The following is a 55,473-nucleotide window of genomic DNA, read 5'->3' as shown; positions in this document are numbered from 1 at the left end:
GCGATGCGCTTGGACAGCGACGACTGCGTCGTATACAGCCGCTCCGCCGCCAGCCCGAAACTGCCCAGCTTGGCCGCCCAGAAAAAGGCCTCCAGTTGCTTTAGTGTCATCGACGTCCACCATCCATGCAGCAGAACCGTGATCCCGTGTCTCCCCGGGGTTCGCGCTATCGTAGCGGCGATCGCCGTTTCGGGCCATCGGGGCGGACGCTGCATGCGGGACCGCGCCGCGTCGCCGGCGCGTGGGCGAACGTGGCGCCGGTTCAGGCAGGGAGCGCGGCGAAGCCCGCCCAGAACAAATGGTTCCGGCTCGCGTCGAGGTCCAGCTTGTTGCGGAACTCCAGCCTGCCGTCCCCGCCTACCGCGAACACCGAAAGCCCCGCCGGCACCTCCGCCAGGCCCGCGGGCGTGCGGACCCAGCGCGGCGTCATGTTCGCGGCCACCAGCCAGCGGCCTTCGGGATGCACCTGGAAAGTCCGAGGGTGCATGCCGTGGGTATCGGCCGTCTGGATCAAGGTGGGCAGGCCGTTGCCGGGATCGATGGCATAGACCGAGATGGTGTTCTCGGCGCCGTTGAAGACCTGGCGGCCGTCTTCCTCGACCGTGCCGTCCGCACGGTTGGAGACGTACACCGTCCTGCCGTCGGGATGCACGTGTATCGCGCCGACCAGTTGTCGGGGCTTCTCGTGCCGGGGATCCCGCAGCGTCGTCCGCCGGCAGCGCAAGGCGTAATCGTCGCCCATGTCGAACAGCGCGATCTCGTTCTGCCGCTCGATGGACAGGTACATCCAGGGCATGGCGGGATGAAAATCCACGTGCCGCGGCCCGAAGCCATGGCCGCCGCCGGGCGCGAGCGTGCGCCAGTGCGTCAGCTTGCCGTCGGCATGCCGGAGGAGCATCACCGCGCCCGGGTCCTCCGCCTTCTGCCCCGAGGCGTCGTTGCCGCGCAGGGGCAGCACGGCCACGCTGTCATCCGGGGTCAGCAGCAACTGGTGCGCGGTCTTGGGCAGATCGGGCAGTTGCTGCGGCACGGGGGCGCCCAGGCGTCCGTTCGCATCGATCTCGAACACGTCCACGCGGCTGGGATGCGCGGACGTGACGAATGCGTAGCGCGAGCGCGAGTCCGTCGCGACGTGCACGGGCCGGACCGGCAGCGGGATCGGCTCGCCTTCCGGCGCAAGGGAGCCGTCATCGCCCATGCGCAAGGCGCAAAGGCAATGCCGGGTGCCCTCGAACTTCGGCCGGCCGTCGCTGCACGCCGCGTACAGGATGGGCAACGAGGCATGCCGCCACAGGTACTGCAGGCCTTCGGGCAATTCGAACGCCGCGCGCCGCGCCAGCGTTCCATCCCGCGTATCCAGGTCGAACTGCAGCAGCAGCCGGCCTATCGCCGCGTAAAGCGCATACCTGCTTGCCATGGTCGTCTCACTCCGCGCTGATATTGGCCTTCTTCACGATGGGCGGCCACTGTTTCAGTTCGCGGTCGATCAGCTCGTCGACCGCGCTGGCCGGCTTGGGCAGCGGACGCACGCCGCTGCTCTCCAGCCTCTCGACGATACGCTTGTCCTGGAGCGTCGTCATGAAGGCCTTCTGCAAGGTGGCGACCACGTTCCCGGGCGTGCCGGCGGGCGCGAGGATGGCCATCCAGAACGAACTCTCGAAGCCGGGGTAGCCCATCTCCGCCACCGTCGGCAGGTCCGGATACTGCGGGATGCGTTCGAGGCTGGTGACCGCGTAGACCTTCAGCTTGCCGGACTTGATGTGTTGCGCCGCGGTCGCGTACGCGTCCACCTTCACGTCGTACACCCCGCCCAGCAGGTCGGTCATGGCCGGCCCCGCCCCCTTGTACGGGACATGGACCAGGTTGATGCCCGCGCGGTCCTTCAGCAGCTCCATCGTCAGGTGCGGGAACGTGCCCACCCCCGCCGTGCCGTAGGTCAGGGGCGGCTTGGCCTTGCGCGCCGCCTCCAGGAATTCCTTGAAGTTGTTGGGCGGGAACTTGGCGTTGGCCACCAGCAGGCCCGGCGTATCCGCCACCATGGCCACCGACACGAAATCCTTCTTCGTGTCATAAGGCAGCTTGGCATAAATGGCGGGATTCGCGGTATGCGAATTGGTGGTCATGATGATGGTGTAGCCGTCCGGCGGCGCCTTGGCGACATACTCCGTCGCCACGATGCCGCCGGCGCCGGCGCGGTTGTCGATGATCACCGGCTGGCCGAGCACTGCCTGCAGGGTCGGGGCGATCTGGCGGGCCACCACGTCGGTGGTGCCGCCGGGCGCGAAAGGCACGACCAGGCGGATGGGCTTGTCGGGATAGGCCGCGTGGCAAAGGCTGGCCGCGCCGGCCAGGGCGGCCGCGGCCGCCCATTTCGGGGCTTGGTGGAAATGCATGGTGGATGTCTCCGTTTTATAAGCATCATTTCCGGGGATACGCGCGGGGCCGCCGGATGGCCGGCGTCCCGCGGGCCCTTCATTCATCCACGGTTTTCCGGGCCTGGGTACCGCAACTGATGATTCCTTTCTCCTCCAGCGCCGCCATCTCGGCGTCGGAATAGCCGAGCTCGTCCAATACGTCCCGCGTATCCAGGCCGACGCGATGCTTGCCTACCCAGCGCATGCGGCCGGGCGCGCGGCGGAAGCGCGGAATGACGTTCTGCACGCGCACCGAGCCCAGCGCCTCGTCCGGCATGCTGACGATGCTCTCGTTGTGCCGGACCTGCGGATCGCCGAACAACTGCTCGACGTCGTAGATGGGGCCGGCCACCACCTCGTACTTCTCGAACTGGCGTATGACTTCGTCGAAGGTGTGCTCCGACACCCACTTGGCGATGGCGCCGTCGCACTCCTCCAGGCGCTTCACGCGGTCGGGATTGGTCTGCAGCGCGGGGTCGTCGGCCATGTCGTCGCGGCCGATGGCGCGGAACATGCGGATGGCGATGGAATTGGCGGCGCTGGACACCGCCACCCATTTGCCGTCCTTGCTGCGATAGGAATTGCGCGGCACGCTCCAGGTCGAACGGTTGCCGCGGCGCCGCGCGACGTGTCCCAACTGGTCGTAGTCGATCACCATCGGGCCCATCAGCGCCAGCATGGGCTCGTACAGGTTCAGGTCGATTTCATCGCCCTTGCCGCCGTTGCGGTCGCGCGCCCACAGGGCGGCCATGACCGAGTAGGCGCCCATCATGGCGGCGACGCCGTCCGCGAAGGGAAACTGCGGCAGCGTCGGCGGCCGGTCGGCCTCCCCGGTCACCATGGCGAAGCCGCTGAAGGCCTCGGCCAGCGTGCCCATGCCCGGCTTGTGCCGGTAGGGACCGTCCTGGCCGTAGCCGCTGATGTGCAGCATGACCAGGCCCGGGTTCTCCCGCGACAGGCTTTCGTAGTCCAGGCCCCAACTGGCGAAGCGGCCGGGCCGGAAGTTCTCGATGATGACGTCGGCGGTCCTCGCCAGTTCGCGGACGATGGCGGCGCCCTCGGGCCTGCCGACGTCGGCGGCCATGACGCGCTTGTTGCGCGCGGCGACGCGCCACCACAACCCCTCGCCGTCCTTGAAACGGCCGATGTTGCGGGTCTGGTCCCCCTTGGGATGCTCCACCTTGATGACGTCCGCGCCCAGGTCGGCCAGGTTGGTGGCCACCAGCGGCCCCGCGAAGACCATGCCCACGTCCAGGACCCGCAGGCCCACCAGCGGACCCTGGGCTCGCGGCGCTTGTTCGTTCATATCCTTCATGGCGACCTCAGGCCAGCAGCGAGCGCGCGATCATCATGCGCTGGATTTCGTCGGTGCCGCCGCCGATGCGCGCATGGCGCACGTAGCGATAGAACAGCGACAGCGGCAGTTCCAGCGCCTCGCCCATGGCGCCGTGGATCTGGATGGCGTCGTCCAGGGCCCGCGCGCCCCATTCGGCGGCCGCCAGCTTCACCATCGCCGCCTCGGTGCGCACGTCCTCGCCCGCATCGGCGCGCGAGGCCACCTCGTAGATCAGGTTGCGCACGGCGCGGATGGCCACGTACATGTCCACGATCTTCCACTGGATCGCCTGCCGCTCCGCCAGCGGCTTGCCGAAGGTGACGCGCTGCTTGGCCCAGTCGATGGACATGTCCAGGCCGCGCTGCATCTTGCCCAGGCAGAAAGGGCCGCGCAGCAGGCGGTCCATGATGGTCAGCCAGCGCTGGCCCATGGCGAAGCCCTGCCCGACCTCGCCCAGCACCGCCGAATCGGGAACGCGGCAATCGTCGAAGTTGACGATGAACTGCGACGGCGTCGAATCCAGCCAGGTCGGCAGGCCCTCCTCCACCACCTTCATGCCGGGGTTGTCGCGATCCACCAGGAACATCGTGATGCCGCCGCGCTGGCGCTTGTCCGGGTCCGTCACCGCCTGCACCATGACGAAGTCGCAGGCCAGGGCATTGGAAATCCACATCTTGGTGCCGTTGATGGACCACTCGCCGTTCTTGCGCACCGCGGCGGTCTTCATCATGCCGCCGGGATCGCTGCCGGCGTTGGGCTCGGTCTGCGCGAAGGCGGCGATCTTGCTGCCGTCTATGCAAGGCCGCAGGTATCTGTCGATCTGCTCGCCCTTGCAGTGATAGAGGATGTTCGGCACTTCCGCGAAGGGGAACGGCACCGCGCAGTAGTAGAACTCCTCCATGATCACCGCCTTGGCCAGCAGCGGCAGGCCCGAGCCGCCATGATCTTCGGGGATGTTCAAGCCCCACAGGCCGGTGTCCTGCGACAGCTTGTACAGCCGCTGCACCACCTCCGGCGGGAAGATCGCCCGCAGGGCGTCGCGCGCGCGCAGGCTGTGCGACTTCGCCGGATGCGCCAGGTATTTCTGCTCCAGCGGCAGCATTTCATCGCGCACGATCTGGCGCGCCAGTTCCTGGAATTGCCGGATCTCGTCGGGCAGGCGGAATGCGTGCGCCGCCAGTTCTGTGGCTTCAGTCATGCCTTCTCCATGGGGGTGGCCGCGGCCGGCGTGCGGCCGCCTTGTTGGGTGGCGACGCGCAACCAGCCGGCGGGTTGGCGTGGCAGGGCCTCCAGGCTTGCGAACAGGGCTTCGGGATCCAGCGGCGAGGCGGCGAAGTCCAGGCAGGAGCGGAACTTGGCATACAGCTCCTCGCGCGACAGCGGCCGTTCGATATGTCCGCGCGCGCGGGCCACCTTCTCGCTTTCCAGCAACGCGCCGGATTTCAGGCGGACCTTGACCTGGTCATGCCTGGCGTACTGCGGCATGAGCGCGTCGTAATCGGTGGACAGGGTGACGTGCACGCGGGGGATGATGTCCTGCACGTCCTGGCGCCGGACCACGGGATCCACCAGCTCCGCCAGCGTGACGCGGCGCTCCAGCAAGGCGCAGGCCATGGCGAACTGGATGCTGAATTTTCCTTCCAGCCCGGTCGACGGGCGGTCGGCGTGCAGAATGGCTTTCTGCGTCTTGCCGATGATGACCTCGACCGCTTCCACCTGCGCGGGGTCGATGTCGTGGCGCTGCGCCAGTTCCAGCATGGCGTCGATGGCGCGGTGGGTGCAGTAGCAGGTCGGATACTTCTTGATGCTCACGCCCTCGGACTCGATGCGCCAGCGCTCGCCCAGCGTGCCGGCCGGCGTCCCGGCGTCGTAGTCGCCATGCTGCGACACCGCGTTCATGAAGCCGCGCGGGTGCTCGAAGGCCGTGGCCGACGCGGTCATGCCGTTCGCCGCCAGGCGGGCCGACAGCAGGCCGGCGCGGGCGGCATTGCCCGCGTGGAAAGGCTTCATCATGGAGCCGAAGTTGGCGACGATGCCGCTGGCCTGCGAGGCGGCGACGGCCATGGCCCGCGCGGCCTGTTCCGCGTCCAGCCCGCGCAGGCGGGACACGGCCACCGCCGCGGCGACGGCGCCGTACAGCCCGGTGGGATGCCAGCCGCGTTCGTGCAGGTGGCCGCGCTCGCGCAGCGCCAGCTCGGACCAGACCTCGAAGCCGGCGACGTAGGCGGCGATCATGTCGGCGCCGCTGGCGCCCAACGCCTCGCCCTCGGCCAGCAAGGCCGGCACCAGGATGGCGCTGCGGTGGCCGCCGGCGTCGTCATAGTCCAGCGCATGCGCGGCGCAGCCGTTGATCCAGGCGGCCACGGGCGCCGGCGCGCGGCGCTGCGAGAACAGCAGCGACGCCTCGGGCTTCCCGTCGCCGTCCAGCACCGTCGCGGCCACGATTTCGGTCACCGGCTCCGTGCCGCCCGCCAGCATCACCGCCACGCAATCGATGAAGCCCAGCGTGGCGACGCGCACGGCCGCCGCCGGCAACCGTCCGTACTCCAGCCGGGACGCGAACGCCCCGAGCTCCCTGGTCAGTCCCATATACCCTCCTTCCCGATCGATGCGGGGCGAGCCGATGCGTTCATCGCACGGCCCGCCCCCGGATTCACTGCCCGGCCTGCCTGTAGCGGTTCAGGCTGCCGCCCTGCTTTACCGCGCCCGGCAAGGGGTGGCCGACGATGCGTTCGGCCAGGTTGGCCGCGTCGATCAGGCGGTCCAGATCGACGCCTGTCGAGATACCCATTTCCTCGCACATGAACACCAGGTCCTCGGTGCACACATTGCCCGCCGCGCCCTTGTGCGCGGCGAACGGGCATCCGCCCAGGCCGGCCACCGAGGAATCGAAGGCATGCACGCCCATCTCCAGGCCGGCATAGGCGTTGGCGATGCCCATGCCGCGCGTGTCGTGCAGGTGCAGGGTCACCGCCAGGTCCGGGTAGCGTTCGCGCACCGCGCCCACCACGGCGCGGATACGGGCGGGCACCGCCCAGGCCATGGTGTCGGCCAGGACCAGGCGCTTCAGCGCGATGCCCGACTCTTGGGCGATAGACACGATGCGGGCCACGATGGCCAGCACGTCTCCTGTCGTGACCTCGCCCTTGAAGTTGCAGCCGAAGGCCGCCTGCACGGCGCCTTCGACGACGGGAATGCCGCGCGCCTGGTAGGTGGCGATCATGGCCCGCTGCATATCGGCCATCTGGTCCAGCGTAATGTTCTGGTTGCGCGCCAGGAAAGGCTCGGAAGCGCACAGCACGATGCGGCCCTCGACGTCGATCTTCTCGCTGGCCAGCGCCCGCTCCAGGCCCTTCTCGTTGAGCCACAGCCCGGAATAGCGCACGCCGGGCGCCTTGCGAAAGCGCCGCACCACTTCGTCGGCGTCGGCCATGCCGGGCACGCGCTTGGGATTGACGAAGGACACCGTCTGGATCTCCTTCAACCCGGTCTCCGACAATGCGTCGATCAGCTCGACCTTGGCCGCGGTCGGAATGGCGCCTTTCTCGAACTGAAAGCCTTCGCGCGGACCTTCCTCGTGGATGTGAACGGACTTCGGCCAATCAGCCATGATGCATGCCTCGAAAGATGAGCCGGCAGGCGGGCCGGCGTGTTTCGCCCCACCCGGCCGGTAGGCGAAGAAAAAGGGGCGCTCAGCCGGCGCGTCTTGCCCAGGGATCGCCGGCCGGCGGCACGAAGGGATAGGGCACGGCGCCGCGCCCGCGGTACGGCAGCGCGACCAGCCCCTCGCCGGGCGTCGATTCGTGGCCATCCTGGTTGCGGATGCCCAGGTCGAGCTCCACCAGTCCATAGTCGTCCATCGGAATCCTGCGCTTGACGCGCGCCCACACGTCCAGCGTCGTGCCCGCCACGTCCATGGCGCGGAACTGGAAACGCGCCTTCCAGGCCCAGCCCGCCAGGCCGGCGAAGTCCTTGAGGTGCTGGAGAATGAATTGCTGCTTGAACGAGCCGTTCACCAGCAAGCCGGGCAGCCTGTCGTGCCCGACGGCGAAGGGATGGTCGTAGTGAATCTTGTGCCAGTTCTCCATCGCGGCCGACCAGCGCATCAAATGCACCGTGGTCAGCGGCCCCTTGCGCAGGGGCGGCAGCTCGAAGCCCTCGGCGACGTCGTCGAAATAGACCTGGGCGGGTTTGCGGATGCCATCCATGTGTCGTCCTCCTCAGCGGCGCAACTGCGTCTTGCGAAAGCGCATGACCAACTGGCCTTCCTCGTCCAGGAAGTCGGTCTCGATCACCACCATCAGCATCCAGCCCTTGGAGGTCTCGCGTTCGTAGATATCCAGGTAGCGCGACTTCAGCCGGATCCGCTCGCCATGCCGGGCATAGCGGAACAGCTCGACTTCCGTGCCGCCGTTCAGCAGCGGGCTATTGACCAGCGGCAGCGGCGGCAGCCCCAGCGTCGAGGAGCCCACCGCGCCGTCGAAATCGGGATCGGCGGCGCGCGCCTGCACCAGGTCGGGATCGCCGAAGGGCAGCCTGAGCATGGCGTTGGGGAACAGCGGCGGCGCCACGGGCGCGCCGTACCGGGTGCCGGCCGCGGCGTCCTCGTCCATATAGACCGGATCGATGTCCATGATGGCCTGCGCATAGCGGCGCACGGCCCCCCTTTCCACCGGATCGCAGGCCAGTTGCAGATCGGTCTCCAGGCCGATGCAGCGCCTGACCTCTTCGTTCATGCGAGGCATACTTGTCTCCAGCCGTATTGAAGTTGTTGTATGCATATTAGATTTATAAAAATACAATATCAACCAGTTTTGCATCCATACAAACCCGAATCATGAACCTGAATCCGTCTTCATCCATCCTCGAACAAGTCCTGCGCGGCTTGGCCGGCAACCGCCAACCCGGCTGGAACTTCCCCGGAAATTTCCTGCGCCTCTCCTTCGACGAGGTCGAAAAGGAGCGCTCCCGGGTGTCCCTGCTGGCCGGACCGCATGCCGTCGCCGCCGACGGGCAGCTCGAGCTGGCAGCGCTGGCCGTGCTGGCCGACATAGGAATGGCCGCCAGCCTGCGCAGGGAGGTGGGCCAGGCGCGCCGGATGGCGACCGTGCAGATGTCGCTTTCGTTCATGGCGGACGCGGGCCCGCCGTCCGGCGCCGCGCCGGCGGATCTCGTCGAGGCATGCTCTACCGCCGAAGGCGCGACCGCGGAGACGGGCGCCCGCCAGCTCTTCACCCGCACCGCCATCCGTCATGCCGGGCGCCTCTGCTGCGTGGGCGGCGCCGCCTTCATGCCGCTGGGCGGCGCGGCCCTGGCCCCGATGCCCATGGCGCGGCGCGGCGAGCCCGGCTTCGAGCCGCCGCTACTGGCCGAGGGCGAACTGGACCCGGCCGAGGCCGGCGTCCTGGCGCGGACGCGACGGATCCTGGCCGCGGGGGAGCGAAACTTCCTGGCGCGCTTCTGGGACCTTGTGCCGCAGGCCGGCGAACAGCGGGCGGCGTGCACGCTGGAGAATGGGCTGCATTCGGGCAATCGGGTCGGCCACACCCAGGGCGGCATCGTGCTCGCGCTGGCCGGGCATACCTGCCGGGCCGCGGTCGGCGCGGATTGGACGCTGGCGGGCATCAGCGGGTGGTATCTGTCGCCCGGACGCGGCCGGACGCTGCGTGCCGAGGCCGCCATCCTGCATCGCGGCAGCTCGACGGCCGCCTGCCGATGCGAGATCAGGGACGAGGAAGGACGGCTGGTGATGCACGCGGTCAGCAGCCACGTCAGCGGCCCCCTCAGCGGCGACGTCAGCGGTCACGTCACCGGTCAGGGCAGGTAAGCCGAAGGCGACGCCTGACCTATTCCTCCGTGCGCGCGTTCGCCGGCAGGCTGAACACGAAGTCCGCGATCACGCCGCCCAGCTTGACGTGCGTGGCCATGGCCTTGCCCGCCAGCTCGCCATCGGCGGCGCGGATGGCCTCGTAGATGGCCGTATGCTCGGCCAGGGACTCCTTGCGCCGTCCGGGCTGGTCCAGCCGGAAATTGCGATAGGGCTGCAGCACCTTCCAGGTGCGCAGCGCGAGTTCCTCGAGATATTGGTTATGGGTCGCCGCATACAGCGCCCAGTGGAATTCCCGGTTCATCCGGGTATAGGCCTGCTGGTCCTCCACGGCGGCCGTGGCCTTCTCCAGGATTTCCCGCAAACCCTCGCGTTCCTGCGGCGTGGCGCGCCGGGCCGCCAGGCGCGCCGCCATGGTGTCCATTTCGGCCATGGTCTCGATCATGCCGATCAGCCGTGGCATGCTCAGGTGCGTGACGATGGTGCCCTTGCGCCGGCGCACTTCCACCATGCCGGTGGCGACCAGCCGCTGGATGGCCTCGCGCACCGGGGTGCGCGACACGCCGAACCTGGCCGCGATGCTGGCCTCGTCCAACCGCTGTCCCGGCGCCAACTGGCCCTCGAATATCATTTCCTCCAGTTGCTGCGCGAGCTGGTTGCTCTGGGTGCCCGAAGCCGGCGCGCGCACGTCGTCATCGTCGTCCGCCTCGGCCCCGCCATGGTCCGAGCGCGAGGCGAGCTGGCTCAGGACCTTGTCCGTTTGTTCCCCGCCCTGTTTCCGTATTGCCATGATCCCATTACCTTGCATGCATTAAACATCAATTTGTATACTTTGACGCACTTATAACCTATGGAGCAGACCATGAAAGATACACTGAAAGCCGCCGACGGCCATCGGCTGGCCGCTTATGTCGCCCAACCCGCCGGCAAGCCCAAGGGCGTAGTCGTGGTCGTGCAGGAGATTTTCGGCGTCAACAGCCATATCCGCGGCGTGGCGGACGGCTATGCCGCCAACGGCTACGTGGCCATCGCGCCTGCCCTGTTCGACCGCGTCCAGCCGGAATACGAGTCGGGCTATACGCAGGAGGAAGTGGGACGCGGCGTCGAGATCATGAAGAAGCTGGACTTCGGCAACGCCCTGCTGGACGTGGAAGCCGCCTTGGACAGCGCGCCGGCGGACCTGAAAAAGGGCATCGTCGGCTATTGCTACGGCGGAACGGTGGCCTGGCTGGCGGCCTGCCGCCTGCCCTCGCTGTCGGCCGCCGTCTGCTATTACGGCGGCGCCATTCCCAACTTCATCGACGAGTCGCCGAAATGCCCGGTCATGCTGCATTTCGGCGAGCAGGACCAGTCACTGCCGGTGGAGAAGGCGCGCGCGGTGGCGCATCGGCATGCCGATGCCGTCTCGCACTTCTATGACGCCGGCCACGGCTTCAATTGCGACCAGCGCGGCGCCTACAACCAGGCCGCCGCGAAACTCGCGCTCGACAGGACGCTGGAATTCCTGGACCGGCATCTGGCCTCGAAATAAGAAAGCCGCGGCAAGAATGCCGCGGCCTCCGGCCTATCGGGCGACGGGCTCCGGCAGGCTGCCCGCTCAGACCGCCTGCACGGGGTTCTTCGCCGCGCCGGGAATGGCGGTGTCCTCGCCCCGCGACCGCCAGTGGGCCAGGTCGCGGTTGCGCACGGCGACGGCGCCTTCCCACAACTGGTAGGCGTCCTCGCCCAGCATCAGGCGCACGGGCGCCGTGTCGCCGTCCACCATGTCGACGACCACCTGCATGCCCTTGACGGGATCACCCATCTGCTTGCCGTCCTGCGTGGCGAAGTATTCGTCCACGCCCGCGTCCAGTGGCGCGTAGTCGGCGATATGGCCCGACGCGCGCATGGCGGCCGCGCCCGCGAAGCCGGTGCGAAAAGCCCCCGGCTCGATCAGCGTCACCCGGACGCCCAAGGGCTTGACCTCGTGATGCAGCGCCTCGGTGAAACCTTCCAGCGCGAATTTCGACGCGTTGTACAAGCCGTTGCCGGGGAAGGCCACCAGGCCGGCGATGCTGGTCAGGTTCAGGATGTGGCCGGATTTCCGCGCGCGCATTCCCGGCAGCACTTCGCGCGCCAGTTCGACGGCGGCGAAGAAGTTCAACTCCATGTTGGCGCGGATCTGTTCGGAGGTGAATTCCTCCAGCGCCCCATAGGCGCCCGCGCCCGCGATGTTGGCCAGCACGTCGATGCGGCCGAACCTGCCGTTCGCGGCCTGTAGCGCCGCGGCGCGCGAGGCCGCGTCGGTCACGTCCATCTGCAGGGCCAGCGCGCGGTCGCCGTGGGGGGCCGCGATGGCCTGCAAGGGCGCCAGGCGGCGCGCGGTGAGCACGGCGCTGTCGCCGCGGGCCAGCACCAATTCGGCCAGCGCCTTGCCGAAACCGGACGATGCGCCGGTGATAAACCAGATTTTCATGAGAGATCTCCTTGTAGATGGAATTCAAGCGAAGGCGTCGATGCCGGTCAATGCGGCCGACAGCTTCCACAGGCGCTCGGCCTGTCGAGGGTCGATGGCGTAGTCGCGTACGCCGGTTTCGGTGGGCGTGGCGGTGTTGTCGCGCACGGCCACGTCGCAGTTCTCGCAGTACAGGCCGCCCTTGCCTTCGAGCAGCGGCGAGGTGGCGGCCCACACCGTGGTGGCGGCGCCTTGGGCCGGCGTCTTGAAGTTGGGGTCGATCACCTCGCCCTTGTCGTTGAGCCAACCCAGCGCGGTCAGTTCCTCCATGCTCATGTGGCGTTGCAACGGCGTGTAGATCGAGCCCGGATGCACCGAGAAGGCGCGCACGCCGCTGGCCTGCGCGAGCGTGTCGAACTGTTTGGCGAACAGCGCGATGGCGGTCTTGGATTGGCCATAGGCCAGCCACTTGTCGTAGCCGGCGTCGAACTGCACGTCGTCCCAGCGCATCGGCGCGAAGTGATGCCCCCTGGATGACAGCGACACCACCCGCGCGCCGGGGGCGATGGCCGGCCACAGCAGGTTGACCAGCGCGTAGTGGCCCAGGTGATTGGTGCCGAACTGCGCTTCCCAGCCTTTGCCCACGCGGGTTTCCGGAATGGCCATGACGGCGGCGTTGCAGATGACGATGTCGGCCTTGCGGCCGCCGGCGACGAAGCGTCCGGCGCACGCGCGCACGCTGTCCTGGTCGGCCAGGTCGAGCCGGTCGACCTCGACGCCGGGCACGCCTTCCAGCGCCTTGCGGGCGGCCTCGGGATTGCGCGCGAGGACCCGCACATGCGCGCCCGCGCCGGCCAGCGCCTTGGTGGTCTCCAGGCCCAGGCCCGAGTGGCCGCCGGTGACGATGGCGAATTTGCCGGACAGGTCCACGCCGGCCAGGACGTCGGCGGCGGTGCTATGGAAGCCGAAGCCGGACTTCAGGGGCGTTTGCGGGTCTTGCGTAGGGTCTTGCGTAGGGTCTTGCGTAGGGTCTTGCATGAGGGATTTCCTTGCCAAGCGTCAAAGCTTGATCTCCACCACTTCGGCGTCGTCGAAGGCCGTGTCCTCTCCGCGCGCGCGCCAGCTATCCAGGTCTTCCTGGCGCTTGGCGATGGTGGCGTCCCAGATCGAATACGCATCGCGGCCCAGCATCAGGCGCACGGGCGGCGCCTCGCTGGCCACCACTTCCAGCATGCGGCGGGCGGCCTTGGCGGGATCGCCCATCTGCTTGCCGGCGGAGGTTTCCAGATAGGTCTCGAACGGCTCGACCACGGGGCGGTAGGCGGGAATGCTCTGCACGGGACGCATGTTCACATCGCCCGCGAATTCGGTGCGGAAGGCGCCGGGCTCGACCAGGGTGACGTGGATGCCCAGCGGCTTGGCCTCGATGGCGAGCGATTCGGTCCAGCCTTCGATGGCGAACTTGGCCGCGCAATACGGGCCCGCGGCGTTCATCGCCACCTGGCCGGCGATGCTGCTCACCGTGAGGATGTTGCCCGAGCCCTGCTTGCGCATCTGCGGCAGCACGGCGCGGGTCATCTCGGCGGCGGCGAAGAAGTTAAGCTCCATCTGCTCGCGCAACTGCGCCAGGCTGAATTCCTCGCAGGCGCCGGCCACGCCGCGCCCGGCCACGTTGGCGAGCACGTCGATGCGGCCGAAGCGCGCCAGCGTATCGGCCACGGCCTTGTCGCGCGCGGCGGCGTCGGTGACGTCCACGGCCAGCGGCAGTACGCGGTCCGCGTGGTCCCGGGCGATGGCCTGCAGGCGATCGAGGCGCCGGGCGGTGATGACGGCGATGTCGCCGTTGGCGATGACGGCCTCGGCCAGCGCCTTGCCGAAGCCCGAGGAAGCGCCGGTGATCAGCCAGACTTTCTTTGCATTGCTCATGTCGATTCCTTGCGTGTCAGGAGTAGGCGCTGGAGGCCTCAATCGCCGAGGTGCTTCTTGTAGAACGGCACCAGTCGTTCCAGCGCCTGGCGCGTGGCCTCGGGCTGGTCGTACAGGTCGTAGTGGCTGGCGCCGGGCACGATCTGGATCGACTTCTCGCTCGAACGCGCGCGGCGGTACAGCTCATGCCCATCGCTGTAGGAGCCGAAGGCGCCCGGCACGCTGCCGAACACGACGTGCAGCGGCTGCGTCAGCAGCGCTTCGGCCAGGTGGAAGGCGTCCCAGCCCAGCACGGCGCCCGTGCTGGTCAGGCGCAGCTTGTTGGGCGAGCCCGGCTGCTGGCCGCGCGGCGTCAGGTAGTAGTCGATCGCGTTGGTGATGTCCACGTCGGTGACGCCGGCCTTCTCGCTAAGGCAGCGTGACCAGGTAGTCCACGGCGCAGCGGAAGTCCTCGACGCGCGTGCTGGGGTCTTCGAGGAAGCGCGGCTCGCCGCCGCTGGCGCCCTGGGTGGAGGCGTCGAAGGCCAGCGTGATGAAGCCGGCCCGGGTCAGCGCCTCGCCGTAGATGGCGCCCGAGGTCTGCTCCTTGCAGCTACTGATGGGATGCGCGCAGACGATGGCGGCGTATTTCCTGTTGGCGTCGAAGCCCTCGGGCAGGCGCAGCGTGGCGGCCACGTCCCAGGTGCGGTTCTTGAAAGTGACGGATTGCGTTTGGCTCATGAGATGCTCCCAAGTGGCGATGTGCGGATGACCGCAGCAGCTACCAGCGATGGATCAAAGATAGCGCTTGATGGGCGAACGAACCATGCCTTAAAGTACTGCTTTCTTTTTCGATCGTACGGATTTGCAGATGGATCCCTTGTCGGACGTCCTCTCCCTGCTCAAGCCCCGCAGCCAGTTCTATGCGGGCTTCGACGCCGCCGGAGACTGGTCTTTTGACTTCCCTCCCCATGACGGCATCAAGTTCACGGCCATCATGCGCGGCGCTTGCTGGGGGGTGACGGACGACCTGGAGCAACCGATCCGCTTCGAGGAGGGAGATTGCTTCCTGCTCAACAGCAGGCGCCGCTTCGTGCTCTCGTCCGATCCGGCGCTATTGCCGGCGGACTCTGAACATATCCTGGACGCGGCCGCGCGTGAAGGGGTGGCCGTGCATAACGGCGGCGGCGAGGTATTTCTCATCAGCGGGCGCTTCGAGTTTTCCGGCAACCATGCCGCCGTCCTGTTCGACGCCCTCCCGCCGCTCGTCAACATTCCTCGCGCTTCGGGCCAGGCGGAGGTGCTGCGCTGGTCCCTGGATCAATTGGCGGCCGAGTTGCGCACGCCGCAGCCGGGCGGCACGCTGATGTCCACCCACCTGGTGCACCTGATGCTGGTCCAGGTATTGCGGCTGTTCATGAACACGTCCAGCGAATTGCCGAAAGGCTGGTTCCTGGCGCTGGCGGACCGGCAGATCAGCCCCGCCATCGGCGCCATGCACGCCGAGCCCGCCCGCCATTGGACGCTGGAGGAACTGGCCCGCATCGCGGGCATCTCGCGCACCGTCTTCGCGCAACGATTCAAGGCCCTGGTCGGCAGCACCGCCATGGAATACCTCGCCCGCTGGCGCATGCTCATGGCCGCGGACCGCCTGCGCGCCAGCACCGACAACGTCGCCTCGATCGCCTTCTCGCTGGGCTACGAATCGGAGAGTTCCTTCAGCACCGCCTTCAAGAGAATCATGGCCTGCTCGCCGACGCAGTACCGGCGCCAGCTATCGGCTTGATTTCGCCGAGGCGAAACGCCGGCTCCCCGATTGGCGGTGGAGATTGGTGAGATCGCCAGTCCCGGCAAGGCATCGGTTTCGTTTATTGCGAATTTCGTTTATTTCGATTAGCATGACGGCTTCAACTGGAAGCCACCATGACCGCCGACTCCCTCTCCAACGTGACACTTCCCCTTGAACGGGACGTGCGATTGGCCGTGCAAGGCCAGCGCGCCTTGGCTGCCTACCTGGCGACGCAGGTCGAAACGCAACGCATCCAGATCTTCGACGACAAGAACCAGGCACACCAGGTCGAGCTACCGACCTCGGCCCTCCGCCTGCTGGTGGACATCCTGGCCGAGCTGGCCGAAGGCAACGCCGTCAAAGTCGTGCCGGTCCACGCGGAGCTGACGACGCAGGAGGCCGCGGACCTGCTCAATGTTTCCCGGCCCCACCTGGTGAAGCTGCTGGAAGACGGCGCGCTGCCTTTTCACAAGACCGGAAAGCATCGCCGTGTGCGGTTCGCGGACCTGATGGCGTTCAAGTCCCAGCGCGATCAAGCGAGCGAACAAGCAATGGAGGAACTTGCCAAGCAGGCGCAAGAGCTGGGCATGGGTTACGAATGAGGCATTCCCCATTCACGGTAGTCTACGACGCCTGCGTTCTCTATCCTGCGCCGCTCCGCGACTTCCTGATGTAGCTGGGCCTATCGGGCCGATTCCGGGCTCGATGGAGCGAGCAGATCCACGAAGAATGGAAGCGCAATCTCCTTATCAATCGTCCCGACCTCACGCGGGAACAATTGGATCGCACCTCGGCGCTGATGGATCGCGCGATTCCGGATGGCTTGGTGACCGATCATGAGTCACTCATCGACGGGCTGAGCTTGCCCGACGTAGACGATCGCCATGTCCTGGCGGCGGCGATCCGATGCAACGCCAGCGTGATCGTCACCTTCAATGAAAAGGACTTCCCTTCGCAGGCGCTGGCGCCTTTCGGCATTGAAGCGCAGCATCCCGACGAATTCGTCGAGAACCTGTTCGACCTCGATCCCGCTGCCGTAGTCGCCGCAGCCCAACGTCAACGAGCGCAACTCAAGAGTCCGCCGCTGGACGTGAACCACTACCTGGACGTGCTACTGCGGCAGGGACTGGTGCAGACGTGCAAGTCGCTGGCCGTATACCGGGCGATTCTATGACTCGCCCAAAAGGCGGGGAGCGCCATGGCGCTCCTTGGTCAGGCGAGCGGGATTGGCTATCTACGGGCGGCGGGGACGGAAAGGCTGCCGCTCAACGCTTTACGCCAGCGTGACCGGGCCGTGGTTGTCGCAATGGTCGCCATGGGGATGGTGCAGGTGGCCGTCGACCAGATAGTCCACGTGGTCGCCGTGCGGGACGGCTTCGTGGCCGCAGCCGGGGCCGTGGACGTGGCCGGCGGGATGGCCCGAGCAGTGGTGGTTGGGCGTGCAGGTGTCCGGATTGGTGGCGGAGACCGCGATCACGTGCTCGTCGACGTGCGAGCCGTGCGGGTGGTGGAGATGGCCGTCATGCAGGTAGTCCACGTGGCCTTCGTGGCGAATGGCGATGTGGCCGCAATTCGGGCCATGCTGGTGGTCATGATTGGCGTGGTGGGGTTGGTTGCAGGTGGACATGTCAGGCTCCAGTGAAGAAGGTGCTGCGTGGGTTAGCGACCTGCCGGGACTTCGGCCGCATGGCCGAGGATGTTGCGCAACAGGGCGTGGACGTGCTCGTCGGCGAGCGCGTAGTAGATATGTTTGGCCTCGCGGCGCCTGATCACCAGGCGAGCCGCATGCAGCATCTGCAAGCGCGCGGAAATGCTGCTGACCTTGGCCTGCTCGAGTTCGACGAGTTCGGACACGCACATTTCGCGCTCAGCCAGCCACAGCAATAGCCGCAATCGCGCCGGATCGCTCAAGGCATGGCACATCGCCGCGGCGATATCGAGCTCGGCCGCCCGCCAACCCAGGCTTTGCGTACCCTGCAAGTCATGCCGGCAACCCGCTTCGTGTCCGTGAACCATCTCGGCGTCTCATTCCATAATTCCATGGAATATTAGAATGACACCTGGATCCCGTCAAGGGGTCAAGAGGATGAGTGAAGACGCCAGAACGTCAGAGAGTCAGAGCATCAAGGCATCAGAACCCCAGGGCAGCCCGCCTCAACCTTCACCCTTCCCGCCGCCTCGCCCAATGCCGAGGCCCCATTCCATTGACCTCGCGAAAACTCTTGCTGAAGTGGCTGAGATTCGAATACCCGACGGCCAATGCAGCCTCGGTGGCGCTATGCCCTTCGTCCAGCATGCAGGCCGCCGCCTGCAACCGCACTTCGCGCAAATAGGCATGCACGGTATGGCCGGCCAGCGCGCGGAAACCCGCCTTGAGTTTCTTCTCGGTCAGGCCCACCGCGCGGGCCAAGCGTTCCACGGTCCAATCCTCGCCGTAGCGCTCGTCGATCAGGCGGCGGGCCTGCAACAACAGGCGGCGTTCCCGCGCGCCGACCGGCGCATCGCCGGCTTGCTGCACCGCCTGCAACACCACGGCCAGCGCTTCGAGCGCCTTGGCGCGCAGGTACAACTGGCGCACCGTGCGATTCCGGTAGGGGCAGGCCAGGATGTCGCGCGCCGTGCGCAGCAGCGCCGCGGGCGCCGGGAAACCCGCCAATAGCGAACCGGCCGCCGGCACGCTGCGGTCCTGCAGGAAATCGCCCTGCAACGCGACCAGGGGCTGGCCTCCGGCGCGCAACAAGCCCGCGGGCGTATAGCGAATATCCACCAGTTGCACGTCCTGCCCGCCCGCCATCCGGAAGCTGCCCCGCACGCGCCGCTCGCCGGTCTGGATCACGGCCATGCCGGGCTCGGCGAGCAACGGCGGTCCGCCGTCGATGGCCATGCTGGCCCGGCCTTCCAGGAACACCGCGATGCAGAACATCGGCGGCCCCTCGGCCTGCACGTCGAGCGCTTCGGTGGCCCTGCCCCGCCACGCGGTGAGCGTGATGTCGTCGTCGAAATCCTCGAACTGCGCCAGCCCGGCCCAGGCGCCGGGCAACACCACGTCGGGCAGCAAATGATGCCCGTGCAGGCGAGCCTCGTCGGGTGGCATGGGAGCGGCGGTGGACAAATTTGACTCCGAAAACGTCAATTCAGGCCCCGATACCGTTAGTCAACGGGCCGGGCGCCGATCTTTAATATAAATGATTCTCATTAATTAACATAACCCTGGCGGTGCCCGGCGATGCGCATGCGACCCCCTCTCGTCCGATATTTCCCCCTGGCATCCCTGGCGGCGCTCACGCTCCCGGCCGCCGCGCTGGCGGCCGACCCTGCAAACGAGACGCCAACGGCGCAGTTGCCCGCCGTGGTCGTCACGGCATCCAAGCGGGACCAGGCCCTGGACAGCGTCGACGGCGCGGCCTACGTCGTGCCGGCCGAAACGCTGCGCGACAACCAGGTCGAAAACACGATGCAACTGGGCCGCGTGCTGCCCGGCGTCCAGTTCTCGGAAAGCGGCTCCCTGCTGTTCCCGGTCATATCGGTGCGCGGCATCACCTCTGCCCAGGACTTCTACAACCCGGCCATCACCGTCTACGTGGACGGCGTCCCGCAGCTTCCGACGTTCGCGGCGCAGCAACTCGTCGACGTGGATCGCGTGGAACTGCTCAAGGGCCCGCAAGGCACGTTATACGGCAAGAGCGCCGAAGGCGGCGTGCTCAACATCATTTCGCGCCAACCCGACGACACGCCGCGCTTCCGCGCCAGCGCGGGCGTATTCAGCCGCGAAGGCTATCAATTCAAGGCCGGCGCGAGCGGGCCGCTGGTGCCGGGCCTGCTCTACGGCTCGGTTTCCGGCATCGTGGGCGACGCGCCGGGCCGCCTGCGCGACCCGGTCACCGGCGCCGATGGCGTCGGCGGCAGCAGCACCAATGCCGGCTCGGCCCGGCTGCGCCTGGCGCCGGCGGGCCGCCCCTGGGAACTGGGGCTCTCCGTGTCGGGCGAGTGCACGCGCGCAAGCCAGGATGCCTACGTTCCGTTCGATGACGTCCACAGCAGGGAAGCGGTGATCATGCCCGGCATTCCGGCCGACCGCAGCGACTTCCGCCAGCGTCGTTGCGGCACCAGCCAGGCGCTGACGGGCCGCTACGATTTCGGCGGTTGGCGCCTGTCGGCGATGGCGGCATGGCAGCGGCTGCATTTCGACCGCGACTACCCCATCGGCCCCTATTACTCGCAACAGCCCGAACGCTGGCGCCAACAGGTCCAGGAACTGCGCCTGGCGACGACCGGCAAGCACACGGTCGACACGACGCTGGGGCTGTACCGCCAGCGGGTCGTCCAGTCGCGCGACTACGTCAACGACCTCTACGTGCCGCTCAGCGCCAACGCGCTGACGACCGGGTCGCGCAACGAATCCGAATCGCTCGCCGCCTTCGGCGACGTGACCTGGCACGCCACCGAGGCCCTGGACCTGTCGGCCGGCCTGCGCTACTCCCGCGACAAGGCCGACATCCACTACGACGGCAGCGCGCTGAATTTCTCCACCTTCGGCTACGACGCCTTCGGCGGCAGCGGCCACACCCGCGGCAATACCGTGCTGGGTCGCCTGGCGGCGGGATACCAGCTCACCCAGGCCTGGCGCGTCTACGCCAACGTCGCGCAGGGATACAAGCCCGGCGGCTACAACCTCGCCCCTTCCAGCGCGGCCGACGCGGAAGCGTACGGCAAGGAAAAATCCGTCAGCTACGAACTCGGCGCCCGCTACGCCGGCGACGCCGTGCGAGTGGGCGCGGCGGTCTTCCGCACCGACATCCATGACGCCCAGCTCTACGTCAGCGACCAGATCGGATACCAGCATCTACAGAACGTGGGCAAGACGCGCGCGACCGGCGTCGAATTCGACGCGGCGTGGGACGTGACGCGGCAATGGACGCTGGGCCTGGAAGGCACGTACACGCACGCCAGATTCCGCGCGCTGGACGCCGGCGTCTGCGCCGGCTGCGACGACAACCGCGTGCCGTTCTCACCCGCCTACCTGCTCACGGCGCGCGTCGAGGGTCATTTCGGCACGGCGGCGGGCGAGCTGCGCCCCATGCTAGCCGTGCGCCGCGTCGGCTCCCAATACTTCGACGTCGGCAACACGCTGCGCCAGGACGCCTACACCCTGGTGGACCTCGGCCTGGCATGGCGGCCGCGCGACCGCATCGAGGTGACGGCCTATGTCAACAACCTGACCGACAGGCGCTATCGCACCTACGCCTTCGCGGGCGGCGCGCTGGGCAACTACGCCCAGGTGGACGCCGGCCGCACGGTAGGGGTCAACGTCGCCTATGAATACTGATCCCTTGCGCGGGCGAACGGCGTTCGCGCTGCTGGCCATGGGCGGCGTCTATACCGCCCAGGGCATCGTGGGCGGCATCACCCTGCAGGCCATCCCCGCCGCCCTGCGCGCGGCGGGCCGTCCGCTGGAGCAGATCGGCCTGATGTCGCTGGCGATCCTTCCCTGGGCGCTCAAATTCCTGTGGGCGCCGGCGCTCGAACGCGTGCGGCTTCCCGCCGGCTCGACGGCGCGGCGCAGCCGGCGCATCGTCGTGCCGGGCCAGTTGCTGATGGCGGCGCTCCTGCTGGCCCTGGGCGCGACCGAGCGGCTGCCGATGCCGTGGCTGCTGGGCCTGCTCACCATGCTCGCCCTGCTTGCGGCCAGCATCGACGTGGCCTGCGACGGCTATGCCGTCGACCAGTTGCCGCCGGCCAGGCGCGGCTGGGGCAACGCGCGGCAAGTGGGAGGCAGCTACCTGGGCATGTTCGCCGGCGCGGGGCTGTTCGTCCTGCTGGCCGATGCGCGCGGCTGGGGCACGGCGGCGGCGAGCATGGCGGGACTGGTCGTCCTGTGCGCCCTGCCCTTCGCGGCCGCCAGGGAAGGCCCGCGCGCCCTTCCCTCCAGTCATCGACCCTCGCTGGCCGCGGCCTGGCGGCGAGTTGCCGTACGCCAGGGCCTGCTGATGACGGTGGTCTTCCAGATCGGTTCGCGCCTGGCCTATGGCATGACGGGCCCCTTGCTGGTCGATCGCGGCGTGGCCTTGTCGGCCATCGGCTGGCTCAACGGCGCGGGCGGCGTCGCGACGGGCCTGGCCGGCACGGCACTGGGCGCCTGCGTGGTCCAGCGCCATGGCCCGCAACGCGCCTTGGCCGTCACCGTCGCCTTGCAGGCCGTCTCCTTGCTCGCGTTCTGGCTGGCCGTCGTCGCGGGCGCCGCGCCGGACTGGCTGATGGCGGGCGCGCTGCTCAAGAACGCGGCCGCCGCCGCGGGCTTCGTCGCGCTCTACGCCTATCTGATGGGACATGCATCGCCCTTGCAGGCAGGCGTCGATTTCACCCTGTTCCAATGCGCCGACGCCGCCACCGCCGCCGCGGGCGGACTGGCGGCCAGCCTCCTGGCGGCCCGCTACGGCTACGGGGCCAGCTTCGGCATGGCCGCGGCGCTGGCGCTCGGCGCCTGCATCCTGATTCCGCGTCTGGGTCGCCGCATGCACGCGCGAACGGCGCCGGACGATCTTTCCAACTCCGCACGAGACACGGTATGAATCCTTCTCCCCTGGCAGTGATCGCCGGCGCCGGCGTGGCCGGCCTGTCCAGCGCCTGGTGGCTGTCGCAAGCCGGCTGGCGCGTCGTCCTGGCCGAACGCGCCACGCATCTGCGGGACGGCGGCTACATGATGGGGCTGTCGGGCCCGGGCCTCTATACCGCCCGCCGCATGGGACTGGTGCCGGCGCTGCGCGCCGTCGAGCGCGAGATCGGCGAAAACGTCTACCGCGACCGGCGCGGCCGCGAACTGATGCGTATCCGCTACCGCGAACTGCTCAAGCAAATCGAATGGATCACGCTCAAGCGCACCGACCTGGTAAGCGTCCTGTACGACGTCGTGCGCGACCGCTGCGACATGCGGCTGGGCATGACCGTCGCCGCCTGTCGGGCCGACAGCCTGGGCGTCGACGTCACCCTGTCCGATGGGCGGATGCTGCGCGCCGACCTGCTGGTGGGCGCCGACGGCGTGCATTCGGCGTTGCGCGAACAGGTGTTCGGGGCCGACGACGGCGCGCGCCGCGTTGAGCAACTGGGCTACCGCTACGCTGCCTACGACGTCGAGGACGCCATCGGCCTGAGCCATGACTTCGTGTCCTACGCCGCCGTCGGACAACAGGTCGAGTACCACGGGCTGGGGGGCGGCCGGCTGGCGGCCCTGCATGTCTGGCGCAGCCACGAACATGGCGCCGTGCCGTCGGCCGCGCGCCATGCGCTCGTCGCGGAAGTCGCGGCGCGCACCCATCCGGAAGCCATGCGCATCCTGCGCCACCTGCCCGCCGATGCGCCGATCGCCCTGGACGACCTGGCCATGATAGACATGCCGACCTGGCATCGCGGCCGCATCGTGCTGCTGGGCGACGCCGCGCACGGCCTGTCGCTCATCTCCGGCCAGGGCGCCGGCATGGCCATGGCCTCGGCCGCCGTGCTGGCCCAGGAACTGGGCCGGCAGCCCGTCAGCCAGGCCCTGCTCGCGCACGACAGGAGACTGCGCCCCATCGTCCAGCGCCTGCAACAACGCAGCCGCAAGCTCGCGCCCGTCTACGTGCCTGCCGCGGCGTGGAGCTTCGCGCTGCGCAACGCCGCCATGCGCGCCCTGCCGCGCATGCTGCTGCGCCGCTATTTCCTCAGCGGGCTGAAGTCCGAGCTGGAAGCCGCGGCGGCGTTGGCCTAGGCTACGAAGCGCCGCCCCGTAAAGCAACTGCACGGCCAACCCTACCCTATGCCCACCGGCTCATTCAAGCCGGATGGGGATCGATGCCCAGCCGCCGAATCAGCTCTTGTTGAAGCTCCAGCGGAGACAGCTTCCTCTTACCCGCATCCGTCTTGACGTATACCTCCTGTCCACCAGTCGCAAAAAGCAATGTGCGCCTGACCGATGGAACACGAACTTCAACGACATACATGTCGTCGATCGGCGTTTCCCGGTCTCTCACCGGATGGAGATCGATCCGGTAGGCTGTTGGAGCAATCGGAGGGACGATCTGATGCAAGCGCTCTGTGACGATGCGCCGGAGTTCGTCACACTCCTGCGGAAGAAGGCGAACGCCGACGATGGAACGATCTTCGTCACGGATTCCCCAGAAAATTGCGCCCTCTTGTGAGAGCCCAGCATTCAGGAAAGCCACTACGTACTGGTCAACGGCGCCCTTGATCGCGCCGAGGGGATTCGTGCCTTTCACTTCCTTGAACTCGCACGCTCGACTTTCCTGTGCAGGGTATTTCGTTCCCCTGATCCATTTTGATCGATGGGGCTGTCGCGGGTTGGGCGTGCGTGTCTGGAACCGTTGATCGTATGCGACCAGGGAACGTCCGCTTCGATTTGCTGAAATGATCTGGACAGGATCATCTCCGTAGCCTGCGCCGTGGGTGCCTAACACAATTACCTGTGAGTCCTTGGCGATCTCCCGGAGCAATCGGTAAACCAGAGGCAGCAAGTCTTGCGACCAAAACCTGGCCCAACCGTCAACGATAAGTGGCAATTTGAATTGAGCACGCCGTCGAACGACGAGTTGCCACATCAATGCTCGTACCGAACTTTCCCCCGTGGAACCGACGCTCCGCTCAAACACGCCCTTTTGTCGAAGTTCCCCCCATAGCGGCTCGTCCTTGATTGTTGCGAGGATGACTTGCTCCACATCCCCGGGATATAGCGAATCGATATCGCCAGGCCGCTCATCGCCAAGCAATAGGCGTTGGCCTTCCGGCTCGGACAACGTTGCGAGAACCCGGAGAGCCAGCGGCCCCGTCGTTTTCGCCACATCCGGCTTGCCCCGAACGTCTTCGGCGATCCATAGATTTGCCGTCTCGACGCTTGCGCCGTCTTCCATCGTTACTTCCACCACGGATGGACTGGCGCCGCCCTCCGTGATCGAGATGGCGGGTTTCCCAACGATGGAGGCGAGAATCGCACCCGCCATCTGCGTTTTTCCCGCGCCATTGTTCCCGACAAACCGGTTGACCGCGCGAGGCTCGAAATGAAATTCCGCGCCGGCGAATGGACCAAAGTTTTCAAGTCTGATCTTGGTGAAGTACATCAAGCCCTACCGTTTGAGTCGATTCGTTCAACACCTGCGTGCCCCGAAAGCCTCTAAATTTCCACTAAATGGAAATCTGCCGGTGACGGGGAGACGAACGCGACTCTATTCTACGAAACCAGATCAGCAACCCGCGACGCGGGGCATAACGACAACGGGCATGCGACGCCAGGCTCGCGCACCGAAGGAACGCAGAGGACACAGACACGATGGACCAGGCACTTGAGCAAATCACCGACTTCACCGCCAGCGTGCGGCCCGAGGATCTTCCCGCCGACGTGATCGAGCACGTCACCGGCGTCCTGGTGGATACCCTCGCCTGCGCGATGGCGTCGCGGGACTGCCCCGGCGCGCGCGCGGCGGCGGCCGTTCCCGACCTGCCCCGCGACGCGGGCGGCACGGTCATCGGCAGCACCGCCGTCGCCACGCTGGGCATGGCGGCGTTCTGGAACACGTCGATGATCCGTTACCTCGACTACAACGACACCTTCACCGGCGGCCACCCCAGCGACATCCTGGGCGCGCTCATCGCGGTGGCCGGCGCCCGCCACCTGCCCGGCCGCACCCTGCTGAGCGGCATCGCCGTGTCCTACGAGATTTTCCACCGTATCTCGCTGCGGCACCGGTCCTACCGCAAGGACCATGGCGCGCTGGTCGACTACCTTTCGATCGACCAGGGCTTCGCCGTGGCGATCGGGGCGGCCGCCGGCATCGCGCACATGCTCGGCTACGATCGCGACCGCATCCGCACCGCCGTCTCCCTGGCCGCGACCAACGGACTGCCGCTGCGGGCCAGCCGTTCCGGCGAACTGTCCCATTACAAGGGCGTGGCCACGGCCGTAAGCACCCGGCAGGCTGTCTTCGCCTGCCAGCTCGCCGAGAACGGCCTGACGGGTCCCTCGGATCCCTTCGAAGGACGGCATGGCTTCATCGAGGTCATGGAGGGCAAGGCCGGCCCGATGAACCTGGAACCGTTCGGCGAGTGGGCCGTGCTGCGCTCGGGCCTGAAGTATTTTCCGGCGACGGCCAACTGCCAGATCGGGATCTGGGCCGCCCTGAAGCTGCGCGAAGGACTGGACCTCGATGAAGTACAAGAGGTGGTGTTGCATACCTCGCGCTTCCTGCGGCACGAATCCGGCAGCGAGCCGGCCAAGTGGGCGCCCACGACGCGCGAGACCGCCGACCATAGCCTGCCCTACGTCGTCGCGGTCGCGCTGCTGGAGGGCGACGTGACGCTGGCCGCCTACACCGACGAGGCGCTGTCCAGTCCGAAGGTGCGCCAGATGATGCAGAAGATCTCGGTGGCGGTCGACGAGCAGATCGAGGCCGAATGGCCCGGCATCATCCAGATCCGCGCGACGGTGAAACTGGCCGACGGCACCACGCGGAAGGTGCACGCCGCCAATCCCAAGGGCACCTACCGGAATCCCATGAACCGCGAGGACATCAGGATCAAGTTCCGGCATCTGGTGCAGCCGGCGCTGGGCGCGGACACGGACAAGGTTTTCGACCAAGCCTGGGCCATCGCCGATAGCCGCGACTGCGCCCAGGTGTTCGAGCAACTGGCCACCGAGTAAGCGATGCCCTACGACCACGACCTTCCGGTTACGCGCGGCCTCGCGGCCTACATCGCCGAGGCCGACTTCAAGACCCTGCCGCCCGAGGCCGTGGAGGCCGCCAAGGTGGCGATACTCGACGGCCTGGGCTGCCTGGCGGCGGGCAGCCGCGAGCCCGCGCCCGGCATCGCCCGCGCCGCGCTGGGCGACGACCCCTCCGGCCCCTGCACCGTGATCGGCACAGCGGTCCCCGCCAGCCCCGCGACCGCGGCCCTGTTGAACGGCATATCGCTGCACGCGCTGGACTTCGAAGTGCAAGGCATGCCGCCCGCGCACGGCACCTCCTCCATCCTGCCCGGGGTGCTGGCGCTTTCCGAACGCTATGCCGTGGCCCCCGAGCGGGCCGTCCTGGCCTTCGTCGTCGGCTGGCAGATCCAGCAACGGGTGCGCACCGCCGCCCGCGACAGCAGCTTCCGCGGCTTTCACCCGCCGGGCGTCGTCGGCCCGCTGGGCGCGGTGGCGGCATGCTCGGTGATACTGGGCCTGTCGGCCGACCAGGTGGCGGGCGCCATCGGCCTGGCCGCATCGCGCACCGGCGGCCTGTTCGCCAACAACGGCAGCATGGCCAAGCCCACGCACCCCGGCAACGCGGCGCGCTCGGGCGTCGAATCGGCCCTGCTGGCCGCCCGCGGAATGTCCGGCAACCCGCGCATCCTGGAAATGCCCGGCGGCCACTTCGAGACCTTCTTCGACGAGCGTTTCCGTCCCACGGAGGTGCTGGACGGCCTGGAGGACTACGCCATCGTCCGGCCGGGCTTCACGATCAAGCGCTACCCCGCCGAGATCTACATGCAGTGGGTCATCGAGGCCTGCCGGCAGATGCGCGACAACCCGAAATTCAGCCTGGACGCGGTGGCGGAAGTGATCGTCGAGCCGCCCGTCTACCGCACCACGCTGTCGCGGCCCAAGCCGGTCTCCGGCCTGGACGGCAAGTTCAGCTACGAGTACGCCGCGGCGGTGGGCCTGAGCCAGGAGGAAGTCGTCATCGCCACCTTCGACGGCGACACCGCGTTCAGCGAACCCGTCCAGCGTCTGCTGCCGCGGGTGCGTCTGGTCCACAACCGCGAGATCCCGCAGACGCTGGACGCGATGTGGACGCGGGTGACCGTGAAGCTGGCCGACGGCACGGAGCTGATCGAGCGCTGCGACCGCTTCCCCGGCTGCCCGGAACGGCCGATGAGCCGCGCGCAGCGCCACGACAAGGTGCGCGATTGCCTGGTCACCGGCGGACTGGCCGCGGAGGAGGCGGCCAGCCTGATCGAACAGGTCGAGCGGCTGGAAACCCTGCCTTCGTGGACGCCGGTGCTGGACCTGCTTGCCCGTATCGGCCGGCAATAAAAAAACGAGCCGCCCCGCGGCCGATAACGACCCAGGAGACGCCATGAAAATGTTTCGTCCTTTGCTTCTTGCCGTGGCCTGCCTCGCCGCCGCGCAGGACTACCCGAACAAGCCCATCCGCATGATCATTCCCGCGGCGCCCGGCGGCGGCGTGGACTCGGCCGGCCGCATCCTCGCCACGCGCCTGTCCGCGATGCTGGGCAAGGCGGTGGTGCCGGAGAACCGCGCCGGCGCCGGCACCATGCTGGCGTCCGACTACGTCGCCAAGGCGCCGGCCGACGGCTACACGATCGGGTTGATCACCACCAGCCACACCGTCAACGCCGCCGTGCGCGCCAACCTGCCGTTCGACCCCATCGCCGACTTCGCCACGGTGTCTTTGATCGGCTCCACGCCGGACCTGCTGGTGGTCAATGGCGAATCCCCCATCAAGTCCGTGGCCGACCTGCTCGCCGCCGCGAAGAAGCGGCCCGGCAAGCTGACCTTCGGCTCCTCCGGTCCCGGCACCCTCTCGCAACTGGAGCCGGAAATGCTCAAGCAATCGGCCGGCGTCGACATCCTGCACGTGCCCTACCGCGGCGGCGTTCCGGCCGTCACGGCGGTGATGGGCAAGGAGGTCGACATGCTGTTCCTGGGCGTGGTGGCCGTCGCGCCGCAGGTCGAGGCGGGCAAGCTGCGGGCCATCGCCACCACGGGCAAGAGCCGCCTGGCCAGGTTCCCGAACGTGCCCACCATGGCCGAGTCGGGCTTTCCCGGCTGGGACACGGGCATCTGGTACGGCGTGGTCGTGCCGGCCGGCACGCCGCCCGCCGTCGTCGCCACGCTCAACAAGCGCATCAACGAGGCGATAGAGGAACCGGAGATCCGCAACAAGCTCGCCACCGTCGGCATCGAGCCCGGCGGCTCGACGCCCGAGCAGTTCAGCGCGCTGATGAAAGCGGACATCGAGCGCTGGAAAAAGCTGGTGGAGAAACTGCCTCAGTTGAAGACCGCCGATTGACGCGGGAACGCAGCCCCGCCCCGGGTTTCCGCCCTATATCGATCGATACGGCATGTCTATTGCTCGTCGGCCTTTGCCGCCGCGGCCAGCCCTGCGGTTTCCTTGGCCACCACGCGGACGAACTTGTTGAACTCGTCGACGGAAGCGGAGGGTTCGGCGGTCATGCCAAGTGCGCGCAGTTTTTCCGTGACCTCGGGGTCTTTCAAGACTGCCGTTGACACTTCGTACAAGCGTTCGACTATCGCGGGGTCCATGCCCGCCGGTCCATACAGGCCGTGCCACACCTGGAAGTCATATCCCGGCAAGCCTGCCTGGGCCGCGGAAGGAATGCCCGGGAACAAGGGCGACGGCTGCGCCGACGTCAGGCCCAGCGCCTTGATACGCCCGGCGGATACCAGCGGCATCACCGTCGGCGGCGTCGCGAAACTGATGTCCACGTCACCCGCGATCGTCGCCATGGCGGCCGGATTGCCTCCCTTGTAGGGAACGTTCAACAGTTTCACCCCGGCGGCACGCATGAATTCCACGGCCGCAAGGTGATTCGAAGAACCGACGCCCGCGCTGCCATGCGTAACGCGCCCGGGCTCCTGTTTGGCCTTGGCGATCAGGTCCGTGAAGTTCTTCAAGGGACTGTCGTTCCGGGTGACGACCACCATCGGAAAACTGACCAGCTTGTTGATATGCGTAAAGCTCTTGATGCCGTCGTAGGTCACGCCGGGATAGAGCACCTTGTCCATGCCATGAAGATTCATCATCCCGATGTATAGCGTATAGCCATCGGGCTTGGCTCGCGCGACGAAACTGCTGGCGATGGTGGTGGCCGCGCCGGGCCGGTTTTCAACGATGATGCTCTGGTTGAGCTTCTGCCCCATCTTGTCCGCCAGGATGCGGCCAAGGCCGTCGGCCGAGCCACCCGGCGCGAATGGAATGACGAGGGTAATGGGATGATCGGGCCATGGGGCGGCGGCCGCCAAACCCGGGGAGACCGAGCACACGGCCAGAAGCAGGCACTTTGCCAATTGGCCCAGCCCGGGGCGGGCGCGGAATTTCGACATGAACATGATTTTCCCTGGATAGGATTCAGGCAGCGTTTTGAGCGATGAAACGCCCGGCGATGGTTTCCATAAGCTGGACCAGCGCCAAATGCGTAACGGCGGGGATGCCGTCGACATTCGCATCGACACAATTGTCGACCGAGTTGATCAGGCCGACGTCCACTCCTCGGCGCAATAGATGCTCCTCGCGCGCGGGCGTATGCAGCAGCGCCGCATTGCCCAGGCGCGCGGCCAGTGCGGCGGCAATGGCGGTGCATCCCCAGTTGCTGCATGCGGCGGTCACGAGCACGCCGCAGGAGGAAACCGCGCCGATCTTCTCGCCATGCTTGACGTTCCTCGCCACCGCATCGGCGATCAGGCCCATGCCGATTTCATTGCCGCCATCGCCTACGCATAGCGTCGGAATACCCCTGGCGTTGGCCAGATCGAAGATGTGGTCGATTCGGGCGCGGCCTTGTCCATAGTCAATCGCGCGCATGCTGTAGTAGACGCCGTCACGAGCGCGGCCGACGCGCTCCGCCGAGATGAGCAGATCCGGTTCGATGCGCGCCAGCAAGGCTTCCGCTTCCCGCTCCGCGTCATGCGTGTTCACGGTGAAGGGCTCGAAGGAAACCGTTGCCAGGCTGCCGTCCTGGCTGGCCTTTTTCGCTTCGTCGAAGGAAAGCACGGAAAAGCCCGCCGTCGTGAATATGGCCGCCAGGCCGTCGACCAAGGTCTCCTCGCAGACCACGACGTTGTGGGTCCCCAGGCCCAGGGTCAAGGCGCGCGCAAGCGCCGCCGTCCCCGCGGGACCGTCGTTTTCGCCGACGCGCGGCGAAATCCAGGCGCGCGAGACGGAACCCGTCGTATAGAGCACCGTGGCGCCGCGAGGCAGGCCGGCCAACAGGTCGGCGGCGGCGCCGACGGGAGAGGCGCCGGAAAGCGCGGCGCGGGAGGCCTCGAGCAGTGCTTCCACGCCGCGTCCGCCGACGTCGATATTGCTGAGCAGGTCCAGTCGCCGATCGAGCGCCGCGACAGCTAATGCTTTATTCATTTAGATTTCCTTGCCGATGATCAGGCGTGAAATGGCCGCCGTATTCCCCATCAACGGGGCCAGCGTATCCAGGGACGCGTCAAGGGCGTCGACCACCGCGGAAAGGCTGCCCAGCCACCCGATACCGTCGGGCGTGGGACGCAGGCGCAGCGAGACCTTGGCGCCTGGCTGGCCATGGGTGTTCGTCGTCAACACGCCGTGATCGCGCAACAGAATGACGCCCAGCGCGGAAGTCGCTTCGGCGGGAACGAGACCGGTGCCGGCCGGCGTGATCCCGGCGCGTTCCAATGCCATGGCGAACAACTCGTCCTCGACGATGATGGGTCCCAGGTCACTGCGCTGGACGCGTTCAGCGCCGAACTTCTGTTCGAACAACCCGGTCAGTTCCTTCCCCATGTCGGATTCCTCCTGTAGCCATGCGGGAGCGAACATTTCGAGCGACTCGGTCACCGCGGCAACGATGGGCGCGCGCGCCTCGCTGCCGAATTCGGCGGCCTTGGCCGCGACGCGTTGAACATGCGCATCGACCCCCACCAGCAGGCCGGCGCGCGGACCTATCATCCCGGCCTTATCGCAATTCGTGATGACCAGATCGGCGCCTAAGCGCAGCCCATGCTCGCCGCCATGCAGGATCGGACGGATACGCGCGCCGTACGCGTCGTCGATCAGGCTGATCGCGCCCGCCCGCGCGGCGGCCCGCACCATCGCGGCGATGGTCGCCTCCGGCATGCGGTCGAGATTGCTCGAGACCGTCGTGACCAGGACCAGCGCCGGCTTTTGCGCATCGACGGCATCGTCGAACGCCGCGGCCGTGTCGCATTCGATCAGGTCCACGCGCGCGGCATAGCAGCCCCGGGACACGGACGCGTGCGACTTGCTGCCGGCGGGCACCGCGCTGACCACGGGCCGGCCCGCGCAAAGCGCGCCAATCGCCGCGATGAGCCCGCCGCTGGTGCGGTTGAAGAGCGCGGCGGAATGCAGCGGACGCGATCCGCCCAGGTGTTTTACGCCGGCTTCCTGAAAAGCCTCGTCGACCAACCCCGGGCCGGTCCACTCATCGCAGACGACAGGCATGCGCTCGGCCTGCATGGGAAAAGCACGCAGATTGCCGGTGAAGATCCCTATCGACTTGCTTCCCCGCTCAGCCAGCCGCTGCGTCGCCACCCGCTGCCCGTGAACCAGGCGCAGCCGCTCTTCCACGCTCGATCTGAGGATTTTTCCCCGTGCATAGCCAACGGTACGGTCTATGGGATTTCCATAACGGTCCGTGTGGACCTTGTCGCTTTTATCGATAGCCATTTTTGCCATTTCCGGATGTATTGGGGGTATTGGGGTATCTCGGTATTGGGCAAAAATTTACGGGACCAGGTCGAAATTTAAAACGACAGATTTCCTGACTAGCCCCGTAAGTTAAAATTACGGTGTTTATCTGCCCCACGAAAACCGGGACTGCGTCAGGAATGACCGGAATGCTCAATCTTCATCGCCTGCGCCTGCTGCATGAACTGGCGGCGCTTGGATCGATTACCGCCGTTGCAAGATCGATGAGCCTGACCCGGCCCGCGATCTCCCAACAACTGGCATTGCTCGAGCAGGAAATAAGAGAGCCCTTGCTGGAGCGATCTTCGCAAGGGGTCACGCTGACGCCGGCGGGCGAGCGGCTGGCAATGCGGGCGGCCGAGGTCTTCAAGCTCGTGGAACAGATCGAGACCGATCTCGAAGCCGGCAGCGACGTGATTGCCGGCGAAGTCCGGGTGTCCGCCTTCGGATCGCTCGCCACGGGCCTGGCGCCGCAGGCATTCAGGCAGCTACGGAACCAGTACCCGCATATTTCGCTGACCTTCAATGAAACCGAATCGAATGCGGGCCTGAGAGCGGTCGCCGCCCGGGAAATCGATCTCGCGGTCATCGACGAGTGGGCCGACATCATGCGCCCGGCCCGCCCGCTCGAGTTCGCCCACCTGGGCGAGGACCGATTCATGTTGATTGTCGCGAGCACGCATCCGCTGGCGAACCGCAAGAGCGTCCGCCTTCAGGAATTGAGCGCCGAGCGCTGGGTCATCAACCAGGCCGCGCCCGCTTACCGTGCCCACCTGATCCGGGCTTGCCAGGCGGCCGGCTTCACGCCCAACGAAGTCTGCAACTGCAGCAATACGACCGCGACGATAGAGTTCGTCAGGGAAATGGGCATGATTACCGTCCTTCCCAAGATGGGGCTGGGGTGGACCGAGCACCTGGACGGCATGAAGATGGTCGGCCTGCAACCGCCGATACACCGGAAAATCCGGGTCGCGATGCTTCCCCATGCGCTGGAGCGGCCCGCGGTCAAGGCAACCTTCCAAGCGTTGAAGGAGGCGGCGACGCGTTGGCAGCAATCGGAGTCGATCCGGATCGAATAGCCGCTCGGACCGGGCCACAAGTCCTGCGGCCCGCGACGGTCAGCTTCAGGCCGCGGCCCAAACGTTCGAACGGCATCATTCCTGTTCCCCGCGCCAGCGTTCTCGATTGCCGAGACGCCGCGGGAAGGGGAAACTATGCGTGCACCGGCACGATCTCGATCCAGCTCGGCCGCTTGCCCGCGGGATAACGCCCCAGCGCCGTCAGGCCTCCCGTGCCCGGGTCGATGGCGTAGACGCCGACGTGGTTGCTCTGCACCCCCGCGCACAGCAGGAATCGCCCGTTCGGGTCGATGGCGAAACCGCGGGGATAGGCTTCGACCTCGAAGACGCCGGCGCGCGACAGCAAGCCCGTCGCGGGATCGATGCGGAACGCCGCGATCGCATGCGTCTTGCGCACGCTGGCGTAGAGGAAGGCGCCGTCCGGCGCGACATGGATGTCGGCGCCCAAGGCATTGCCGGAGAAATCCGGGGGCACCAGCGATTCCCACTGCAATTCCTCCAGCGCGCCGGAGGCCCGGTCGACGCGGTAGGCGGCCAGCGAACCCGCGTGCTCGTTGACGCAGTACAGCCGGTCCAGCGCCCGATGGAAAACCAGGTGGCGGGGCCCCGAGCCCGGCCGCATCGCCGTCGCCGCCGGCTCGGCCGCCTCCAGCCGCCCGCTGGCCTCATCCAGGCGGTAAGCCAGGATGGCATTGCCGTCGACCGACGTGGCGTAGACCACGCCGCCGAAAGGCGCTTCGAGGATGCAGTGCGCCTTCGGCGGCGTCGGAATCGTCTGCGCGCAGGGCAAGGCGATGCGGCCGTCCGCTTCGATGCGGTTGACGGTCAGCATCGCGCCGTCGTAGGACGCGCCGAGCAGGAAGCGGCCGTCCAGCGTGGGCGCCAGATACGCCATCGGCGCGGGCAGGTCGCAGGTGTCGATCAGCCGCAGCGTATGGGTAGCGGGATCGAGACGAAAGGCGGACAGTGGAAACGGGTCGACGCGCACCTGGGCATACAGCGTCCTGCGGTCCCGGGACCACGCCAGCGGAATGTTGCCGCGCGTGGGCGCGCCCGTGCCCGGCACGTCGATCGCTTCGACCAGATCGAGGCTGCCCGTTCGCGGGTCCAGCAGGAATGCGTGGATCTCCCTGCTCTCGGACGCCGAGACGTGCACGAGGAAGGCATCGTCGGGCTTCATGCGGCCGCTCCCAGCACGGCCACGCCGTCCGCGGCCCGCACGCCCTGCCCCGCCGGCAGCACGAAGAGCGGATTGATTTCGGCTTCGATCAGGCGATCGCCCAATTGCGCCGTCATCCGCGAGAACGCCACGATGGCCGAGACCAGCGCCTCCACGTCGCCCTTGGGCCGCCCGCGGAAGCCGTCCAGCAGCGGCCAGCTCTTGAGCTCGCGCACCATCTCCAGCGCCTGTTCGCGCCCGAGGCCGCCGCCGTCGCCGGGCAACAGGCGCATCGCGGTGTCCTTGAACAATTCGGCCGCGATGCCGCCCATGCCCACCAGGATGGCCGTCCCCAGCGGATCCCGATGCATGCCGACGATCACTTCCGTGCCGCCGGCCACCATCTCCTGCACCAGGAAACGCCGCGGCGCGATGCCGGTCCTGGCCTGGACCTCGTCCTTCATGGCCGCCAGGCGCGCGCCGATCTGCTCGGGCGCGAGGCCGACGGCCACGCCGCCCACGTCGCTCTTGTGCGTGATTTCGTTCGACAGGATCTTGAGGACGACCCGTCCGCCCAAGGCGCGCGCCGCCTGTTCGGCCTCGGCCGGGCTCGCCACCACGGTCTCTCCCGCGCAGGGCACGCCGAAGCGGGCGAACAACTGCTTGGCCTGGGCTTCGTCCAGCGCCCCCGCCGGCAGGCCGGCAACGTCGACGGGCGCGGCCGGCGCCGATGGCTCGGGCGCCTTCCAGCGCGCATGGTGCAGCATGCCGGCCAGGGCCACGGTGCAACTCTCGGCGGCCGCGAAGGCGGGCACGCCGCGTTGCGTCAGCAGGGCCGCCACGGACGGCGCGTGGGGGCTGACGAAGGCGATCACCGGCTTGTCGCTTTCCGGCAGGCAATCCTGGATGGCGCCGGCCATCAGCTCGGGCATGGCCAGGCTGGAGGAGCCGACGATGATGGTCAGCGCGTCGTAGCTGGGGCTGGCCAGCAGCGCGCGGATGGCGCCGCGCAGCAGGTCCGGCTGCAGGCCCGCCAGCGTCACGTCGATGGGGTTGCGGTCCAGCGCGGCGTGATCGCCCGTCTGCAAGGCGCGCAGCCGCGCGGCGGTGTCGGGGTCGGGCGCCGGCGTGTCGAAGCCGGACACGCCCAGGCTGTCCGACACCAGCGTGCCGGCGCCGCCCGTGGAAGTGAGGATGGCGACCCGGTTGCCGCGCAGCACGCGGCCCGTGGCCAGCGCGGCCGGGATGTCGAGCAGGTCGCCGAAGGTCTGGGCGCGAATGACGCCGACCTGCCGGAACAGCGCGTCGTACATGCGGTCGGCGCCGGCCAGGGCGCCGGTGTGGGACACGGCGGCTTTCGCGCCGGCTTCGGAGCGGCCGATCTTGAACGCCACCACGGGCTTGCCCGCGCGCGCCGCCTTCAGCGCCGCGGCGCGGAATTTCTCCGGGTTGCGCACGGCTTCGATGTAGAGCGCGATCACCTTGGTGGCGTCGTCGTCGGCCAGGTAGTCGACGAAGTCGGCCAGGTCCAGGTCGACCTCGTTGCTGGTGGAAATCAGCTTGGACAGGCCGATGCCGCGCGGCGCCGCGCGCGACAGCAGCGCGCCGAGTATGCCGCCGCTTTGCGAGACCACGCCGATGGAGCCCACGGGGAAGCGATCCATCTCCAGCGCGCCGCTGGCCGACAGGACGATGTTGTCGGTCAGGTTCACCAGCCCGATGGTGTTGGGCCCCAGGATGCGCATGCCGCCGGCCGCTTCGACGAGCCGGGCCTGCCGGCGCGCGCCCTCCTCGCCTGTTTCGCTATAGCCGCTTGCCAGGACGATGGCCGCCGCGACGCCGCGTTCGGCCAGTTCGCGCACGGCAAGATCCGCGCGCTCGGCACCCAGGAGCACGATGCCCACGTCGGGCACCGCGGGCAAGGAGGCGATGTCGGGATAGCACCGCAGCCCGTCGATATCGTCGACGCGCGGGTTGACGGGATAGATGTCGCCGCTGAAGCCGTGCTTGCGCAGGTAGGCCACGGGACGGCCGGCGGTCTTCCGGCCGTCGGCGGACGCGCCGATGACGGCCACGCTGCGGGGCTGGACGAGGCGGGAAATGGCGTTCATGCGGGTCACTCTTTCTCGCCGGCGGGCGCGTTGCCGCCGGCGCCCTGCCCGGCATGTTTCTCCGCCGCCTTGGCGAGGAAAGCCATCACCGATTCGCGGTGCTCGGTGCTCGTGTAGCAGATGCCCTGCGCCTGGCTGCCTTGCGCGAACACCTGTTCGGCCGACATCTCGAAGGTCTGGTTGATGATGGTCTTGCCCAGCGCCAGCGCGGTGGTCGAGCCCCGGGCCAGTTCGGCGGCCCAGGCCTGCGCGTCGGCCAGCAGCCTGTCCGCGCTCGTGTTGCGGTCCGAAATGCCCAGGCGCAGGGCTTCTTCCGCCTCCACCTTGCGGCCCGTGAAGATCAGTTCCTTGGCCTTGGACAGGCCCACGCGGCGCGGCAGGAAATACATGCCGCCGCCATCCGGCACGATGCCCCGGTTGATATAGGACCAGGTGAAGCTGGCGGCCTCGCTGGCGATGATGAAGTCGCAGGCCAGCGCGGTGTCGGCGCCCAGGCCGGAGGCCGCCCCGTTCACGGCGGCGATGGTCGGCTTGGGCATGGTGTGCAGCAGCGACTGCGCATAGTGGACGCGCTGCTGGCGGTGCCAGCCGTTGAAGGCGATTTCGCCGGCCGGCGCGCTCATGCGCCGCTCCATGCCGGAGACGTCCCCGCCAGCGCAGAAGCCCTTGCCGTTGCCGCTGAGCACCAGGGCGCGGATGGCCTTGTCGGCGCTGATGCGCTCCAGCGCCTGGATGAACGCCGTGCGCATGTCGTCGCTCATGGCGTTGCGCTTGTCGGGGCGGTTGAGCAGCAAAGTGGCAATGCCATCGGTAACGCTCAGTTCGATCAAACTCGTGGTCATGTCCCGTATATCCCTGGATCGACGCAGCCGGCGGCGGGGTCGTTTTTCGGTGTCGTTCTGCTTGAAGGAAAAGGCGTCCGTGGCGAAGCGCCCCTTCTTTCCCTTGACCGGGTAGTGTAGGTGCCGGCACCGGAATGCGTACCCCCCGAATTCCAACAGATGGAAAAACGGTGCTAAGCTGCATCACGTCACGCTGCTAAGCTGCACCACGTTCCCCTGTCGCGGCCGCCATGCCCCCTACCCCGTCCAAAACGCCACGCCGGCAGCACTACGAAGACCCCGTCGTCAACCGCTCGCTGGTGCGGGGCGTGGAGATCCTGCGCGCCTTCCGCCCGGGCGCCGACCAACTGGGCAACGGGGAGATCGCGGAGCGCACCGGGCTTTCGCGCGCCACGGTCAGCCGCCTTACGCAGACGCTGGTCGAATGCGGGTTGCTGGAGCACGACCGGAGCCGGCGCACCTACCGGCTGGCCACGCCGGTATTGAGCCTGGCGCACGCGATGCGCGCCGGCTCGCCCGTGCTGGGCGCGGTCGCCCCGCTGATGCGGACCCTGGCAGAGAAAATGCGCATCAACGTCGGGCTGGCGAGCGCGGACCGCGAGGAAATGGTCTATCTGGAATCGTTTCGCTTCAACCGCAAGGTGGCGCTGCGCAGCGTCGTCGCCGGCCAGCGCGTGCCCATGGAGCTCACTTCCCTGGGCCGGGCCTATCTCGCGGCCGTGGACGGCGCGCAGCGGCGCGCGCTGCTGGCGCAGTTCCGGCGGCGGCGCTCCGCCGACTGGAACGCCCTGCGCGAAGAGATCGACGCCGCCATGCTCAGCGTCCACGAGAAAGGCTATTGCGCGGCCTCGTGGCAGCCGGAAGTCGTCGCGATGGCCACGCCGCTGGTCCTGCCGGACCGGCCCATCTACATCCTCAATGTCAGCGTCAGAACCACCGCGGGCATCGCGGCGACGGAGAAGCAACTGGCCGCCCCCCTGCTCTCGCTCCGCGAGGAAGCGAAAACCGCGCTGCTGGCCGCCGTCATGCCTGGCGGAGCATGAGATGAGCCGGACGCCCCCGCTCAACGCGCTGCGCGCATTCGAGGTCGTGGCGCGCACCCGCAACCTGAAGGCGGCCGCCCAGGAACTGCACGTCACGCAATCGGCGGTCAGCCGCCAGATCGCCCTGCTGGAATCGTATCTGGAGAAAAAGCTGTTCCGGCGCGACCCTCGCGGCATGACCTTGACGCAACTGGGCGCGGCCTACGCCGAACAGATCATCCCCGCCTTCGAGGAAATCGCGCGCGCCAGCGAATCGCTGGACCAATCCGACAGCAGCGTCCGGGTCCGCACGCCCACGAGCTTCGCCGCCAAATGGCTGATCCCGCGCCTGCCGGATTTCGAACGGCAGTATCCGACCATAAAGATCCAGGTCATCAATGCCCTGCCCGACGTCGACGCCGACTACGATCGCGATCCCGTCGACGTCAGCGTGGTGCAAGGCGGCGAAAACTGGTCCAAGGCCAATGCGGAAGTCCTCTTCGAGGACGAAATGGAGCCCGTCTGCTCGCCGGCCTACCTGGCCGTGCATGGCGCCATGCGCCCTTCCGGCCTGCTGGGGCACCGGCTCCTGGTCTCCCGCCATCGCAGGCGGGATTGGGACGACTGGCTGACGGCCACGGGGCTGGGCCACCTGGCCGCGGAGACCGAAAGAATGACCTTCGGCGTCTCCCTGCTGACGTGGCAGGCGGCGATCGACGGCCTGGGCATCGCCATCGGACAACTGCCCCACCTGCACAGGGACCTTGCCAGCGGCGTCCTCCTGCGCCCTTTCGGCCAGCCCGTGCGCCGGCGTTCGGCCCATTACCTGATCACGCCCTCGCCCAGCCGCCAGACGCGCGCCGCGCGCCTCTTTCGAGAATGGCTGCGGGATCGGATTGCCGACGACCTGACGCTCGACCCTTCGGCGCACCGGGACCTTGCCGCCGATCTCGCGGTCCCCGATGCGGTCGGCCGGCTAACGAGGTGACAGCAGGCGGAACACCGGACCGACGTCGGACGCCGCGGCGATCCCGCGCAGGGCCTCGACCGCCTCGCGCGCGCGCGGCTCGCCCAGATAAGGAGCCGCGTTGTACATGAACTTGGCGTCCACCGACGACGACGGCACCGGCGACACTCTGCCCGGCGGATAGTCGCTGCGCATCGAGAACCGGCGCCCGTCGCGCATGACGACCGTCACGCGGTGCGGCCAGCAGCGGGGAAAGTCCCGTTCCAGATCGGCATCGTGCAGGACCTTCACGCGGGGCAGCAGGTCGTGCACCAGCGCGCCGGCCGTGCGCGGATGGCGGATCATGTCCAGCGACACCGTGCCATGCACCAGCGCCAGGGCGACCGAATACTGGTGGCTGAAAGTCGCGTCCAGGGCCGAGTGGAGCACGGGCCGGTCGCACACCTCCATGGACTGGCGAAAGGCGGCGATCTCGACGCCGGCGATCCCGCCCGGGTCGATGCCGTAATCGCGGCGCAAGGTCAGCGCCGCCTCGGTCGGCCCGTGGGCGAAGCGGCACGTCGGATAAGGCTTGATCGTCATCTGCGCGAATTCGAAGCGCGTTCCCAGATCGGCGTCCAGCCGGGCGGGATCGCTCGACGGCGCCATCACGGCGCAGAATCCCATCTGGCCGTCCAGGATCCCCGGCGGTCCGCCCGCCCCGTGCGCGCGGACCTGCGCCAGCATCACGCCCGACTGCGCGGCGCGCGCGCCATGCAGGGCGGAGTCGAACATCGAGCCGTCGATCTGATGCTGCCTCAGCCCTGCGGCGGCGGCGCCGGCCAGGCCCAAGGCCTCCGCGCAGGCGTCGCCGTCCAGGCCCAGCAGGCGAGCCGCGGCGGCGGTCGTGCCGAACACCCCGCAGGTCCCGGTATTGTGAAAGCCGGACGCATAATGACTCGGGCTCACCGACGCCGCGACCCGCGCCGCGACTTCGTAGCCGGCAAGCGCGGCGCCCAGGAAGCGCCGCCCATCGGCGCCGAGGCGCTCGGCCATGGCCATGGACGCCGCGACGACGGGCGTGCCCGGATGCAAGGTGCCGGGCTCATAGGTGTCGTCATAGGTATGGATACGGCCGTGCAGCGCGTTGACGAATGCCGCGCTGGCGGCCGGCGCGCGCTGCGCCAGGCCGACGATCGTCGCGTCTTCCCCCTGCCCCCACTCGGCGGCCGCCAGGCGCGCGCTTATGCAGGCGGGCATGTCGATGCCGGCGAACATCACGCCGACGCTATCGACCACGTGATCGAGCAGCTTGTCCTGTAGCGGCGCGGGCGCATCCTCCCAACGCAGACCAGCCGCGAACCTGGCCAGGGCGATTCCATGACTCATGACGACAACTTCCTTCGGATGGGGGGCGAAATGGGGTGAGGAACGGGTTGCGAATCGGCCGCGTCAATCGATGGCCAGGCTCGGTTTTTCCTGCACCAGATGCTTCCAGTGCGCGATGTCGTCCACCATGTATCGGGCGAAATAATCCGGCGTGCTGCCGATCACTTCCGAACCGGTGGCCAACAGTCTTTCCCGCACGGTCGGATCCTTCAGCGCCGCCACGAAGGCATGGTTCAGGATCTGGATGACGGAGGCCGGCGTCTTGCCGGGCGCGGCGATGCCGTACCAGGCGCCCGCCTCCACGCCCGGCACGCCGGCCTCGGCGTTCGTCGGCACGTCGGGAACCAGGGGAGACCGGTGCTTGCTGGTAATGGCCAGCGCGCGCAGGCGGCCGTTCTTCGCGTATTGCGCCATGTCGATCACCGGCAGGAACAAGGCGTCCACCCGGCCGCCCAATGCGTCCATCACCGCCGGCGTCCCGCCCACGTAGGGAACGTGCAGCAGGTCGGCCCCGGTCACGGCCTTGAACAGCTCCCCCGCCATGGCGCTGGAGGAGCCGACGCCGGGGGAACCGAAGGTGAGCTTGCCCGGCTCCTTCTTGGCGAGCGCGACCAGGTCGCCCAGCGTCTGGACGGGGACGTCCTTGGCCACCATGATGAGATTCGGCTGGGTGGCGAGCAGCGTCACCGCGGAGAAATCGCGCACCGGGTCGTAGCGCAAGTGCTTGCGCAAGGCGCCATTGATGGTGTGGCTGTCCGTGATGAACTGGATGATGTAGCCGTCCGGCGGCGCCTTGGCGACGAATTCGGAGGCCAGCATGGTGCCCGCCCCAGGCCGGTTCTCGACCACCACGGATTGCCCCAGGATGCTGCCCACTTTTTCCGAAAGAATCCGGGCAATCGTATCGCTTGCTCCGCCGGGCGCGCCGGCGACGACCATGCGTATGCTGTGGTTGGGGTAGTTCCGGGCGGCGTCGGCCTGCGTGGCGCTGACGGCGGCAAGGCTTGCGCAGCCGCAAAACGCGAGGCGGCGCAGCAATCCCCCCATGCCTATGGCTTTTTTCATCGATCTCCTCCGTATTTATCGGCGGCCGTCTTGCGCGACCGATATCCATGGTGGAGCAGCCATCGGCTGTTTGGGAATTTCCGATTTGTCGAACGGCTTGAGAATTTGGAATGCGTTGGCGGATCGGGAACGGTCAACCCGCCGGGGCTATCCGAAGAAACATGGCCTAGGCGCGGGCGATCGCGCCCGTCAGCGCGTCGCGAATCGTCGACGGCCGCCCTTGCGCGCCGACCGGCGCGTCGAGAATCGCGCCCAGCCCGGTTGGAAAATAGGCCTGCGCCTCGCGCGCCGTCCTGGCGGGGGGCAAGCCGTGCGGGTTGGCGCTGGTGGACACGATGGCCGCGCCGAAAGCCTCGCACACGCGCGCGGCCCACGCATGCCCGGTGACGCGCAGCGCCACGCCCGCGCGCGTGCCCCTGAGCCACGACGGCGCATGCGGCGATGCGGGAAAGATCCAGGTATAGGGCCCGGGCCAGGTCGCCATGGCGCGGTCCAGCGCGTCGGCGGGGGTTTTCCCCATATCGATGTAAGGCGCGATCTGCGCGAAATCCGAGCCGATCAGCAGAAAGCCCTGCTCCGGACTGCGCTGCTTGAGCGCCGCCAGATCCGCGACGGCGCGCTCCGAATGCGGATCGCAGCCCAGCCCGAACACGGCCTCCGTCGGATAGGCCACGATGCGCCCGCCGCGCAGCGGCATGGCCAGATCCGCGGGATCGTTGGTCAACACGCTCATCGCCGGTCCCCTCCGGTCTTGCGGAAACTCATGTCCTTGAAGGCGCGCATGGTGGCGATCAACCTCAGCAGCAATTGGTTGGCGGCGGTCGGAAGCTGCCGCCCCAGCCGCGTGATGATGTGGGCCTCGGCGCCGGCCAGCAAGGGATGGTCGATCTCCAGGGCAAGCACGTCGCCCGAATCGATTTCCTGCGACACCGAGAACGCCGGCAGCAATCCGACCCCGAGGCCGCCGATGACGAAGCGCTTGACCACGGTGATGGAGTCGGTGACGAGCTTGGGCGTGAGCCGGATGCGGTCCATCTGTTCGGCCAGGGCGACCACCTGGCGGGTGCCGTAGGAACCATGCATGAGAGCCAGGGGATATTCCGCGACGTGCTTGAACAGGGGCTGCCGCTCCAGCCGCGTGAGCGGATGCCCGGGCGGCACGACGGCGCACATGGGCTGGCGCACCGCGACGCGCGAACGAATAGTCGAACTCACCGATGGGTTGTAGACCAGGCCGATATGCGCGAGGTCTTCGCTGACCTGGCGCAGCACATCGTTGGTCCCCGCCAGGTTCATCTTGATCGTCAGGCCCGGATGCGCGGCCCAGAACTGCTGCAAGGGCTCGGCCATCAGGTCGCTGACGAATCCCTCGCCCAGCACCAGATCGATGTGCCCGCGCTCCAGCCTGCGCAATTCTCCGAGCTTGGTCGCCAGGTCGCTCTGGTGCGCCCGGTGCTGCCGATGGTATTCGACCAGCATCATGCCCGCTTCCGTGGGCCGGATGCCCCGCCCATGGCGCTCGATGAGGGAAATCGCGAGTTCGGACTCCAGATGCGCGATCTGCCTGCTGACCACCGAGGGATTCATGTCCATCTTGTCCGCGGCGGCCCGCACGGAGCCGGCGATTACCGCCTCGTAGAGGTAGCGGATCCTGCGATCGTCGATCGTCTCCATGCGCCCCTGGCCCCATGAGCGTTGACTGAAAAGCAACGCAATTGTACCGCCATTGATATTTTTGTCAGAACAGCTTCATGGGATTCTGCCGGGACTTTATCGCGCGCCAACCCGGCGCAGGCCTGCGAAGACCCCGTCGCAGGCATTCCACGGAGAGCGAAGGACATGAAGAGCATCGGCGTAATCGGCCTCGGCAACATGGGCCGCGGCATGGCGCTAACCCTCGGGCGCGGCGGTTTCGCCGTGACCGGAACCGACGCGTCGGCGGCGGCGCGCGCGAGCGTGGCCGCCGAAGGCGTGAAAACGGTCGACACCATCGGGGAAGTGGTCCAGGCCGCCGACATCGTCATCCTCTCGCTGCCCACCGCGGCGATCGTCGCCGAGGTGGTCGCCGGACCCGGGGGCATCATCGCCAACGCCAAACCGGGGCTGCTGGTCATCGACACGTCGACCTCCCATCCCGAAACGACGCGCCGGCTCGCCGCGCAACTGGAGGCCGCCGGCATGCGCATGATGGACGCGCCCGTCAGCGGCGGCCCCAAGGGCGCGCGCGAGGGCACGATGGCAATGGTCATCGGCGCTTCCGACGAGGACCTGGCGCGCGCGATGCCGGTGCTCGAAGCCATGAGCGGCAAGCGGGTGCACGTGGGCGGCGTCGGCGCCGGCCACGTCGCCAAGATCGCCAACAATCTCTTCACCGCCTCCCATCTGATCGTCGCCGCCGAAATCACCCGCATGGCGGCGCGCGCCGGCGTCCCCACCGAGGCCCTGCTGCAAGGCATCAACGCGGGCTCGGGCCGCAGCTTCGTCACCGAACACAGTTTCCCGACCTGGATCATGAACGGGAAATTCGACTCCGGCTTCACCATGAAGCTCATGCGCAAGGACGTGCGGCTGGGGCAGGAGCTCATCGGCGCGCTCGGCCTGGACCTTCCGCTGTCGGCCAAGGTCGCCGAATTGTGGGCCGGGAGCGCGCAGACCATCGCCGACGATGAAGACTTCAACCGCATCGTCGAACTCGGCAATCGCTGAAGCCCGCATCCAGCATCCAGCATTTGGCATCCAGTATTTGGCATCTGGCATTCACAGAGGAACCCCATGCAATCCCATATCAGCGATCGGCTGCTCGCCGCTTTCACTCCGTTTTTCCCCGAAGGCCGCATCGGCTCCTACGTCAACGGCGAGATCGTCGAGGGCGAAGGCGAGGAGATCGCGCTCGTGAATCCCGCCACGGGCGAGCGCCTGGCCAGCTACCCGGATGCGGGCCCCGGGGTCGCCACCCGGGCCGCCGAGGCGGCGCGCGCCGGCCAGAAGGCGTGGGCCGCGCTGAGCCACGCGGAGCGCGGGCGGCTGATGCAGGAAGCGGGACGGCTGCTGCGCGCCCATATCGAGCCCCTCGCCCGGCTCGAATCGCTCTCGGCGGGCAAGCCCATCCGGGATTGCCGGGGCGAAGCCCTGCGCGTGGCCGAGATGTTCGAATACTACGGCGGCTGGACCGACAAGCTGTACGGCAACGTCATCCCCGTCCCCAGCGGCCATCTCAACTACACGCGGCGCGAACCCTATGGCGTCGTGCTGCAGATCACGCCGTGGAATGCGCCGCTGAACACCTGCGGCTGGCAGATCGCGCCGGCGATCTGCATGGGGAACGCGGTGCTGCTCAAGCCCTCCGAACTGACGCCGCTGTCCTCGCTGGCGGTCGCGGCGCTGGCCGAGCGGGCGGGTATTCCCAAGGGCGTCATCAACGTGCTGGCGGGTTTCGGGCACACGACGGGACAGGCGGCCCTGGGCCACGCCGCCGTGAAGAAGGTCGTATTCGTCGGCTCCGTGCCGACCGGCGGCAAGATCGCCGCGGCCGCCGCGGCGCGCTGCATCCCCTGCCTGCTGGAGCTCGGCGGAAAATCCGCGAATATCGTCTTCGAGGATGCGGATCTCGAACGCGCGTGCATAGGCGCGCAGGCCGCCATTTTCGGCAACGCGGGCCAGAGCTGCGTGGCCGGTTCGCGCCTGCTGGTGCAGCGGCGCATCTACGACGAGTTCGTCGGAATGGTCGCCGCGGGCGCCAGCCGCCTGCGCGTGGGCGAGCCCACCGCCGCCGAAACGGAAGTGGGTCCGATACAGAACGCCAGGCAGTATCGCCACGTTCTCGACATGATCGACGCCGGCGTCAGGGAAGGCGCCGAGATCGTCGGCGGCCCGGCCGGCAAGGTGGAAGGCCCCGGCTATTACGTGCGGCCGACCGTGCTGGGGAAGGCGACCAACCAGATGGCCGTGGCGCGCACCGAGATATTCGGGCCGGTGGTCGTGGCGATTCCGTTCGACACCGAGGAGGAGGCCGTGGCGATCGCCAACGACAGCGACTTCGGGCTGGCCGGCGCGGTGTGGACGCGGGACATCGGGCGCGCGTTCCGCGTGGCGGCCCAGGTCAAGGCGGGCACCTTCTGGGTCAATATGTACAAGACCATCAACGTGGCCTCGCCCTTCGGCGGATACGACGCCTCGGGCTACGGCCGCTCCAGCGGCATCGAGGCGCTGCAGGAATATACGCAGGTCAAGAGCGTCTGGGTGGAAACCGCCGAGCAGCCGAACCAGCCCTTCGGCTACGCGCCCGCCGTCGATAGCTGACGCGCAAGGCCCGTCGCGGCACCGACTTCATACCAACAGACAAGGGGAAATCACATGTCCACGCAATCCGTCTACCCGCCGGTCCGGGTCGCATCGATGGGCGAGCAGACCCGCCTGTTCATCGCGGCTTTCGTCATCGTCCTCATCGCCGAATTCATCGGCAACGTCTCGATCCCGCTGGGGTCGACGGAGATCGTGCTGCTGCCGCTATTGTGGGCGGTCCTCATCGGCGCGGTGCTGGGGCTGAACGCGAAGCGCATGCCGGCCGGCGTGCGCATCAACAGCGACATGCAGCGCACGGCGGCGTCGCTGCTCCAGCCCGTGCTGCTGCTGTTCATCGCCAAGCTGGGCCTGCTGGTCGGCGGCGCCATTCCGAAGCTCGTGGCGTCCGGCGCAGGCCTGCTGTTCCAGGAATTCGGCCACTTCTTCGGCACGATGATATTCGGCCTGCCCCTGGCGCTGCTGCTGGGCATCAAGCGCCAGGCCATCGGCGCGACGTTCTCGGTGGGACGGGAGCCCAGCCTGGCGATCATCGGCGAACGCTTCGGCATGAAATCGCCCGAGGGCCAGGGCGTCCTGGCCGAGTACCTCACGGGGACCGTGTTCGGCGCGGTATTCATCGCGCTGCTTGCCGGGCTGCTGACGAGCCTGGGCATATTCAATCCGCTCGCGCTGGCGATGGGCGCGGGGGTCGGATCGGGCAGCCTGATGGCGGCCGCGTCGGGCGCCATCGCCGCGCAGCAGCCGCCCGAGGTCGCCAAGGACATCGCCGCCTTCGCCGCGGCCAGCAACCTCATCACGACCACGATCGGCACCTACTTCACGCTTTTCCTGTCACTGCCCTTTACGCTCTGGGCGTACAAGGTGCTGGAGCCCATCCTCGGCCGCACCACGAAAGCGTCGATCGACGCCGCCGACATCGGCGCGGACATCGAGCATGAACTGCCCAAGTCGGGCATCGGCGCGCAAATCGTCGTGTGGATCGCCGTCGGCGTATTCTCGCTCTTCGGCAACTGGATCAACTACAAGGTGCCCGCGACCGACCCGGCCGCCATCGCCGGCATGGCGATCATCGTCGGCGTCGTCGGCGTCGGCTACGCGCTCTATCGCCTGACGGCGCGCAAGCTCCCCGCGGTGATATGGGTCTCGCTCATCGGCATGATCCTGACCTATCCGGGATTCCCCGGCGCCCACGACATCGCCGCCCTCACCGGCAAGATCAACTTCCTCGCGCTCTCCACGCCGATTCTCGCCTTCGCCGGCCTGTCGATCGCCAAGGACGTCCCCGCCTTCCGCCGGCTAGGCTGGCGCATCGTCGCGGTCTCCTTCGCCGCCAACGGCGGAACCTTCATCGGCGCCACGATCATCGCGCAGTTCTTCATGCATAGTCCGGTGTAGGGGCGGCCACCGGCCAGGAAGGGGACATCCTCCCCTTCCGCGGCATCTGTTCCTGTTTCTATTCCTGCCTCTATTCCTGGTGGATATTGTTCGCCTTGGCGATGGGCGCGAGCTTTGCCGTATCCTCCTCGATGAGCTTGGCGTATTCGGCGGGCGCGCCGTACCGGGTATCGAACGCCAGTCCCACCAGCTTGTCGTGCACGCCGGAATCGGTCATGGTTTCCTTCAATGCCTTGACCAGGCGCTCCCTTGCCTCGGCCGGGATGCCATGCGGCGCGACGACCGCCCACCAGGCTTCCATGGTCACGGGATAGCCGCTCTCGACGATGGTGGGAACGTTGGGCAGCAAGGCCGCCCGGCGCTTTCCCGTGGTCGCCAGGATCTTCACCCGCCCGCCCTTGGCCGCGGCGATCGCCGCGGGCACGGAATCGAACGCCAAGGCAATCTGGCCGCCCATCAGGTCCGTGAGCGCGGGCGCGCTGCCCTTGTAGGGAATGTGCAATACCTTGGCGCCGGCCGCCGACCACAACATCTCGGCCGCGAAGTGGACCGTGGATCCCGCGCCATGCGAGCCGTAGGAGAACTTGTCGGGCTGCGCCTTGATCTCCCCTATCAGCTCCTTGACGCTATTGGCGGCCACCGAATGATTGGCCAGCAGCGCCAGGGCATTGCTGCCGACGATGCCGATGGGTTCGAAGCTCTTGAGCGGATCGTAGGGCAGCTTCCTGTAGATGATGGGATTCACCGCGAAGGTGGTCGCCGAACCGAGCAGCAAGGTGTAGCCGTCGGGACTCGCCGTCGCGACCGAATCGGCGCCGACAATGGTCGCGGCGCCGGCTTTGTAGTCCACGATCACGGTCTGGCCCAGCGCAGCGCCAAGGCGTTCCGCCACGACGCGGGCCACCGTGTCCGCCAGCCCGCCCGCGGGAAACGGCACCACCAGCTTGACGGGCCGGTCCGGAAACGCCGCGAGGCTCGCGCCGCTGACCGACAGGGCCACGATCCCGGCCAGCATTTTTACGACTCTACTTATACCGCGCTTCATTTTTTTCTCCCCTTGAGGATCTTGGATAACTGGCCAAGCCGCCAGATAGCTTTCCACCGGCCGCGCTCGATATCGCGCCCCGATGGCGATGTTGCCGTCATGCAATTCGTCGCGCGGACGGCGTAACGCGGCGCGGTCCGCGCTGATCCCCGGCAGCTTCAGCCGCGCGTGAAGTTGACGATGCGATTGAAGTCCTCGCCATCGGCCAGGGCGGAAATACTGTCGCGCCAGAGCTCGGCAACCACCTTGGAGACGGGCACGTCGACCCCCAGCTTTTCATGCAGGGTTGCCGCCAGCGCCACGTCCTTGCGCATCAACTGCATGGTGAAGCCCGAATTGAAGGTACCCGGCAGGATGCGATTCGGATAGTTGAACAGCGTCACGCCGCTGCGCCCGGAGCCCGCGTTCACGGCCTCGATCAATTGCTCCGTCTTCACGCCCGCGGCATTGGCCATCCTGAACGCTTCCGCGGCGGTAAGCAGTTGCGCCGCCGTGAGCAGGTTATTGACGATCTTCGCGATGTTGCCCGCGCCCGTGGCGCCGATATGGAAAATGTTCTTGCCCATGCCCTTCAACACGGGCATCGCCGCCTCGACGTCCTCGTCGGCCCCCCCGACGAACATGGTCAGTTCGCCGCGGAGCGCGCCACCGGGACCACCGCTGACCGGCGCGTCGATCAGGATCAGGCCCTGATCGCGTATTCCGGCAGCCAACGCGCGCGTTTCCTCGGGATCCGCGGTCGTCGTATCGACGATGGTGAGCGAGCCTTGCGCCAGGCCGGCGATACCCCCTTCTCCAGCCACGACGTCCCGGACGATGGCCGAGGTCGGCAGCGACAGCACGATGCAGTCGCTTTCCCGGACCAGTTGCCCCATGTCCCGGGCCAGCGTGATGCCGCTTTCCGCCGCCTTGCCCGCGGTGGCGCCGTTCTTGTCCAGGCCCAGCACCTGGAAGTTCGCTCGCTGCAGCGAAAGCGCCATGCCCAGGCCCATATTTCCCAGGCCGACGATGCCGATAGTCTTGATGGATTCCATTACCCGATTTCTCTCGAATGCAAAAGGTGGCTCGTTGCGGCGCGCGTCTACGCGCCGTTCGCGATAGGCACCCAGACGCTTTTCGTCTGGGTGTACTCGTACAGGGCTTCGACGCCGCTGGAGCGGCCGTGGCCGCTGCTGTCGTAGCCGCCGAAAGGCGTCGCCACGTGCATGTCCCGGTACATATTGATCCAGAAGATGCCGGCCCTGACGCTGGCCGCCACCCGATGCGCGCGAGCCACGTCGCGCGTCCAGACGGCGCCGCCCAGGCCGAATTCGCTGTCGTTGGCCTGGGTGATCGCGTCTGCCTCGTCGTCAAAGGGAATGGCGACCAGGACCGGCCCGAAGACTTCTTCCCGCGCGATGCGCATGTCGTTGCGCACGTTCTTCAGGACCGTGGGACCGACCAGGAAGCCGTCCTGCGGCGGCGCCTCGGCCGCGCCATAGGCCAGCGCCGCCCCTTCGTCCAGACCCAACCGGATCATCTGCCAGACCCGGCGATATTGCGCCGCGTTGTTGATCGGCCCGCTTTCCGAATCTTCGTCCAGCGGCGGCCCGATACGGTACCGGGCCGCCTCCTGCACGACGCGGTCGACGAACTGGTCATAGATGCCGCGCTGGACCAGCAGGCGCGAACCGGCCACGCAGTTCTGCCCCGTGTTCGAGAACGCGGCGATGGCGGCCACCTTGGCCGCCGCGCCCAGGTCGGCGTCCTCGAACACGATGTTGGCGGACTTTCCGCCCAGCTCCAGCAGGCAGGGAATGGGACGCGCGGCCGCGGCGGCGCTCACGCGGCGGCCGGTCTGCGTCGAGCCGACGAAAACCACTTTCCTGACGATGGGATCGGCGATGGCGGCGTCGCCGATGGTCTGGCCCAGTCCGCCGACCACGTTCAAGGTTCCCGCGGGCAATCCCGCTTCGATGGCGAGTCTGGCCAGGGCCAGCGCGGTCAGGGGCGTGAGTTCGGAGGGCTTGAGTAGCACCGCGTTGCCCATGGCCAACGCCGGCGCCGCATTCCAGGCCGCGAGGTACAGCGGGGAATTCCACGGCATGATCTGCAGAATCACGCCGATGGGCTCGCGCAGCGTGTAGTTCAACTGGCCGCCCGGCACGGGAATCACGTTGCCGCCGAACTTGTCGGCCCAGCCGGCGTAGTAGCGGAAGATTTCCGATACCGCCGCCAGTTGCGCCCTGCATCCCTTGATCGCCTTGCCGGAGGAAATCGATTCGAGCAGCGCCAGTCCTTCGGCGTTCTGCATGACCAGGCTCGCCAATGCCGCCAGCAATTCGCCGCGCCGCTGGGCCGACAAGTCGCGCCACGCCCGCTGCCCCTGCTCGCAGGAGGCCAGCGCCTTCTTCACGATGGCCGGCGTGGCGTCGCGGTAGGTCTGCAGCACGGTTCCGTCGGCCGGATACACCAGCGGCAGTTCACTGCCCTCGCCGGGAACGGCCACGCCCGCGATGAAGGACCCGACGTCCCGCGCCTGGCCGACGTAGCGGTCGCGCAATGACGCAAAGCATGCCGGAATGCCGTCGTTGATCATGAGCATGTCGTCCCGAAATAGCGTCTTGGTCTTATTTATTGGCGGCGTCGATTTCGGCGAACGTCTGCCTGGCCACGCGCGTCGCTTCGCTTCCGGCCGGAATGCCGCTATACAGGGCCACCTGCAGGAAAATCTCGCCGATTTCCTCGCGCGTCAGGCCGTTGTTCAAGGCCGCGCGAACGTGGGTCTTCAATTCCCCCGCCCGGTTGGCGCTGGAAAGAATGGCCAGATTGACGATGCTGCGGGCGCGGCGATCCAGGCCGGGCCGGGCCCAGACGTCGCCCCACAGATTGCGGATGGCGAAGGCGCGCATCGGCTCGCTGAAGGCGTCGGTGCCGGCGGTCGAGGCGGCCACGTACTCGGGGCCCAGCACTTCCGTGCGGATCTGCTCACCGCGCGCGAAAAGGTCTTCACTCATGATTCAGGTCGTCCTTGTGACTTGTCTGTCGTGAATGAAGTCTAGGCATCGACCAGGGAGGGTACAAGATACTAAAATTGTTATCCCGATTACTTTATATACTCCCATTCGCCATGACGCTGAATCAACTGCGCGCCTTCGTCGAAGTCGTCGAACACGGGAGCATTCGCGCCGCGGCCCGCCATCTGGCCATGGAGCAGAGCGGGCTGACGCAGCAGATCAAGCGGCTCGAGGAAAGCCTGCGGGCGCGGCTGTTCGTGCGCTCCGGCAAGGGGATCTCCCTGACCCCGGAGGGCGGCGAGCTGCTGGCGCGGGCCCGCATCATCCTCGGCGAGTGCGCGCGGGCCGAGCAGATCTTCCAGCACCTCCAGGGCGAACTGTCCGGCGCCATCAACGTCGGCGTGTCGTCCGAAGTGTTCGGCCGGCTCCTGCCGCCGGTGCTGCAGCGTTTTCGCAAGCAGCATCCCCGGGTCTCGGTGCACATCAGCGCGGGTCCCTCCACCCTGCTGCTGTCCTCGCTGCGGGAAGGCAAGCTGGATCTTGCCCTGACGCTGGTGTCGTCGGGCACCGACACCGGCGACCTGCGGGGAACCTACCTGGCCAAGTCCGAACCCTGCATCATTTGCCGCAAGAACCATCCTCTGCGCAAGGCCGCGTCCATCCACGACCTGCGGGACGCGGAATGGGTCAATACGCGGCCGTTCGGCCGCGTCGGCACGCCCACCAACCGCCTGGCCGACTGGTTCGCGCGCAATGGCCTGGACATGCCCAGGATGGTGGGCAGCGTGGAGTCCCTCTTCGATACGCTGGACCTGGTGTCCAGTTCGGACTACCTATTCCTGGCGCCGCGCATCATCCTGGAAAAACTTTCCCTGCGCCAGCATCTGAGCCTCATCGAGGTCGCCGAACCCATCCCGGAATCCGATATGTGCCTGGTCGAACGCGCCACGATAGACCTGGCGCCGGCGGCCCGAGCGTTCGCGGACCTGATCCTGGAACGGTCCGGCAAGGCCGGACACGCGCCCCGCAGGCTGGATTGACGCCGCCGCGGGCGCCGGGATGCCCGCAGGCCATGCCGCGCTCAGCACTCGACGATATTCACGGCAAGCCCGCCGCGCGCCGTCTCTTTGTACTTGGTCTTCATATCGGCGCCCGTTTCCCGCATGGTCTTGATGACCTGGTCCAGGCTGACATGGTGCCGGCCGTCGCCGTTCAAGGCCATGCGCGCCGCGTTGATCGCCTTGATGGCGGCCAGCGCGTTTCGTTCGATGCAGGGAATCTGGACCAGTCCGCCCACCGGATCGCAAGTCAGTCCCAGGTGATGCTCCATGCCGATCTCCGCGGCATTCTCCACCTGGGCCGGGCTGCCGCCCAACACCGCGCAAAGACCGGCGGCCGCCATCGAGCATGCGACGCCGACCTCGCCCTGGCAACCGACTTCGGCGCCGGATATGGAAGCGTTTTCCTTATACAGGATTCCCACCGCCGCGGCCGTCAGGAGAAAATCCACAATGCCGTCGTCGTCCGCGCCAGGCACGTACCTGGCGTAGTAATGCAGCACCGCCGGCACGATGCCCGCCGCGCCGTTGGTGGGCGCGGTCACCACGCGGCCGCCGGCGGCGTTTTCCTCGTTCACCGCCATGGCGAACAGGTTCACCCAGTCCATGGCCAGGAACGGGTCGTCGGACGCATCGCGCGCCGCCAGCTTGCGAGCCAGCGCGGCCGCCCGGCGCCGCACGCTGAAACCGCCGGGCAAGACGCCTTCCGACCGGCAGCCCCGTTCGACGCACGCTTGCATGACCCGCCATATGTCGAGCAGTCCCGCCCGGGTTTCCGCGTCGGGCCGCCAATGGCGTTCGTTGCGGCGCATGACCTCCGCGATGCTGATTCGCAGGCGCTGCGCCAGTCCGAGCAGTTGCTCGCCGGTACGAAAAGGCAACGGTAGTTCACTCGCGTCGGGCACCACCGACGCGCGCCGGCTCCCGTCCCGCAGCACCGTTTCGCTGACGACGAAACCGCCCCCCACGGAATAGAAGGTCGACGATCGCAGTTCCTCGCCCAGGGCGTTCTCCGCCACGAAGCGCATGCCGTTGGCATGCAGCGGCAATGCGCGCCGATACATCAGGATGTCCTTGCGGGGATCGAACGGGATATCCCGAATGCCGCCCAGCGAAATCCGCTTGTAAGTGCGGACCCCGTCCACGATGTCCGCGATCCGATCCACGTCCACCGTGTCGGGTTCGTATCCGCTGAGCCCAAGCATGACCGCGGTATCGCTGCCATGGCCTTTGCCGGTGGCTCCGAGCGACCCATACAATTCCGCGCGAACGCGGGCCACATCGCCTGCCGCGCCGCACGATTCCAGAGTCCGGAGAAACAAGACGGCGGCCCGCATGGGTCCTACCGTATGCGAACTGGACGGACCGATGCCGACCTTGAAGAGGTCGAAAACACTGAGTGCCACCGTGAACCCCGGATCAACGAAGGAAATGAAGCTTGTCGAACCGCCGGCGGAAGGCGCTGACTTCGCCGGCCAGCGCTTCGGGACGCTTGCGTTCGAACAGCACGTCGGCGATGAATCCCGCCAGCGTGGGCATGTCCGCGTCCTCCATCCCCCAACGCACCAGTTCCGGCGTACCCATGCGCAGCCCGTTCATATCGCCTTCGACCGGCGCCAGCGGCAAGCCGATGCCGCAAGCCAGGATATTGGCGCAGCGCAAGCGCTTGGCCATCGCCTGCCCCCCGCCAAAGGCATGCGCCTCGATCGCGAACTGATGCGACGTGGTGATGCCGCGGTCGCGCGCGAAGACCGGCAGGCCTTCCCCGACCAGCGCCTGGGCCAGGGCCTGGCTCGCGCTGACCATTCTGGCGGCGTACTGCTTGCCGTAGACCTTCCAGTCCAGCATGGTCATGGCGATCGCCGCCGACCTGGCGGAATCGAAATTCGCCGTCATCCCCGGATAGGCGATGGCATCCAGCCGCCGGGCAACGGCCTCGTCATTGGTAACGATAAGCCCCCCGGCCGGCCCCGCCAGGCTCTTGTAGGTGCTCAACGTCATCAGATGCGCCCCCTCTTCCAGCGGCTGTTGCCACGCATGGCCCGCGATGAGGCCGCAGACGTGGGCGGCATCGAACAACACCAGCGCGCCGACCTCGTCGGCGATCTCCCGAACGGCGCGGATGGGATGGGGGAACAGATTGAGGCTGTTTCCCACGGTGATCATCCTGGGCTTGAGCCGATGCGCGTCCTCGCGCAGGCGGCTGACATCGACCGTATACCGGTCGGCGTCGAAGGCCATCATGTAGGGCTGGAGGCCGTACATCCCGGCCGCGCCTTCGGGATGATGGCTGAAATGGCCGCCGATGGCCGCGCCGGGAACGAACACGGTGTCGCCGGGCTTGGCCGCGACCATATACGCGTACAGATTCGCCAGGGCGCCCGACGCCACCCGCAGTTCGGCATACCTGGCGCCGAACACTTCGGACACCAGCTCGGCCGCCAGCACCTCGATCTTCTCCACGCCCTCCAGGCCCATCTCGTACTTGTCGCCGGGGTAGCCGAGCGAAGGCCGCGACCCCACGCCGCTCGCCAGCAGCGCCTCTGCCTTGGGATTGATGGCATTGGTGGCCGGATTCAGATTGAAGCAGTCCCGCTCGTGAATGGCGCGATTTTCCTCGACGAAGGCCAGGAGGTCGCGCTCGTTCTGCTCCGGCGTCTGCTCGCTGAAGCGCGCGGCAAGCGACTGCGCATAGTCCTCGGCGGCGGCGGGAACCCAGGGTCGGGGGCTCAACATGTCCTCATCCTCTTCACATGTCCCAGGCGCGGCAAGCGATGGAAGCGGATGCCTCGATTCGGCATCGCTTGTGCCCGTGGGTGGTCGGTTGGCGATAGCCAGCATTTAAGAGGATGTATATCATCAGGTCTACTGACGTTTTCTGAATCAATACATT

Annotated in this window: 52 protein-coding genes and 1 pseudogene (1 of these 53 running past the window's edge); 18 read left to right on the top strand and 35 right to left on the bottom strand. The window is 67.4% G+C overall.

The genetic code is table 11. From position 1 onward, the window contains the following. The 9 genes from CAL29_RS11945 to CAL29_RS11905 all read right to left on the bottom strand — a co-directional run. Positions 1-110: the 5' end (the start) of a LysR family transcriptional regulator gene (locus CAL29_RS11945; RefSeq protein WP_179283991.1), read on the bottom strand. It extends 802 nt beyond the left edge of the window; 110 of the gene's 912 nt are visible here — the first part of the coding sequence; the start codon lies at positions 108-110; the stop codon falls past the left edge of the window. A 152-nt stretch (positions 111-262) separates the two neighbouring features. Continuing rightward, a complete protein-coding gene (locus CAL29_RS11940) occupies positions 263-1,417 on the bottom strand; it encodes a lactonase family protein (RefSeq protein WP_094853247.1) in 1,155 nt (384 codons plus the stop codon). A 7-nt stretch (positions 1,418-1,424) separates the two neighbouring features. Further along, on the bottom strand, positions 1,425-2,393 hold the full coding sequence (locus CAL29_RS11935; RefSeq protein WP_179283990.1) for a Bug family tripartite tricarboxylate transporter substrate binding protein: 969 nt from the start codon (positions 2,391-2,393) through the stop codon (positions 1,425-1,427). Positions 2,394-2,472: 79 nt separating this feature from the next. Next, entirely contained in the window at positions 2,473-3,729 is a 1,257-nt protein-coding gene (locus CAL29_RS11930; RefSeq protein WP_094853245.1) for a CaiB/BaiF CoA transferase family protein, read from the bottom strand. 7 nt (positions 3,730-3,736) lie between these two features. Next, complete coding sequence (locus tag CAL29_RS11925; RefSeq protein WP_094853244.1) at positions 3,737-4,948, bottom strand: acyl-CoA dehydrogenase family protein; 1,212 nt, start codon at positions 4,946-4,948, stop codon at positions 3,737-3,739. Then, positions 4,945-6,339 (bottom strand): MmgE/PrpD family protein, encoded by a 1,395-nt coding sequence (locus tag CAL29_RS11920; RefSeq protein WP_094853243.1) that lies wholly within the window; start codon positions 6,337-6,339, stop codon positions 4,945-4,947. Before CAL29_RS11920 ends, CAL29_RS11925 begins: the two co-directional genes overlap by 4 nt. 64 nt (positions 6,340-6,403) lie before the next feature. Beyond that, complete coding sequence (locus tag CAL29_RS11915; RefSeq protein WP_094853242.1) at positions 6,404-7,360, bottom strand: hydroxymethylglutaryl-CoA lyase; 957 nt, start codon at positions 7,358-7,360, stop codon at positions 6,404-6,406. Positions 7,361-7,442: 82 nt separating this feature from the next. Beyond that, the gene (locus tag CAL29_RS11910; protein WP_094853241.1) at positions 7,443-7,958 is read right to left on the bottom strand and encodes a MaoC family dehydratase; all 516 of its coding nucleotides are present in this window, start codon (positions 7,956-7,958) and stop codon (positions 7,443-7,445) included. Positions 7,959-7,970: 12 nt separating this feature from the next. Continuing rightward, entirely contained in the window at positions 7,971-8,495 is a 525-nt protein-coding gene (locus tag CAL29_RS11905) for an FAS1-like dehydratase domain-containing protein (protein ID WP_179283989.1), read from the bottom strand. 92 nt (positions 8,496-8,587) lie between these two features. Here CAL29_RS11905 and CAL29_RS11900 point away from each other — a divergent pair, with 92 nt between their 5' ends. Further along, positions 8,588-9,577 (top strand): PaaI family thioesterase, encoded by a 990-nt coding sequence (locus CAL29_RS11900; RefSeq protein ID WP_094853239.1) that lies wholly within the window; start codon positions 8,588-8,590, stop codon positions 9,575-9,577. 19 nt (positions 9,578-9,596) lie between these two features. Here the strand turns inward: CAL29_RS11900 and CAL29_RS11895 are convergent, their stop codons facing one another. Next, positions 9,597-10,367, bottom strand: coding sequence for a GntR family transcriptional regulator (locus tag CAL29_RS11895; RefSeq protein WP_179283988.1), 771 nt, complete (start codon positions 10,365-10,367; stop codon positions 9,597-9,599). A 72-nt stretch (positions 10,368-10,439) separates the two neighbouring features. Between CAL29_RS11895 and CAL29_RS11890 the strand changes: the two genes are divergently transcribed. After that, a complete protein-coding gene (locus tag CAL29_RS11890; RefSeq protein ID WP_256977397.1) occupies positions 10,440-11,108 on the top strand; it encodes a dienelactone hydrolase family protein in 669 nt (222 codons plus the stop codon). 66 nt (positions 11,109-11,174) lie between these two features. Here the strand turns inward: CAL29_RS11890 and CAL29_RS11885 are convergent, their stop codons facing one another. Genes CAL29_RS11885 through CAL29_RS32270 form a run of 5 tightly spaced genes read right to left on the bottom strand, consistent with a single transcriptional unit; the run spans position 11,175 to position 14,657 of the window. Continuing rightward, positions 11,175-12,032 carry an oxidoreductase gene (locus CAL29_RS11885; RefSeq protein ID WP_094853236.1) on the bottom strand — a complete coding sequence of 286 codons (858 nt, stop codon included), beginning with the start codon at positions 12,030-12,032 and terminating at the stop codon, positions 11,175-11,177. A 24-nt stretch (positions 12,033-12,056) separates the two neighbouring features. Then, entirely contained in the window at positions 12,057-13,049 is a 993-nt protein-coding gene (locus tag CAL29_RS11880) for an SDR family NAD(P)-dependent oxidoreductase (RefSeq protein ID WP_094853235.1), read from the bottom strand. 21 nt (positions 13,050-13,070) lie between these two features. After that, positions 13,071-13,937, bottom strand: coding sequence for an oxidoreductase (locus tag CAL29_RS11875; RefSeq protein WP_094853234.1), 867 nt, complete (start codon positions 13,935-13,937; stop codon positions 13,071-13,073). 38 nt (positions 13,938-13,975) lie between these two features. Continuing rightward, positions 13,976-14,323, bottom strand: coding sequence for a hypothetical protein (locus CAL29_RS32275; RefSeq protein WP_373559736.1), 348 nt, complete (start codon positions 14,321-14,323; stop codon positions 13,976-13,978). 22 nt (positions 14,324-14,345) lie between these two features. Next, positions 14,346-14,657 (bottom strand): alpha/beta hydrolase, encoded by a 312-nt coding sequence (locus tag CAL29_RS32270; RefSeq protein WP_373559735.1) that lies wholly within the window; start codon positions 14,655-14,657, stop codon positions 14,346-14,348. Positions 14,658-14,787: 130 nt separating this feature from the next. On the opposite strand from CAL29_RS32270, the gene CAL29_RS11865 reads away from it, so the two are divergent. From CAL29_RS11865 to CAL29_RS11855, 3 genes and pseudogenes are all read left to right on the top strand, one after another. Next, positions 14,788-15,702 carry an AraC family transcriptional regulator gene (locus tag CAL29_RS11865; RefSeq protein ID WP_094853233.1) on the top strand — a complete coding sequence of 305 codons (915 nt, stop codon included), beginning with the start codon at positions 14,788-14,790 and terminating at the stop codon, positions 15,700-15,702. A gap of 137 nt (positions 15,703-15,839) precedes the next feature. Beyond that, positions 15,840-16,307 (top strand): helix-turn-helix domain-containing protein, encoded by a 468-nt coding sequence (locus tag CAL29_RS11860; protein WP_094853232.1) that lies wholly within the window; start codon positions 15,840-15,842, stop codon positions 16,305-16,307. Further along, positions 16,304-16,879: pseudogene (locus CAL29_RS11855) on the top strand (PIN domain-containing protein). Before CAL29_RS11860 ends, CAL29_RS11855 begins: the two are co-directional and overlap by 4 nt. Positions 16,880-16,978: 99 nt before the next feature. Here the strand turns inward: CAL29_RS11855 and CAL29_RS31585 are convergent. The 3 genes from CAL29_RS31585 to CAL29_RS11845 form a co-directional block, all read right to left on the bottom strand. After that, complete coding sequence (locus tag CAL29_RS31585) at positions 16,979-17,332, bottom strand: hypothetical protein (RefSeq protein WP_179283987.1); 354 nt, start codon at positions 17,330-17,332, stop codon at positions 16,979-16,981. 32 nt (positions 17,333-17,364) lie between these two features. Continuing rightward, a complete protein-coding gene (locus CAL29_RS31580; RefSeq protein ID WP_218831842.1) occupies positions 17,365-17,721 on the bottom strand; it encodes an ArsR/SmtB family transcription factor in 357 nt (118 codons plus the stop codon). A gap of 145 nt (positions 17,722-17,866) precedes the next feature. Next, complete coding sequence (locus CAL29_RS11845) at positions 17,867-18,817, bottom strand: helix-turn-helix transcriptional regulator (protein ID WP_256977395.1); 951 nt, start codon at positions 18,815-18,817, stop codon at positions 17,867-17,869. A gap of 120 nt (positions 18,818-18,937) precedes the next feature. Between CAL29_RS11845 and CAL29_RS11840 the strand changes: the two genes are divergently transcribed. From CAL29_RS11840 to CAL29_RS11830, 3 genes are read left to right on the top strand one after another with little or no spacing between them, the layout of a single operon-like run. Next, positions 18,938-21,031: a TonB-dependent receptor gene (locus tag CAL29_RS11840; RefSeq protein ID WP_094853229.1), complete on the top strand. Its 2,094-nt coding sequence runs from the start codon at positions 18,938-18,940 to the stop codon at positions 21,029-21,031. Continuing rightward, on the top strand, positions 21,021-22,274 hold the full coding sequence (locus tag CAL29_RS11835) for an MFS transporter (RefSeq protein WP_143277657.1): 1,254 nt from the start codon (positions 21,021-21,023) through the stop codon (positions 22,272-22,274). Before CAL29_RS11840 ends, CAL29_RS11835 begins: the two co-directional genes overlap by 11 nt. Further along, a complete protein-coding gene (locus CAL29_RS11830) occupies positions 22,271-23,446 on the top strand; it encodes an FAD-dependent monooxygenase (protein ID WP_094853227.1) in 1,176 nt (391 codons plus the stop codon). Before CAL29_RS11835 ends, CAL29_RS11830 begins: the two co-directional genes overlap by 4 nt. Before the next feature lie 64 nt (positions 23,447-23,510). Here the strand turns inward: CAL29_RS11830 and CAL29_RS11825 are convergent, their stop codons facing one another. Next, positions 23,511-24,809 carry an ATP-binding protein gene (locus tag CAL29_RS11825; protein WP_094853226.1) on the bottom strand — a complete coding sequence of 433 codons (1,299 nt, stop codon included), beginning with the start codon at positions 24,807-24,809 and terminating at the stop codon, positions 23,511-23,513. Positions 24,810-25,018: 209 nt separating this feature from the next. Here CAL29_RS11825 and CAL29_RS11820 point away from each other — a divergent pair, with 209 nt between their 5' ends. From CAL29_RS11820 to CAL29_RS11810, 3 genes are read left to right on the top strand one after another with little or no spacing between them, the layout of a single operon-like run. Then, the gene (locus CAL29_RS11820; protein WP_094853225.1) at positions 25,019-26,386 is read left to right on the top strand and encodes an MmgE/PrpD family protein; all 1,368 of its coding nucleotides are present in this window, start codon (positions 25,019-25,021) and stop codon (positions 26,384-26,386) included. Positions 26,387-26,389: 3 nt separating this feature from the next. Continuing rightward, on the top strand, positions 26,390-27,763 hold the full coding sequence (locus CAL29_RS11815) for an MmgE/PrpD family protein (RefSeq protein ID WP_094853224.1): 1,374 nt from the start codon (positions 26,390-26,392) through the stop codon (positions 27,761-27,763). 43 nt (positions 27,764-27,806) lie between these two features. After that, a complete protein-coding gene (locus CAL29_RS11810) occupies positions 27,807-28,763 on the top strand; it encodes a tripartite tricarboxylate transporter substrate binding protein (RefSeq protein WP_094853223.1) in 957 nt (318 codons plus the stop codon). Positions 28,764-28,819: 56 nt separating this feature from the next. Here the strand turns inward: CAL29_RS11810 and CAL29_RS11805 are convergent, their stop codons facing one another. The 3 genes from CAL29_RS11805 to CAL29_RS11795 are packed head-to-tail and all read right to left on the bottom strand — an operon-like array spanning position 28,820 to position 32,150. Then, complete coding sequence (locus tag CAL29_RS11805) at positions 28,820-29,935, bottom strand: Bug family tripartite tricarboxylate transporter substrate binding protein (protein WP_256977394.1); 1,116 nt, start codon at positions 29,933-29,935, stop codon at positions 28,820-28,822. Further along, positions 29,844-30,851 carry a glutamate cyclase domain-containing protein gene (locus tag CAL29_RS11800; RefSeq protein WP_094853222.1) on the bottom strand — a complete coding sequence of 336 codons (1,008 nt, stop codon included), beginning with the start codon at positions 30,849-30,851 and terminating at the stop codon, positions 29,844-29,846. Before CAL29_RS11800 ends, CAL29_RS11805 begins: the two co-directional genes overlap by 92 nt. Beyond that, the gene (locus CAL29_RS11795) at positions 30,852-32,150 is read right to left on the bottom strand and encodes an aminotransferase class I/II-fold pyridoxal phosphate-dependent enzyme (RefSeq protein ID WP_256977393.1); all 1,299 of its coding nucleotides are present in this window, start codon (positions 32,148-32,150) and stop codon (positions 30,852-30,854) included. It lies immediately after the preceding gene. 161 nt (positions 32,151-32,311) lie between these two features. Here CAL29_RS11795 and CAL29_RS11790 point away from each other — a divergent pair, with 161 nt between their 5' ends. Next, the gene (locus CAL29_RS11790) at positions 32,312-33,250 is read left to right on the top strand and encodes a LysR family transcriptional regulator (protein ID WP_256977392.1); all 939 of its coding nucleotides are present in this window, start codon (positions 32,312-32,314) and stop codon (positions 33,248-33,250) included. A gap of 133 nt (positions 33,251-33,383) precedes the next feature. On the opposite strand, the gene CAL29_RS11785 is transcribed toward CAL29_RS11790, so the two are convergent. Genes CAL29_RS11785 through CAL29_RS11775 form a run of 3 tightly spaced genes read right to left on the bottom strand, consistent with a single transcriptional unit; the run spans position 33,384 to position 37,362 of the window. Further along, positions 33,384-34,430, bottom strand: a complete 1,047-nt coding sequence (locus CAL29_RS11785) for a lactonase family protein (protein WP_094853219.1) — start codon at positions 34,428-34,430, stop codon at positions 33,384-33,386. Beyond that, the gene (locus CAL29_RS11780; protein WP_094853218.1) at positions 34,427-36,520 is read right to left on the bottom strand and encodes an acetate--CoA ligase family protein; all 2,094 of its coding nucleotides are present in this window, start codon (positions 36,518-36,520) and stop codon (positions 34,427-34,429) included. Before CAL29_RS11780 ends, CAL29_RS11785 begins: the two co-directional genes overlap by 4 nt. A 5-nt stretch (positions 36,521-36,525) precedes the next feature. Next, on the bottom strand, positions 36,526-37,362 hold the full coding sequence (locus CAL29_RS11775; protein WP_094853217.1) for an enoyl-CoA hydratase/isomerase family protein: 837 nt from the start codon (positions 37,360-37,362) through the stop codon (positions 36,526-36,528). A 230-nt stretch (positions 37,363-37,592) separates the two neighbouring features. Between CAL29_RS11775 and CAL29_RS11770 the strand changes: the two genes are divergently transcribed. Then, positions 37,593-38,405, top strand: coding sequence for an IclR family transcriptional regulator (locus tag CAL29_RS11770; RefSeq protein ID WP_094853216.1), 813 nt, complete (start codon positions 37,593-37,595; stop codon positions 38,403-38,405). Between the two features lies 1 nt (position 38,406). Continuing rightward, complete coding sequence (locus CAL29_RS11765) at positions 38,407-39,372, top strand: LysR substrate-binding domain-containing protein (RefSeq protein ID WP_094853215.1); 966 nt, start codon at positions 38,407-38,409, stop codon at positions 39,370-39,372. Here CAL29_RS11765 and CAL29_RS11760 read toward each other — a convergent pair. From CAL29_RS11760 to CAL29_RS11745, 4 genes are all read right to left on the bottom strand, one after another. Beyond that, on the bottom strand, positions 39,361-40,719 hold the full coding sequence (locus CAL29_RS11760; RefSeq protein ID WP_094853214.1) for an MmgE/PrpD family protein: 1,359 nt from the start codon (positions 40,717-40,719) through the stop codon (positions 39,361-39,363). The two genes, CAL29_RS11765 and CAL29_RS11760, sit on opposite strands and share 12 nt — an antisense overlap. A gap of 63 nt (positions 40,720-40,782) precedes the next feature. Further along, a complete protein-coding gene (locus tag CAL29_RS11755) occupies positions 40,783-41,784 on the bottom strand; it encodes a tripartite tricarboxylate transporter substrate binding protein (protein WP_094853213.1) in 1,002 nt (333 codons plus the stop codon). Between the two features lie 166 nt (positions 41,785-41,950). Further along, complete coding sequence (locus CAL29_RS11750) at positions 41,951-42,517, bottom strand: L-threonylcarbamoyladenylate synthase (protein WP_094853212.1); 567 nt, start codon at positions 42,515-42,517, stop codon at positions 41,951-41,953. Next, positions 42,514-43,458, bottom strand: coding sequence for a LysR family transcriptional regulator (locus tag CAL29_RS11745; protein ID WP_094853211.1), 945 nt, complete (start codon positions 43,456-43,458; stop codon positions 42,514-42,516). Before CAL29_RS11745 ends, CAL29_RS11750 begins: the two co-directional genes overlap by 4 nt. Before the next feature lie 165 nt (positions 43,459-43,623). Here CAL29_RS11745 and CAL29_RS11740 point away from each other — a divergent pair, with 165 nt between their 5' ends. The 3 genes from CAL29_RS11740 to CAL29_RS11730 all read left to right on the top strand — a co-directional run bounded on the left by CAL29_RS11740 (position 43,624) and on the right by CAL29_RS11730 (position 47,481). Next, positions 43,624-44,490 carry an NAD(P)-dependent oxidoreductase gene (locus CAL29_RS11740; RefSeq protein ID WP_094853210.1) on the top strand — a complete coding sequence of 289 codons (867 nt, stop codon included), beginning with the start codon at positions 43,624-43,626 and terminating at the stop codon, positions 44,488-44,490. Between the two features lie 66 nt (positions 44,491-44,556). Further along, a complete protein-coding gene (locus CAL29_RS11735) occupies positions 44,557-46,083 on the top strand; it encodes an aldehyde dehydrogenase family protein (RefSeq protein WP_094853209.1) in 1,527 nt (508 codons plus the stop codon). Positions 46,084-46,137: 54 nt separating this feature from the next. Then, positions 46,138-47,481, top strand: a complete 1,344-nt coding sequence (locus CAL29_RS11730) for a DUF3100 domain-containing protein (protein WP_094853208.1) — start codon at positions 46,138-46,140, stop codon at positions 47,479-47,481. A 70-nt stretch (positions 47,482-47,551) separates the two neighbouring features. Here the strand turns inward: CAL29_RS11730 and CAL29_RS11725 are convergent, their stop codons facing one another. The 4 genes from CAL29_RS11725 to CAL29_RS11710 all read right to left on the bottom strand — a co-directional run bounded on the left by CAL29_RS11725 (position 47,552) and on the right by CAL29_RS11710 (position 51,522). Next, positions 47,552-48,496, bottom strand: a complete 945-nt coding sequence (locus tag CAL29_RS11725) for a Bug family tripartite tricarboxylate transporter substrate binding protein (RefSeq protein ID WP_256977391.1) — start codon at positions 48,494-48,496, stop codon at positions 47,552-47,554. A 188-nt stretch (positions 48,497-48,684) separates the two neighbouring features. Beyond that, a complete protein-coding gene (locus tag CAL29_RS11720; RefSeq protein WP_256977390.1) occupies positions 48,685-49,560 on the bottom strand; it encodes an NAD(P)-dependent oxidoreductase in 876 nt (291 codons plus the stop codon). A 47-nt stretch (positions 49,561-49,607) separates the two neighbouring features. After that, positions 49,608-51,104, bottom strand: a complete 1,497-nt coding sequence (locus CAL29_RS11715) for an aldehyde dehydrogenase family protein (protein ID WP_094853207.1) — start codon at positions 51,102-51,104, stop codon at positions 49,608-49,610. 31 nt (positions 51,105-51,135) lie between these two features. Next, positions 51,136-51,522, bottom strand: coding sequence for a carboxymuconolactone decarboxylase family protein (locus CAL29_RS11710; protein WP_094853206.1), 387 nt, complete (start codon positions 51,520-51,522; stop codon positions 51,136-51,138). A gap of 113 nt (positions 51,523-51,635) precedes the next feature. Between CAL29_RS11710 and CAL29_RS11705 the strand changes: the two genes are divergently transcribed. Continuing rightward, positions 51,636-52,562: a LysR substrate-binding domain-containing protein gene (locus tag CAL29_RS11705; protein ID WP_094853205.1), complete on the top strand. Its 927-nt coding sequence runs from the start codon at positions 51,636-51,638 to the stop codon at positions 52,560-52,562. 41 nt (positions 52,563-52,603) lie between these two features. Here the strand turns inward: CAL29_RS11705 and CAL29_RS11700 are convergent, their stop codons facing one another. Both CAL29_RS11700 and glyA read right to left on the bottom strand, forming a co-directional pair. Further along, entirely contained in the window at positions 52,604-53,986 is a 1,383-nt protein-coding gene (locus tag CAL29_RS11700; protein ID WP_094853204.1) for an L-serine ammonia-lyase, read from the bottom strand. A 13-nt stretch (positions 53,987-53,999) separates the two neighbouring features. Beyond that, positions 54,000-55,316 carry a serine hydroxymethyltransferase gene (gene glyA, locus CAL29_RS11695; protein ID WP_094853203.1) on the bottom strand — a complete coding sequence of 439 codons (1,317 nt, stop codon included), beginning with the start codon at positions 55,314-55,316 and terminating at the stop codon, positions 54,000-54,002. Positions 55,317-55,473 lie beyond the last annotated feature (157 nt).

The sequence above is a fragment of the Bordetella genomosp. 10 genome, assembly GCF_002261225.1.
Lineage (GTDB): Bacteria > Pseudomonadota > Gammaproteobacteria > Burkholderiales > Burkholderiaceae_B > Bordetella_C.
The sequence above is the reverse complement of the archived record's forward strand: the minus strand, read 5'-3'. Positions and strand labels throughout refer to the sequence as shown.

Excerpts from the sequence above, each read along its gene's own strand:
- CAL29_RS11940 (WP_094853247.1), bottom strand. The coding sequence starts at position 1,417 with ATGGCAAGCAGGTATGCGCTTTACGCGGCGATAGGCCGGCTGCTGCTG.
- CAL29_RS11935 (WP_179283990.1), bottom strand. The coding sequence starts at position 2,393 with ATGCATTTCCACCAAGCCCCGAAATGGGCGGCCGCGGCCGCCCTGGCC.
- CAL29_RS11930 (WP_094853245.1), bottom strand. The coding sequence starts at position 3,729 with ATGAAGGATATGAACGAACAAGCGCCGCGAGCCCAGGGTCCGCTGGTG.
- CAL29_RS11925 (WP_094853244.1), bottom strand. The coding sequence starts at position 4,948 with ATGACTGAAGCCACAGAACTGGCGGCGCACGCATTCCGCCTGCCCGAC.
- CAL29_RS11920 (WP_094853243.1), bottom strand. The coding sequence starts at position 6,339 with ATGGGACTGACCAGGGAGCTCGGGGCGTTCGCGTCCCGGCTGGAGTAC.
- CAL29_RS11915 (WP_094853242.1), bottom strand. The coding sequence starts at position 7,360 with ATGGCTGATTGGCCGAAGTCCGTTCACATCCACGAGGAAGGTCCGCGC.
- CAL29_RS11910 (WP_094853241.1), bottom strand. The coding sequence starts at position 7,958 with ATGGATGGCATCCGCAAACCCGCCCAGGTCTATTTCGACGACGTCGCC.
- CAL29_RS11905 (WP_179283989.1), bottom strand. The coding sequence starts at position 8,495 with ATGCCTCGCATGAACGAAGAGGTCAGGCGCTGCATCGGCCTGGAGACC.
- CAL29_RS11900 (WP_094853239.1), top strand. The coding sequence starts at position 8,588 with ATGAACCTGAATCCGTCTTCATCCATCCTCGAACAAGTCCTGCGCGGC.
- CAL29_RS11895 (WP_179283988.1), bottom strand. The coding sequence starts at position 10,367 with ATGGCAATACGGAAACAGGGCGGGGAACAAACGGACAAGGTCCTGAGC.
- CAL29_RS11890 (WP_256977397.1), top strand. The coding sequence starts at position 10,440 with ATGAAAGATACACTGAAAGCCGCCGACGGCCATCGGCTGGCCGCTTAT.
- CAL29_RS11885 (WP_094853236.1), bottom strand. The coding sequence starts at position 12,032 with ATGAAAATCTGGTTTATCACCGGCGCATCGTCCGGTTTCGGCAAGGCG.
- CAL29_RS11880 (WP_094853235.1), bottom strand. The coding sequence starts at position 13,049 with ATGCAAGACCCTACGCAAGACCCTACGCAAGACCCTACGCAAGACCCG.
- CAL29_RS11875 (WP_094853234.1), bottom strand. The coding sequence starts at position 13,937 with ATGAGCAATGCAAAGAAAGTCTGGCTGATCACCGGCGCTTCCTCGGGC.
- CAL29_RS32270 (WP_373559735.1), bottom strand. The coding sequence starts at position 14,657 with ATGAGCCAAACGCAATCCGTCACTTTCAAGAACCGCACCTGGGACGTG.
- CAL29_RS11865 (WP_094853233.1), top strand. The coding sequence starts at position 14,788 with ATGGATCCCTTGTCGGACGTCCTCTCCCTGCTCAAGCCCCGCAGCCAG.
- CAL29_RS11860 (WP_094853232.1), top strand. The coding sequence starts at position 15,840 with ATGACCGCCGACTCCCTCTCCAACGTGACACTTCCCCTTGAACGGGAC.
- CAL29_RS31585 (WP_179283987.1), bottom strand. The coding sequence starts at position 17,332 with ATGTCCACCTGCAACCAACCCCACCACGCCAATCATGACCACCAGCAT.
- CAL29_RS31580 (WP_218831842.1), bottom strand. The coding sequence starts at position 17,721 with ATGGTTCACGGACACGAAGCGGGTTGCCGGCATGACTTGCAGGGTACG.
- CAL29_RS11840 (WP_094853229.1), top strand. The coding sequence starts at position 18,938 with ATGCGACCCCCTCTCGTCCGATATTTCCCCCTGGCATCCCTGGCGGCG.
- CAL29_RS11835 (WP_143277657.1), top strand. The coding sequence starts at position 21,021 with ATGAATACTGATCCCTTGCGCGGGCGAACGGCGTTCGCGCTGCTGGCC.
- CAL29_RS11830 (WP_094853227.1), top strand. The coding sequence starts at position 22,271 with ATGAATCCTTCTCCCCTGGCAGTGATCGCCGGCGCCGGCGTGGCCGGC.
- CAL29_RS11825 (WP_094853226.1), bottom strand. The coding sequence starts at position 24,809 with ATGTACTTCACCAAGATCAGACTTGAAAACTTTGGTCCATTCGCCGGC.
- CAL29_RS11820 (WP_094853225.1), top strand. The coding sequence starts at position 25,019 with ATGGACCAGGCACTTGAGCAAATCACCGACTTCACCGCCAGCGTGCGG.
- CAL29_RS11815 (WP_094853224.1), top strand. The coding sequence starts at position 26,390 with ATGCCCTACGACCACGACCTTCCGGTTACGCGCGGCCTCGCGGCCTAC.
- CAL29_RS11810 (WP_094853223.1), top strand. The coding sequence starts at position 27,807 with ATGAAAATGTTTCGTCCTTTGCTTCTTGCCGTGGCCTGCCTCGCCGCC.
- CAL29_RS11805 (WP_256977394.1), bottom strand. The coding sequence starts at position 29,935 with ATGTCGACGGCATCCCCGCCGTTACGCATTTGGCGCTGGTCCAGCTTA.
- CAL29_RS11800 (WP_094853222.1), bottom strand. The coding sequence starts at position 30,851 with ATGAATAAAGCATTAGCTGTCGCGGCGCTCGATCGGCGACTGGACCTG.
- CAL29_RS11795 (WP_256977393.1), bottom strand. The coding sequence starts at position 32,150 with ATGGCTATCGATAAAAGCGACAAGGTCCACACGGACCGTTATGGAAAT.
- CAL29_RS11790 (WP_256977392.1), top strand. The coding sequence starts at position 32,312 with ATGACCGGAATGCTCAATCTTCATCGCCTGCGCCTGCTGCATGAACTG.
- CAL29_RS11785 (WP_094853219.1), bottom strand. The coding sequence starts at position 34,430 with ATGAAGCCCGACGATGCCTTCCTCGTGCACGTCTCGGCGTCCGAGAGC.
- CAL29_RS11780 (WP_094853218.1), bottom strand. The coding sequence starts at position 36,520 with ATGAACGCCATTTCCCGCCTCGTCCAGCCCCGCAGCGTGGCCGTCATC.
- CAL29_RS11775 (WP_094853217.1), bottom strand. The coding sequence starts at position 37,362 with ATGACCACGAGTTTGATCGAACTGAGCGTTACCGATGGCATTGCCACT.
- CAL29_RS11770 (WP_094853216.1), top strand. The coding sequence starts at position 37,593 with ATGCCCCCTACCCCGTCCAAAACGCCACGCCGGCAGCACTACGAAGAC.
- CAL29_RS11765 (WP_094853215.1), top strand. The coding sequence starts at position 38,407 with ATGAGCCGGACGCCCCCGCTCAACGCGCTGCGCGCATTCGAGGTCGTG.
- CAL29_RS11760 (WP_094853214.1), bottom strand. The coding sequence starts at position 40,719 with ATGAGTCATGGAATCGCCCTGGCCAGGTTCGCGGCTGGTCTGCGTTGG.
- CAL29_RS11755 (WP_094853213.1), bottom strand. The coding sequence starts at position 41,784 with ATGAAAAAAGCCATAGGCATGGGGGGATTGCTGCGCCGCCTCGCGTTT.
- CAL29_RS11750 (WP_094853212.1), bottom strand. The coding sequence starts at position 42,517 with ATGAGCGTGTTGACCAACGATCCCGCGGATCTGGCCATGCCGCTGCGC.
- CAL29_RS11745 (WP_094853211.1), bottom strand. The coding sequence starts at position 43,458 with ATGGAGACGATCGACGATCGCAGGATCCGCTACCTCTACGAGGCGGTA.
- CAL29_RS11740 (WP_094853210.1), top strand. The coding sequence starts at position 43,624 with ATGAAGAGCATCGGCGTAATCGGCCTCGGCAACATGGGCCGCGGCATG.
- CAL29_RS11735 (WP_094853209.1), top strand. The coding sequence starts at position 44,557 with ATGCAATCCCATATCAGCGATCGGCTGCTCGCCGCTTTCACTCCGTTT.
- CAL29_RS11730 (WP_094853208.1), top strand. The coding sequence starts at position 46,138 with ATGTCCACGCAATCCGTCTACCCGCCGGTCCGGGTCGCATCGATGGGC.
- CAL29_RS11725 (WP_256977391.1), bottom strand. The coding sequence starts at position 48,496 with ATGCTGGCCGGGATCGTGGCCCTGTCGGTCAGCGGCGCGAGCCTCGCG.
- CAL29_RS11720 (WP_256977390.1), bottom strand. The coding sequence starts at position 49,560 with ATGGAATCCATCAAGACTATCGGCATCGTCGGCCTGGGAAATATGGGC.
- CAL29_RS11715 (WP_094853207.1), bottom strand. The coding sequence starts at position 51,104 with ATGATCAACGACGGCATTCCGGCATGCTTTGCGTCATTGCGCGACCGC.
- CAL29_RS11710 (WP_094853206.1), bottom strand. The coding sequence starts at position 51,522 with ATGAGTGAAGACCTTTTCGCGCGCGGTGAGCAGATCCGCACGGAAGTG.
- CAL29_RS11705 (WP_094853205.1), top strand. The coding sequence starts at position 51,636 with ATGACGCTGAATCAACTGCGCGCCTTCGTCGAAGTCGTCGAACACGGG.
- glyA (WP_094853203.1), bottom strand. The coding sequence starts at position 55,316 with ATGTTGAGCCCCCGACCCTGGGTTCCCGCCGCCGCCGAGGACTATGCG.